The 57,671-nt window shown below is 48.5% G+C and carries 47 protein-coding genes and 7 tRNA genes (1 of these 54 running past the window's edge); 22 read left to right on the forward strand and 32 right to left on the reverse strand.

The window, feature by feature from the left end; genetic code table 11:
- The first annotated feature begins 282 nt into the window (after positions 1-282).
- Positions 283-606, forward strand: coding sequence for a hypothetical protein (locus ACN0TT_RS12965; protein ID WP_417762582.1), 324 nt, complete (start codon positions 283-285; stop codon positions 604-606).
- A gap of 325 nt (positions 607-931) precedes the next feature.
- Here the strand turns inward: ACN0TT_RS12965 and ACN0TT_RS12970 are convergent, their stop codons facing one another.
- The 5 genes from ACN0TT_RS12970 to ACN0TT_RS12990 all read right to left on the reverse strand — a co-directional run bounded on the left by ACN0TT_RS12970 (position 932) and on the right by ACN0TT_RS12990 (position 8,519).
- Positions 932-1,942: an AAA family ATPase gene (locus tag ACN0TT_RS12970; protein ID WP_417762583.1), complete on the reverse strand. Its 1,011-nt coding sequence runs from the start codon at positions 1,940-1,942 to the stop codon at positions 932-934.
- 80 nt (positions 1,943-2,022) lie between these two features.
- Complete coding sequence (locus ACN0TT_RS12975; protein ID WP_417762584.1) at positions 2,023-2,697, reverse strand: response regulator transcription factor; 675 nt, start codon at positions 2,695-2,697, stop codon at positions 2,023-2,025.
- 207 nt (positions 2,698-2,904) lie between these two features.
- Complete coding sequence (hrpA, locus tag ACN0TT_RS12980; protein ID WP_417762585.1) at positions 2,905-6,780, reverse strand: ATP-dependent RNA helicase HrpA; 3,876 nt, start codon at positions 6,778-6,780, stop codon at positions 2,905-2,907.
- Between the two features lie 247 nt (positions 6,781-7,027).
- Entirely contained in the window at positions 7,028-7,444 is a 417-nt protein-coding gene (locus tag ACN0TT_RS12985; RefSeq protein ID WP_417762586.1) for a CBS domain-containing protein, read from the reverse strand.
- A gap of 91 nt (positions 7,445-7,535) precedes the next feature.
- Positions 7,536-8,519, reverse strand: coding sequence for an isoaspartyl peptidase/L-asparaginase family protein (locus ACN0TT_RS12990; RefSeq protein WP_417762660.1), 984 nt, complete (start codon positions 8,517-8,519; stop codon positions 7,536-7,538).
- 270 nt (positions 8,520-8,789) lie between these two features.
- Between ACN0TT_RS12990 and ACN0TT_RS12995 the strand changes: the two genes are divergently transcribed.
- Together ACN0TT_RS12995 and ACN0TT_RS13000 are read left to right on the forward strand one after the other, a co-directional pair.
- Complete coding sequence (locus ACN0TT_RS12995; protein WP_417762587.1) at positions 8,790-10,544, forward strand: autotransporter assembly complex protein TamA; 1,755 nt, start codon at positions 8,790-8,792, stop codon at positions 10,542-10,544.
- Entirely contained in the window at positions 10,541-14,371 is a 3,831-nt protein-coding gene (locus ACN0TT_RS13000; RefSeq protein ID WP_417762588.1) for a translocation/assembly module TamB domain-containing protein, read from the forward strand. The genes ACN0TT_RS12995 and ACN0TT_RS13000 overlap by 4 nt, the downstream gene beginning before the upstream one ends.
- A gap of 144 nt (positions 14,372-14,515) precedes the next feature.
- On the opposite strand, the gene rplY is transcribed toward ACN0TT_RS13000, so the two are convergent.
- The 9 genes from rplY to ACN0TT_RS13045 all read right to left on the reverse strand — a co-directional run bounded on the left by rplY (position 14,516) and on the right by ACN0TT_RS13045 (position 20,840).
- On the reverse strand, positions 14,516-14,809 hold the full coding sequence (gene rplY / locus ACN0TT_RS13005; protein ID WP_417762661.1) for a 50S ribosomal protein L25: 294 nt from the start codon (positions 14,807-14,809) through the stop codon (positions 14,516-14,518).
- Positions 14,810-14,921: 112 nt separating this feature from the next.
- Entirely contained in the window at positions 14,922-15,470 is a 549-nt protein-coding gene (locus tag ACN0TT_RS13010; protein ID WP_417762589.1) for a DUF882 domain-containing protein, read from the reverse strand.
- Between the two features lie 128 nt (positions 15,471-15,598).
- On the reverse strand, positions 15,599-16,858 hold the full coding sequence (locus ACN0TT_RS13015; RefSeq protein ID WP_417762590.1) for a L,D-transpeptidase family protein: 1,260 nt from the start codon (positions 16,856-16,858) through the stop codon (positions 15,599-15,601).
- Between the two features lie 207 nt (positions 16,859-17,065).
- Positions 17,066-17,139 (reverse strand) — tRNA-Cys (locus ACN0TT_RS13020).
- Between the two features lie 8 nt (positions 17,140-17,147).
- Positions 17,148-17,223, reverse strand: a tRNA-Gly gene (locus ACN0TT_RS13025).
- A gap of 120 nt (positions 17,224-17,343) precedes the next feature.
- Positions 17,344-17,892: a CDP-diacylglycerol--glycerol-3-phosphate 3-phosphatidyltransferase gene (gene pgsA / locus ACN0TT_RS13030; protein WP_417762591.1), complete on the reverse strand. Its 549-nt coding sequence runs from the start codon at positions 17,890-17,892 to the stop codon at positions 17,344-17,346.
- 43 nt (positions 17,893-17,935) lie between these two features.
- The gene (gene uvrC, locus ACN0TT_RS13035) at positions 17,936-19,768 is read right to left on the reverse strand and encodes an excinuclease ABC subunit UvrC (RefSeq protein WP_417762592.1); all 1,833 of its coding nucleotides are present in this window, start codon (positions 19,766-19,768) and stop codon (positions 17,936-17,938) included.
- A gap of 90 nt (positions 19,769-19,858) precedes the next feature.
- Positions 19,859-20,503, reverse strand: a complete 645-nt coding sequence (gene uvrY / locus ACN0TT_RS13040; protein ID WP_417762593.1) for a UvrY/SirA/GacA family response regulator transcription factor — start codon at positions 20,501-20,503, stop codon at positions 19,859-19,861.
- A 246-nt stretch (positions 20,504-20,749) separates the two neighbouring features.
- Positions 20,750-20,840, reverse strand: a tRNA-Ser gene (locus tag ACN0TT_RS13045).
- A gap of 201 nt (positions 20,841-21,041) precedes the next feature.
- Here ACN0TT_RS13045 and ACN0TT_RS13050 point away from each other — a divergent pair.
- Both ACN0TT_RS13050 and fabA read left to right on the forward strand, forming a co-directional pair.
- Entirely contained in the window at positions 21,042-22,631 is a 1,590-nt protein-coding gene (locus ACN0TT_RS13050; RefSeq protein WP_417762594.1) for a S16 family serine protease, read from the forward strand.
- A gap of 73 nt (positions 22,632-22,704) precedes the next feature.
- Positions 22,705-23,220, forward strand: coding sequence for a bifunctional 3-hydroxydecanoyl-ACP dehydratase/trans-2-decenoyl-ACP isomerase (gene fabA / locus ACN0TT_RS13055; protein ID WP_417762595.1), 516 nt, complete (start codon positions 22,705-22,707; stop codon positions 23,218-23,220).
- Between the two features lie 47 nt (positions 23,221-23,267).
- On the opposite strand, the gene rmf is transcribed toward fabA, so the two are convergent.
- The 4 genes from rmf to rlmKL all read right to left on the reverse strand — a co-directional run bounded on the left by rmf (position 23,268) and on the right by rlmKL (position 29,568).
- Positions 23,268-23,444, reverse strand: coding sequence for a ribosome modulation factor (gene rmf / locus ACN0TT_RS13060; protein WP_417762596.1), 177 nt, complete (start codon positions 23,442-23,444; stop codon positions 23,268-23,270).
- 179 nt (positions 23,445-23,623) lie between these two features.
- Positions 23,624-25,468: a DUF3466 family protein gene (locus tag ACN0TT_RS13065; protein ID WP_417762597.1), complete on the reverse strand. Its 1,845-nt coding sequence runs from the start codon at positions 25,466-25,468 to the stop codon at positions 23,624-23,626.
- Between the two features lie 28 nt (positions 25,469-25,496).
- Positions 25,497-27,413, reverse strand: coding sequence for an ABC transporter ATP-binding protein (locus tag ACN0TT_RS13070; protein ID WP_417762598.1), 1,917 nt, complete (start codon positions 27,411-27,413; stop codon positions 25,497-25,499).
- A gap of 25 nt (positions 27,414-27,438) precedes the next feature.
- A complete protein-coding gene (rlmKL, locus tag ACN0TT_RS13075) occupies positions 27,439-29,568 on the reverse strand; it encodes a bifunctional 23S rRNA (guanine(2069)-N(7))-methyltransferase RlmK/23S rRNA (guanine(2445)-N(2))-methyltransferase RlmL (protein WP_417762599.1) in 2,130 nt (709 codons plus the stop codon).
- A gap of 561 nt (positions 29,569-30,129) precedes the next feature.
- Between rlmKL and ACN0TT_RS13080 the strand changes: the two genes are divergently transcribed.
- From ACN0TT_RS13080 to ACN0TT_RS13095, 4 genes are all read left to right on the forward strand, one after another.
- Positions 30,130-30,206 (forward strand) — tRNA-Met (locus tag ACN0TT_RS13080).
- A gap of 29 nt (positions 30,207-30,235) precedes the next feature.
- Positions 30,236-30,312, forward strand: a tRNA-Met gene (locus ACN0TT_RS13085).
- A gap of 27 nt (positions 30,313-30,339) precedes the next feature.
- Positions 30,340-30,416 (forward strand) — tRNA-Met (locus ACN0TT_RS13090).
- A gap of 24 nt (positions 30,417-30,440) precedes the next feature.
- Positions 30,441-30,517, forward strand: a tRNA-Met gene (locus tag ACN0TT_RS13095).
- Between the two features lie 77 nt (positions 30,518-30,594).
- Here ACN0TT_RS13095 and ACN0TT_RS13100 read toward each other — a convergent pair.
- Both ACN0TT_RS13100 and ACN0TT_RS13105 read right to left on the reverse strand, forming a co-directional pair.
- Complete coding sequence (locus ACN0TT_RS13100) at positions 30,595-32,298, reverse strand: VRR-NUC domain-containing protein (protein ID WP_417762600.1); 1,704 nt, start codon at positions 32,296-32,298, stop codon at positions 30,595-30,597.
- A 7-nt stretch (positions 32,299-32,305) separates the two neighbouring features.
- Positions 32,306-32,584 carry a peptidylprolyl isomerase gene (locus tag ACN0TT_RS13105; RefSeq protein ID WP_417762601.1) on the reverse strand — a complete coding sequence of 93 codons (279 nt, stop codon included), beginning with the start codon at positions 32,582-32,584 and terminating at the stop codon, positions 32,306-32,308.
- Between the two features lie 123 nt (positions 32,585-32,707).
- Here ACN0TT_RS13105 and ACN0TT_RS13110 point away from each other — a divergent pair, with 123 nt between their 5' ends.
- Positions 32,708-33,127, forward strand: coding sequence for a secondary thiamine-phosphate synthase enzyme YjbQ (locus ACN0TT_RS13110; RefSeq protein WP_417762602.1), 420 nt, complete (start codon positions 32,708-32,710; stop codon positions 33,125-33,127).
- A gap of 54 nt (positions 33,128-33,181) precedes the next feature.
- Here ACN0TT_RS13110 and ACN0TT_RS13115 read toward each other — a convergent pair whose 3' ends face one another.
- The 4 genes from ACN0TT_RS13115 to ACN0TT_RS13130 form a co-directional block, all read right to left on the reverse strand.
- Entirely contained in the window at positions 33,182-33,820 is a 639-nt protein-coding gene (locus tag ACN0TT_RS13115; RefSeq protein ID WP_417762603.1) for a LysE family translocator, read from the reverse strand.
- Between the two features lie 53 nt (positions 33,821-33,873).
- Positions 33,874-34,731, reverse strand: coding sequence for an AraC family ligand binding domain-containing protein (locus ACN0TT_RS13120; protein ID WP_417762604.1), 858 nt, complete (start codon positions 34,729-34,731; stop codon positions 33,874-33,876).
- A 79-nt stretch (positions 34,732-34,810) separates the two neighbouring features.
- Positions 34,811-36,019, reverse strand: a complete 1,209-nt coding sequence (locus tag ACN0TT_RS13125; protein ID WP_417762605.1) for an RsmB/NOP family class I SAM-dependent RNA methyltransferase — start codon at positions 36,017-36,019, stop codon at positions 34,811-34,813.
- A gap of 140 nt (positions 36,020-36,159) precedes the next feature.
- On the reverse strand, positions 36,160-36,840 hold the full coding sequence (locus ACN0TT_RS13130; protein ID WP_417762662.1) for a DUF3334 family protein: 681 nt from the start codon (positions 36,838-36,840) through the stop codon (positions 36,160-36,162).
- 266 nt (positions 36,841-37,106) lie between these two features.
- Between ACN0TT_RS13130 and ACN0TT_RS13135 the strand changes: the two genes are divergently transcribed.
- The 10 genes from ACN0TT_RS13135 to ACN0TT_RS13180 all read left to right on the forward strand — a co-directional run bounded on the left by ACN0TT_RS13135 (position 37,107) and on the right by ACN0TT_RS13180 (position 45,544).
- Positions 37,107-38,741, forward strand: a complete 1,635-nt coding sequence (locus ACN0TT_RS13135; protein WP_417762606.1) for a methyl-accepting chemotaxis protein — start codon at positions 37,107-37,109, stop codon at positions 38,739-38,741.
- 162 nt (positions 38,742-38,903) lie between these two features.
- Positions 38,904-39,161, forward strand: coding sequence for an HPr family phosphocarrier protein (locus ACN0TT_RS13140; protein ID WP_417762607.1), 258 nt, complete (start codon positions 38,904-38,906; stop codon positions 39,159-39,161).
- A gap of 9 nt (positions 39,162-39,170) precedes the next feature.
- A complete protein-coding gene (gene ptsP / locus ACN0TT_RS13145) occupies positions 39,171-40,886 on the forward strand; it encodes a phosphoenolpyruvate--protein phosphotransferase (RefSeq protein ID WP_417762608.1) in 1,716 nt (571 codons plus the stop codon).
- 76 nt (positions 40,887-40,962) lie between these two features.
- Entirely contained in the window at positions 40,963-41,472 is a 510-nt protein-coding gene (gene crr / locus ACN0TT_RS13150) for a PTS glucose transporter subunit IIA (RefSeq protein WP_417762609.1), read from the forward strand.
- A 75-nt stretch (positions 41,473-41,547) separates the two neighbouring features.
- Positions 41,548-41,904 carry an arsenate reductase gene (locus ACN0TT_RS13155; RefSeq protein ID WP_417762610.1) on the forward strand — a complete coding sequence of 119 codons (357 nt, stop codon included), beginning with the start codon at positions 41,548-41,550 and terminating at the stop codon, positions 41,902-41,904.
- A complete protein-coding gene (dapE, locus tag ACN0TT_RS13160; protein ID WP_417762611.1) occupies positions 41,901-43,031 on the forward strand; it encodes a succinyl-diaminopimelate desuccinylase in 1,131 nt (376 codons plus the stop codon). Before ACN0TT_RS13155 ends, dapE begins: the two co-directional genes overlap by 4 nt.
- Positions 43,025-43,732 carry a M15 family metallopeptidase gene (locus tag ACN0TT_RS13165; protein WP_417762612.1) on the forward strand — a complete coding sequence of 236 codons (708 nt, stop codon included), beginning with the start codon at positions 43,025-43,027 and terminating at the stop codon, positions 43,730-43,732. Before dapE ends, ACN0TT_RS13165 begins: the two co-directional genes overlap by 7 nt.
- Positions 43,733-43,852: 120 nt before the next feature.
- Positions 43,853-44,476, forward strand: coding sequence for a carbonate dehydratase (can, locus tag ACN0TT_RS13170; RefSeq protein ID WP_417762613.1), 624 nt, complete (start codon positions 43,853-43,855; stop codon positions 44,474-44,476).
- A gap of 130 nt (positions 44,477-44,606) precedes the next feature.
- A complete protein-coding gene (gene kdsB / locus ACN0TT_RS13175) occupies positions 44,607-45,344 on the forward strand; it encodes a 3-deoxy-manno-octulosonate cytidylyltransferase (protein ID WP_417762614.1) in 738 nt (245 codons plus the stop codon).
- An 11-nt stretch (positions 45,345-45,355) separates the two neighbouring features.
- Complete coding sequence (locus tag ACN0TT_RS13180; RefSeq protein WP_417762615.1) at positions 45,356-45,544, forward strand: DUF2897 family protein; 189 nt, start codon at positions 45,356-45,358, stop codon at positions 45,542-45,544.
- 72 nt (positions 45,545-45,616) lie between these two features.
- On the opposite strand, the gene ACN0TT_RS13185 is transcribed toward ACN0TT_RS13180, so the two are convergent.
- The 5 genes from ACN0TT_RS13185 to zwf all read right to left on the reverse strand — a co-directional run bounded on the left by ACN0TT_RS13185 (position 45,617) and on the right by zwf (position 50,996).
- Positions 45,617-46,138, reverse strand: a complete 522-nt coding sequence (locus ACN0TT_RS13185; protein WP_417762616.1) for a GNAT family N-acetyltransferase — start codon at positions 46,136-46,138, stop codon at positions 45,617-45,619.
- 159 nt (positions 46,139-46,297) lie between these two features.
- On the reverse strand, positions 46,298-46,948 hold the full coding sequence (locus ACN0TT_RS13190) for a bifunctional 4-hydroxy-2-oxoglutarate aldolase/2-dehydro-3-deoxy-phosphogluconate aldolase (protein WP_417762617.1): 651 nt from the start codon (positions 46,946-46,948) through the stop codon (positions 46,298-46,300).
- 18 nt (positions 46,949-46,966) lie between these two features.
- Complete coding sequence (edd, locus tag ACN0TT_RS13195; protein WP_417762618.1) at positions 46,967-48,793, reverse strand: phosphogluconate dehydratase; 1,827 nt, start codon at positions 48,791-48,793, stop codon at positions 46,967-46,969.
- Between the two features lie 10 nt (positions 48,794-48,803).
- Positions 48,804-49,508, reverse strand: coding sequence for a 6-phosphogluconolactonase (pgl, locus tag ACN0TT_RS13200; protein ID WP_417762619.1), 705 nt, complete (start codon positions 49,506-49,508; stop codon positions 48,804-48,806).
- Between the two features lie 15 nt (positions 49,509-49,523).
- Positions 49,524-50,996 carry a glucose-6-phosphate dehydrogenase gene (gene zwf / locus ACN0TT_RS13205; protein ID WP_417762620.1) on the reverse strand — a complete coding sequence of 491 codons (1,473 nt, stop codon included), beginning with the start codon at positions 50,994-50,996 and terminating at the stop codon, positions 49,524-49,526.
- Between the two features lie 338 nt (positions 50,997-51,334).
- Between zwf and ACN0TT_RS13210 the strand changes: the two genes are divergently transcribed.
- Both ACN0TT_RS13210 and pyk read left to right on the forward strand, forming a co-directional pair.
- Positions 51,335-52,189, forward strand: coding sequence for a MurR/RpiR family transcriptional regulator (locus ACN0TT_RS13210; protein WP_417762621.1), 855 nt, complete (start codon positions 51,335-51,337; stop codon positions 52,187-52,189).
- Positions 52,190-52,373: 184 nt separating this feature from the next.
- Positions 52,374-53,813, forward strand: coding sequence for a pyruvate kinase (gene pyk, locus ACN0TT_RS13215; protein WP_417762622.1), 1,440 nt, complete (start codon positions 52,374-52,376; stop codon positions 53,811-53,813).
- A gap of 333 nt (positions 53,814-54,146) precedes the next feature.
- On the opposite strand, the gene ACN0TT_RS13220 is transcribed toward pyk, so the two are convergent.
- From ACN0TT_RS13220 to smrA, 3 genes are all read right to left on the reverse strand, one after another.
- On the reverse strand, positions 54,147-56,423 hold the full coding sequence (locus tag ACN0TT_RS13220) for an acyl-CoA dehydrogenase (RefSeq protein WP_417762663.1): 2,277 nt from the start codon (positions 56,421-56,423) through the stop codon (positions 54,147-54,149).
- A gap of 23 nt (positions 56,424-56,446) precedes the next feature.
- Positions 56,447-57,073 (reverse strand): TetR/AcrR family transcriptional regulator, encoded by a 627-nt coding sequence (locus ACN0TT_RS13225; RefSeq protein WP_417762623.1) that lies wholly within the window; start codon positions 57,071-57,073, stop codon positions 56,447-56,449.
- Positions 57,074-57,157: 84 nt separating this feature from the next.
- A protein-coding gene (gene smrA, locus ACN0TT_RS13230; RefSeq protein ID WP_417762624.1) for a DNA endonuclease SmrA crosses the window boundary here: on the reverse strand, positions 57,158-57,671 show its 3' portion. It continues 74 nt past the right edge of the window; the window shows 514 of its 588 coding nt (coding positions 75-588); its start codon lies off the right edge, out of view — the gene reads right to left on this strand; it ends in the stop codon at positions 57,158-57,160.

The following is a 57,671-nucleotide window of genomic DNA, read 5'->3' on the forward strand; positions in this document are numbered from 1 at the left end:
TTACTCTGGCGTGTGTAATGATGTGGCTACCGATGTATTGCGACTAATAAATCAACAAAGATCAACACACTCTAGGCAATTTAGGACTCATTCTGCTGTTTTATCTGGTCACTCAGCTTGGTATATTGTGCCAGCGTCGCTACTTCCTCGCATGGCCAATCACTATTGCGGTACTGCTATTGTGGTGGGGTTATTGAAACGGGCACGTTTCAAAAAGGTGAAGCTGTGACGATAATTGATGGATAACCCGAGAATGATTTGGGTGGTTAACGGAGTAACTTTTTGATTAGTTTATTAATTTTTGCCGTATTGTTATCCTTCTATTTTCGTTACAACGAGGGGGACACCTCAGTAAAAGAGGCGGTTGCCGCCATGTTGCTGTATGCAGTCTACTGGGTTATCTATGTCTTCGTTCCACCTTTTGCGCCAATATCGAGTTCCCACCTGGGCAAGTTATTTGGCATGGTGCCGTTGGTGGCTCTCGGCGCGATTCTGTTTCCCTACTTTAATCGCCATGCACCGCTGATGGTCACACGGGGCTTAGGTTGGTTAGGGCTGGCTTTTGTTAGTAGTAGCCTGCTGTATAGCAAATTTGTGCTGTGGTAAAAAGCTTAAATCGTACTGTAACCCGTTAACACCACGCCATCATCGATGCCAACGAGTGGATTAAAGGGGTTATTTGACCGATGCGCTTAGTTAGTTTGTTGTAACTTGTCTAGTTGCAACTGCTGGTAAAACTTGGCCGGACCGTTACTGTAGATATGCTGGCGAAAACGGAAGTAGTCATGAAAGTGGGGTTCTGATGAATGAAATTATCAAATCCGAGTGCGAGGGGAAAATCACTGGGCAGATCACTATCTGCGGTTCTAATATATTGGTTGATAAAACCGCGAAACTCCTGCCGCACCTTCTCCAATGCACGGCATAACCTTTACAGTTCTTGTGATAACGCACTATTTGCCAGCAGCTCTGCCACGATGCTTGCAGTATCGACATTAGCCGCTTGCGCTTGAAAGTTAGTCACTATGCGATGACGCAACACCGGCAGTGAAATGCGGCGTATGTCGTCACAACTGACCGCAAAACGCCCATGTAACAAAGCTTGTACTTTAGCGGCCAGCATCAGACTTTGAATACCACGCGGCGATGCACCTAAACTCACATAACGGTTAACCGCAGCGGACGCATAGTCGCTTCCCGGCTGCGTTGCCATCACCAACCGAATGGCATAGCTTTTGGCGGCGTGAGGCACTGGTACTTGGCGTACAATATCACGCAAACGGCACAAGGTCGCAGCATCCGTGATCGGATGGATATCGATTTGTTCACCGCTAGTAGTGCGGTCTATAATAGTGTGGTAGTCCGCTTCCGTTGGATAGCCGACCACTAACTTAAACAGAAAGCGATCGAGCTGAGCTTCAGGCAACGGATATGTGCCCTCTTGATCGATGGGGTTTTGTGTTGCCATCACACAAAAAGGTTCTGGCATTTTCAATGTCGTACGGCCGACAGTGAGCTGCTTTTCCTGCATAACCTCTAACAACGCGGACTGAGTTTTAGGCGTTGCACGGTTAATTTCGTCAGCCAGCACTATGTTGGACACAATCGGCCCTTGCTGAAAACTTAGCTCATGACCACCGTTAGCCGTTTCGGTTAATACTGAGGTTCCCACAATATCTGCTGGCATCATATCGGGGGTAAATTGGATGCGGCTAAACTCCATATTTACCGCTTTACTGAGTGCACTGACCAACATGGTTTTACCTAAGCCCGGCGCGCCTTCCAATAAAATATGGCCCCCAGCCATCAGTGCGGTGAGAACGCCTTCGACAATCTCTTGCTGGCCCACAATCATGCGCCCAACTTCCGTTCTAATCGATTCAAAAACCTGTTTAAACTCGGCAGCAGCGTTCTGAGCTGACTGCATCGCATTCTGTGGCATAGTGATCTTCTATTGCTGGGGATTGGCAACCATCATGTGGGCATTTGCTTGCACCAACCTGATATGATGCAGAAATTGTACTAGCTACCGAGTACGAGGCTATAGCCCATGCCACGGACAGTTTGAATTTTAATGCTGTCGGTATGTTCCGCTAAGTTTTTACGTAGCCGACTCACCTGAGATTCGAGCGAGTTAGAGGTGACAAATTTGTCATAACCATACACGCGAGACTCTATGGTTTCACGCGTGACCATACTACCGGGGCGAGCCATTAACGCTTCTAGTACCAAGGCTTCGGTACGACGTAAGTTCAGTGCCACGCCATCAATGCTAAAGGCTCGGCTTTCAACGTCATACTGCAAACAGCCAAAGGTTTTCATATCGCGCCGTGCTTTAATTGGCTGGCGTAATGCATTACGCACCCGCGCCAACAACTCACGAGGTTCAAACGGCTTGCCAATATAATCGTGCGCGCCTGCTTCTAAGCCCCGCACGCGATCATCAACATCGCCTAATGCAGTCAATAAAATAACGCGTTGCGGCCGCTGATGTTCATTAAAAAAACTCAGCATCGACATGCCTTCACCATCAGGTAGCAAACGGTCGAGTAACACCAGATCAAAGCTATTTTCAAGCACGGCCGTTTTGGCAATGGCTAACGTTGGAGCAAGATCCACCACAAAGCCGTTCTTTTCCAGATAAGCCACTAAGGTTTCAGCAATATTGGTGTCATCTTCGATAAGTAACAAGCGCATATTTCTCTCCTCAAATGACCACTTATGAGTCTATGACGCTTTCAATAGAAACGCCCCGAAAGTTGCTTTCGGGGCGTATATACTACCACTAGTCTCGACTAGAACTTATATTACTATTCTAAAGACAGCGCACGGACAGCAAAGTTCAGACGCAGATCTTTAGTCACTTGATAAAACATGGCCAAATCAAAGGTGATCATCCAATAATCACACTTGCTGCAGTTGATTAAGAATCCGTTTTTCTGAGATCGGATACGCGGTTCCTAGCGTTTGAGCGAAGCAACTGACTCGATATTCCTCAATCATCCAGCGTACGTTGGCAAGCACCTCGGGTACAGGTTGCGATTTCGGCAACTTAGCGAGGGTGGCTTGGTACTCTTCAGTGACATTTTGAATGCTGAGCAGATGCAGCTTGTCGCGATTAGGATCAACAGGCAGTTTGTCTAACCGCATCTCAATGGCTTTCAAGTAACGGTTGAGATCATCTAGCTTTTGCCAACCGGTGGCTTCGACAAAACCTTTAAACACTAAGCTATCCAGATGCGCTTGAATATCACTCATTGCAAAAGCGATATCTAAGCTGATTTTGCCTTTTAGGCGTTTGCGAATGCGCTGATGAGCGGTCAAAACTGCCTCCACTTTCAGCGAAATCTGCTCTGCGGCGCTATTCAAATCTTGGCGTACTGCATCACGCGCAGCATCAAATTGCCCTGGCGTGCGTACATCCAGCGCTTGCTGATCCAAAATCATCTGTATCGCCGCATCAATGATGTCATCAATCAGCAACTGCACTTGTCCAAATGGATTAAAGTACATCGCCAATTTGGCTTTGTTAGGCAGCGCCTGTTGCAGATGTTTCACTGGTGATGGAATGTTAAGCAACAATAGCTTACGCACGCCTTGGCGATGCTGCGTCTGCGCTTGCTGCTGATCATCAAACAATTTGATGGCGACATCGCCGCCCTCATCTACCAACGCAGGATAAGCTTTAACTTGGTAGTTACCGCGCTTGCGCTGATATTCACTCGGCAAATCGCCAAAGCTCCATTCCGTCAATGATGTTTGCTCAATGCCCTCATCGGCCACCTGGCGAATAGCGTGTTTCACCTGCCCCTGTAGCTTGGCTTTTAGCGCATCAAGGTCGCGACTTTGGGCAATCAATTTGCCCTTTTCATCTTCAACTTTGAAATTCATCCGCAAGTGCACGGGAATGCTGGCGATGTCGTAATCTTCACTCGTTACCTTGGTGCCACTCATGCGCAACAAGCGATAACTAAGCGATTCCAACAACGACTGCTCAAACGGTTGCATCGCCTGCACGCAGGCTTTGGCATAATCTGGCGCGGGCACAAAATTACGTCTTAACGGTTTTGGCAGCGCGCGGATCAGCGCCACACACTTCTCTTCTCGCAGCCCCGGCACCAACCAATCAAAGTCGCGGTCTTCCACTTGGTTAAGCAGTGCAACTGGAATATGCAGCGATACTCCATCGTCCTCTTCACCCGGTTCAAAACGGTAGCTAAGCGGTAACCGCAGGTTGTCTTGCTGCCATACATCGGGGAAATCTAATGCCGACACATGGGTATCGTCCCGTTGCATCAGTAAGTCGCGGTCAAAGTTCAGTAGCTCTGGCGAGTCTCGGCAGGCCTTTTTCCACCAGCCATTAAACAACGGTAGATTGTAAATTCCTTCTGGCACGCGCTCATCGTAGAAGGCAAATAACACATCTTCATCCACCAGAATATCGCGACGACGAGATTTATGTTCTAGAGTTTCCACCTCTTCGAGCAGTTGCAAGTTGTTGTGGAAGAACTTATCACGCAGTTTTAATTGCCCTTCTGCCAAACCGCTGCGAATAAAAATTTCACGCGCTTGCACCGGATCGATTGGACCAAACTGCACCCGACGACGGTTAACCACGGTTAAGCCATAGAGCACTTGGTTTTCAAAAGCGATAACTGCGCCCTGCTTGGCTTCAAAATGTGGTTCGTTGTATTGCTTCTTAATCAAATGCTCGCCGAGATGTTCCAACCACTCAGGCTCAATGGAAGCCACACCACGGGCAAATAAACGCGAGGTTTCAGTCAGCTCAGCCGCCATCAACCATTTAGGGCCTTTTTTCGCCAGTGGCGAGCCAGGGAAGATGAAGAAGCGACGATTACGGGTTCCCAAATATTCGTTGTTGGCGTCTTTAAAGCCGATTTGGCTCAACAACCCCGCCAGCAATGCTTGATGCAGTTGCTCATAATTGGCCGGTTCACTATTCAAACGCCATTTCAGGTCATGCACACTTTGGCGTAACTGGGCATAGAGATCTTGCCACTCACGAATACGTAAATATGCGAGGAATTCCTGTTTAACTTGTTTGCGAAACTGACTGCCAGACAGCTCACTTTGCTGCTGTTTGAGGTAGTTCCACAGATTCAGCAGTGCGACAAAGTCTGATTTACTGTCGGCAAAACGGCGATGGGATTCATCCGCCGCTTGTTGTTTCTCAATTGGGCGTTCACGTGGATCTTGAATCGACAGCGCAGCCACAACCACCATCACTTCATGCAAGCTACCCAGTTTATTGGCTTCCAGCACCATGCGTGCGAGACGGGGATCCACCGGAATACTGGCTAGCTGTTGCCCCAGTTTGGTTAATTTGAGCTGACCTTTATAACGACCAACCGCTTGCAGCTCTTCCAGCAGCAAAAAGCCATCACGAATATTGCGTTCATCCGGCGGCTGAATAAAGGGAAAACCCGCAATATCCCCTAACCCAATGGACAGCATCTGCAGAATGACTGACGCCAAATTCGTGCGCAGAATCTCTGGGTCAGTAAACTCAGGACGATTATTAAAGTCAGTTTCATCATACAGACGAATACAGATACCTGGGCCAACACGGCCACAACGCCCTTGGCGCTGATTGGCGCTGGCTTGAGAAATCGGTTCAATAGGTAAACGTTGCACTTTAGTGCGGTAGCTGTAACGGCTGATGCGCGCGGTGCCGGGATCAATCACATAACGAATGCCCGGTACGGTCAACGAGGTCTCTGCCACGTTAGTCGCCAGCACGATGCGACGCCCCGTGTGGGGCTTAAACACCTTGGATTGCTCACCGTAGGATAAACGCGCGTACAACGGCAGCACTTCTGTATCACGCAATTGGCGACGATTCAGCTGGTCAGCCACATCTCGGATCTCGCGTTCACCGTTGAGGAAGATCAGAATATCGCCGAGACCTTCGGCGCACAGTTCATCTACTGCTTTAAAAATGCCTTCAATCAAATCTAAGTCGTCATCGTCTTCTTGCAATAACGGCCGATAACGGGTTTCTACCGGATAAGTTCGGCCACTGACTTCAATCACTGGCGCGTCGTTAAAATGCTTAGAGAAGCGCTCAACATCAATGGTCGCCGAGGTGATGATCAGCTTAAGATCTGGGCGCTTTGGCAAGATCTCTTTCATGTAGCCGAGGATGAAGTCGATGTTGAGACTGCGCTCATGCGCTTCGTCGATGATCAAACATTCGTATTGCGACAACCATTTATCATTCGACAGTTCCGCCAGTAAAATCCCGTCGGTCATCAACTTAATATAAGATTCTGGCGCAATAGCATCGGCAAAACGCACTTTAAAGCCGACCGCTTGACCTAGCTCGGTTTGCAGCTCTTCCGCTACCCGATTGGCAACACTACGTGCCGCCAAACGCCGCGGTTGGGTGTGCCCAATCAAGCCACGAGCACCGAGGCCGAGATCTAAACAGATTTTGGGTAGCTGGGTTGTTTTACCGGAACCCGTTTCGCCCGCCACAATCACCACTTGGTTACTGATGATGGCAGATGCAATCTCATCGCGCTTCTGCGATACCGGCAGTTCATCGGGATAGGTCACTTGCGGGCGTGCCGCCATACGTTGATTGGCTTTTTCCAATGCGGCTTCTGCTCGCCTGGTTAACTCCGCCAACAACTCAGCTTTCTTATCAGCATCCTTGAGCGATTTTGATTTGAACAATTGGCGACGAATACGGGCCGCATCAGGCTGGTAACAACGGTCTAGGAATTCGCGCGACAGTGGCGACAACTTGGCGTTCAAAACTCAACATCCAGTAACAACGAAAACGACGATCCTACCAAGGATACGCCGTTTTGAATACTACTCAGGGCTAAGGACGGTAAGAACAAATCTCGGCAACACTCTGGATTTGTATGCAATAGCAGTTCGAAGCAACGGACTGCGTGCATGACAACGTTAGCTAACGAAGCAATGCGTTAACTTACTAATCCCCGTAACGCACGCGCGGTAATTATTGCATAGCCCGTAATCTGCTCCAGTAATAACACTAGACCGGTGCGGTATAACATTGCTTCATATAGCCGTTTACGGCAGACAGAATATGAAAGCGGTCAACCACCCCCACTACCCGCCCCTGTTCCACCACCGGGTACATTTTCGGTTTGTTACCTAACATCTGTTCCGCCAACAGTAACACGCTATAGTCTGGCGATACCGACAGTACGTCAGTGCGCATGCGATCTTTTACCATATCGGCTAAGTCACAGTAGTAACTGCTTTTTAGCATGGCACCAATACAATCTTGTTGAGATAAAAACCCGATCAAGTGACCATTCGCAGCCACCACTGGCGCTCCCGGTTTATGTTCTTTCAACAACAATTCCACCGCCTCGGCAATGGTCATGTCGGCAGACAGCTTTACTGGAAAGCGATCCATAAAGTCTTTGACTTTTAGTGAGTCCATGTTTCCCCCAAAGAAAGCAAATGTCTCGACCTTAAGTGTAGTCGGCATTTGCTAACGTGGCGGAGTTTTGCCTAGGAACTGCTAACCTTTATTACTCTTCGCGCCAGATCATCACCATCGGTTGCTCACCACTTTTGCGGCTAGCGCGATACATGCCTTCAGTGTTAAACAAGGTGGCGACGTTGCCATGCTCGTCGAGCGCAATAACACCGCCACTACCACCAGCCTTCACTAGGCGGTTGTTAATCACCTCATCCGCGGCTTCAATGATTGACTTGTGTTGATATTTGACGCGGGCGCAGATGTCACCCGTGACCTGATAACGGATAAAGTATTCACCATGCCCAGTGGCCGATACCGCGCACACACCATTTTCGGCATAGGTACCCGCACCAATCACCGGCGAGTCACCAATACGGCCATAACGTTTTGCCGTCATGCCGCCAGTAGATGTCGCGGCAGCAAGATTACCGTGCTTATCCAATGCCACCGCACCGACCGTGCCAAATTTGTAGTCTAGGTCGAGTGGATCTACTTTCGCCTGAAAATCATGTTTCTCAGCCGCGGTTATTTTAGCTTTGGCATCTAATAGTTGTTGATAACGATGCTCGGTATCGAAACTATTGGCTGGCACCAACTTAAAGCCTTGGGTCAACGCGAACTCTTCTGCACCCGTGCCAGACAACATGACATGCTCTGACTTTTCCATCACGGCCCGCGCTAAATCGATAGGGTGTTCAATATGACTTACGCCCGCCACTGCGCCAGCATTCATACTGGCGCCATCCATGATCGACGCATCCATCTCATGCTTGCCATCCCAAGTGTACACCGCACCCGTTCCTGCATTGAACAACGGGCTGGACTCTAAAATATTGATGGCAGTTTGGATAGCATCAAGGCTAGTACCACCTTGCTCTAATACCGCATAACCGGCGTTAACGGCGTCGGTCAGTTTGGCCTTATAGGTTTTAATCTGTTCATCGCTTAGATGCGCCTTAGAAATAGTACCTGCACCACCATGAATAACAATGGAAAATGGCGCCTCGGCGGCGAAGGTTGCCCCTGAACTCATCAAAGCTAATGCGGCAACAACGGTTTTAAGAGTGGATTTCATTTTTTGCATCCCTGTTAACAACTGCCTATTTTGTAGCGACTTTTTTCGGCAATTACAATCTGTGACTTGCCTGATTATCACATTACGGTTCACAATATTAGCTAGGAAAATTCTTATAGACCATGGTTGTCCTTTTTGTCTGTACACAATCCACGCGCCAAAATTTCAATTGTTTGCTTGTGTCTCGCAAGTTGTAGTTCTTTTGCGGTTTTTGCTGCGGATAATCTATTGACGCTAGAAATATCCGGGGTGGATGGTGCACTGCGGCGCAACGTACAAGCGTATTTAGGCCAATTACCAGCAACTGATGCACAGCGCGATGCCTACCTCTTTAACGTGGAAGACAACATCGATGATGCACTGCAATCGCTGGGGTATTATCACGGCCGAGTAAAGCAATCTCTAGAACGGCCAGTTAATGGACCATGGCAACTCAAGTTGGAGATAACGCCCGGCGAAGTGACCCGCCTGCAATGGGTCAATATTCGCGTTAACGGCGAGCTGTTAGAAGATCGCTTGTTCAATAACTGGCTTGATTCAATCAAGATGAAACCGGGAGATACGCTCAATCATGGTGATTACGAGCAAGTGAAATCCCAGTTATCCGCCCTCGCCTTTGCTCGCGGCTATTTTGATGGGCATTACACACAGGCCGAAATTCGCGTCAACCGCGAGCTCAATACCGCCCAGATCAATCTCGAATTTGCCTCCGGTAACCGTTATCACTTTGGCGACATCAACTTTGAAGGCTCAACACTGGATCCTGAGCTACTCAACAAGTTGGTGCCGTTTAAAACGCATGCGAATTACAGCACACGCCGCATCTCGGCCTTTAACCAACGCTTGCTGGACACGGGTTACTTTACCTCAATCAAGGTGCTGCCACAGCTAGATAAGCTAGAAGATAACTATGTGCCAATTAAGGCGGAACTAACGCCCAAAGCTGACCACTCTGTGCAAGTGGGTCTGGGGGCCGACATTGGTAACAACAGCAATAACGAGTTGGAACCCCGTATTAAGTTAGTGTGGAAGACCCCGCAAGTTAACGACCACGGCCATGCTCTGGAAAGCAGTTTAGAGTGGTCGCCTGAACGCCCTAAGGCGTTGTTTACCTATACCATTCCGTTATCAGATCCACTCGATGATCAATTACAGATTAAAGCGGGGATGTTATGGGACAAATACGGCGTCAACCAAACCTTTGATGCAGAAAGTGGTGAATATCGAAACGATGGTGAATTGGAGTCACGCAAGAAGCTTTTAGGCGTAGCCCGTAATAAACGCATCAGCGGTTGGTTATTTTCCTATTCATTGAACGTATTGCAAGAAAGCTATAACCAGTCAGACACATATTACGACCCGATGTTTTTACTCCTTGGTAGCAGTATTAGTAAAACGATACGCAGCGACAACAGCTTAGATCCCAAGTCGGGTTTCCGTCAGCTGTACAGCGTGGAATATACTGACCCTGTACTTGGCTCAGATGCCCGTCTCACCCGTTTACAAGCACAGTTTAAATGGATTGAAACTCTGTTTGATAAGCACCGATTTGTTTCACGGCTGGATTTAGGGGTAAACCTCGCGAAAGACAGCGACTTAGCCGATATTCCGCCATCGCTACGTTATTTTGCTGGTGGCGATCAGAGTATTCGTGGTTTTAGTTACCAAGAACTCGGTCCGTTTATTGAATATACCAACAGCGATGGCATCCCCAGCCGCCAAGTGGTCGGTGGCCGTTATCTCGCCGTTGGCAGTTTGGAATATCAATATTACCTCACACCGAGTTGGCGTGTTGCTACCTTTGTCGATGGCGGTAATGCCTTTGATACTGGGCAGTTTGATCCTGTGGTATCCGTCGGTGGCGGGATACATTGGATCTCACCATTAGGCCCAATTAAGTTTGATGTTGGCTTTGGGGTTCGACATCCACAAATTGATTACGGCACCTGGCGTATTCACCTCACGATGGGGACGGAACTATGAGCCAGAGCGAACCAAGTAGCACCGTCAACCCAGTCACTCGTGGCACCGTTGGGCTACGGCGCGCTATCAAAGCCTTGGTACGTAGTATTGTTTATATCCCGCTACTACTGTTACTGGTGGTTGCCTTAGTGGTATCCACACCTTTTGGCAGTAAATTCGGCGTATGGTTGGCAGACAGTTTTGTGCCAGGGTTAACGGTGAGCTACCACAGCGGTACGCTTAACAGTGAACTTAGCCTTGAAAATATTCGTTGGCAAAACGCCTCTACCAGCGTGGCATTGCAGCAGCTACAACTCAATTGGCGGCCTTGGTGTCTGCTAAAAGCCGCGGTGTGTGTTGACGCAATCAAAGCTGATGATGTCGTGGTAAACTATACGAGCGCAGCGACAGAGACTGAAACAACGCCAGCGGAGCCTGCAGCCGAAGATAATGCTGATGCTGGCTTTACCCTGCCAGTGACCATTGCTCTCAGTAGTGCGAATTTGAATAATATTGATGTCAGTATTAATCAGACCCATTACCAAGCTGCACAAATTGACCTTAGCGCACATTGGGATAACGACGGTCTTGTTGTAGAGCGCTTAGTCGGCAATCAACTCATGCTTGACCCCATCGCCCCTACAACCGAGGAACAGCCGCCTTCTGACGCATGGCCATTAGCTGTATTACCTAGCATCAGTTTGCCGTTTCCCATCAGTGTGGAGATGGCAAGGCTGGAGCAAACACAGTTAAAACTGGGCGAAACGACCGAACACTTTCCGCTGCTGGTGTTACTCGCAGACGTTGCCGATAGTGACATTAATATCGGACAATTGACACTGGTGCATGACAGCGGGGCAATCTCGCTTAAAGGCCACGCGACCTTAAGCGAACACTATCCGCTGTCGCTGCAAGCGCAGGTGTCGATGAGCCACATGCCGGAAAGTGATGAACGCATAGTGCAAGATGCGCGCTTCTCACTCGACGGCAGCCTGGCCGACCTCAACTTGAAAGCCGAGCTTTATGGCACCCAGCAAGCCCAACTTACCGCTCATAGCAACTTAACCAATGCAGCCTTGCCTTATCGTGTTGAGCTGACCGCAACAGCGCTGCAGTGGCCATTTAATCAGCCAGAATACCGCGCAGAAAACCTCAATTTATCGAGTGAAGGTTCGTTATCAAGTCAGCAAGCACAACTTAGCGGCAAAATATTTAGCCCGTTTGTCGAGGCATTAGAGATTAGTGGCGCCTTAAATCATCAGCAGCAACAACTGACACTGAAAGATTTTGACGTTGCCACTTCAGCGGGTTCACTCGCGTTGAATGGTTCACTGACGTACGCTGACGGGCTGGCCTGGCAAATCAATTCTCAGCTTTCTAAGTTAAACTTGGCCGCAATTCACTTGGTTACGTCAGCGGCTGATACCGCAACATTGCGTTTGCCCGAGAGTGATATTGCCGGACCGTTGTCCACCGAAGGCTATTACCGTGATGGACATTGGCACGTCAAAGTGTCGCAAGTTGCCTTACAAGGCCGCGCGGATCAACTGCCGTTTGCCCTACTGGGCGATATACAAGCTGATGACACGCTGGCGATTCATTCTAATGGACTGACACTGACGGCGCTCAATAGTCGCCTCTACGTCAAAGGCAGCGCGGGTGACAAATGGGATATTAATGGCTCAATTACCGTGCCCGATTTAGCCCAATGGCTACCAGATGCCTTTGGTAACTTCAGCACCACAGTCACCGTATCTGGCGCCAGCGAACAGCCTCAAATCAACTTGAATGGCAAATTGCTTAATGGGGGTTGGCAAAACTATAAAGTTGCAGATGTTGATCTGAATGGCCATTACCAGCCGTTCAACAATCACCAGTTTGATGTCAAAATCGAGACAGGCGAGATTGAATTACAACAGCAACTTATCGGCCGCCTCAACGCCGAGCTAAACGGTGATCTGAGTCAACAGCAATTCCAACTTGCACTTACAGGCGATAACGGCGTATCACTCAGCGGTAACAATAAATACAATGCCGAACAGCAGCAACTGCAGCTGACATTGAATGAGCTGATAACCACTGGCCAAGCGGGCAATTGGCAGCTCCAAGATCCATTAATGGTCGACTGGCAACAAACCACCGCACAAGGCAAAGTCGCGCCGTTTTGTCTCACCACCACCGATAACCAAGTTTGCCTAAAACAAGCTATTGACCTCGCCAATCCACAGATAGAGCTTAGCTATGCAGGTAAACCAGCCTCAGCGCTAGCAGCATTTTTGCCGTCCGGTATTCAGTGGCAAGGTGAAGCGAGCATGGATGCCAGCATCAAGCTACCGCCCAACGCCAAACCAACAGCGAAGATACAGATGGATCTCGCGCCCGGTGTTATCACTTATACGCAACAGACCAAAAACAGTGAAACCGTGCGCTATCAAGCAGGACAGATAAGTGCGATTCTCGATAAGGATTGGCTCCATACCAAAGCCACATTTGATGCAGGCGAGATGGCCAAAGTGGATGCTGCGGTAGATATTGCCACCGCGCCAGAACATACGTTGCAGGGACAAGTGCAGCTGGAACGCTTTAATCTTAAGTTCTTTGAGCAAGTCATCCCGCAGTTTCAAACCTTAGAAGGGTTATTAACTGCCGATTTGACGCTGTCGGGGCAATTGGCTCAGCCACAAGTGAGTGGTGAAGCGAAGCTACAGCAGGGCGCCTTGGTGCTCAGCAGCAACCCAACCAAAATTGATGAACTGGCAGTCACCGCCAATTTTGATGGTCAGCAGGTGACAATTGATGGTGGCTGGCACATGGGTAAAGGTACTGGGACGCTCAACGGCGATATTGCTTGGCCAACGGGAAAACCCACTGGCACCCTTCGCGTGAATGGCAAACAGTTAACGGTCATTCAACCACCACTAGCTATTGTTGATGTTTCACCGGATCTGACTATCAATTTAGGTGATGCCATTAACATTACTGGCAAGGTTGGTATTCCATCTGGCACCATTACCATCGTGCCCCTCCCCGCTGGCGGTGTGAGCATATCGCAAGATGTAGTATTTGATGATGCCCAAGCCCAGCAAGCAGCACAACAAACCGCAACCCCAGTGACTGCGGATATTAACGTCTCGATAGGCAACAAACTCACCATTGATGGCTATGGGCTTAAATCGCTGTTAACCGGCACGGTAAACCTTAAGCAGTCAGCCGGTAAGCCTGCCCAAGTCTATGGCAATATCAACTTAAAGGACGGTACCTATAAGTTTATGAGTCAAACGCTGACTATCTCCCGCGGTGAGTTGCAGTTTATTGGCCCGCCACAAGTACCATCGCTCAATATCGAAGCTATAAGAGAAATCAAAGACGATGACTTGGTCGCTGGGGTGCGTATTACCGGTACGGCACTGAAGCCACAAGTCACATTGTTCTCTGACCCCGCTCGTGAGCAAGCAGAAGTACTGTCTTATATTTTACAGGGCAAAGGTTTTGATAGCTCATCAGACAACAGCAGCATGATGGTAGGTGCAGCCATCTCACTCGGTACGCAGTTTAGTGGCGGTAGCTCTGCCATGAGCAATATCAGTAATACCGCCACCAGTTTGGTAGAGATGTTTGGCTTTAACAATGTGCAGCTCGATACCGATAATGAAGGCAAAGTGGCGATTAGCGGCTATATCGGCAAGGACTTAATGCTCAAATATGGTGTGGGGGTATTTACCCCCGGCTATGAAGTGACCGTGCGTTATTACCTCTTGTCTCAGCTGTATCTCGAATCGGTATCCAGCACCATCAGCCAATCACTGGATTTATATTATTCATTTGATATCAATACCAGCGACGATTAAGCGCGAACATTAACTCAGTAAGAAGGTGGCGAACTGGCACCACCTTCGCCGTTAATTCCCGTTCTCGTCACGAAGGGCGAATAACGAGCCAAATCACAGACATAAAAAAAGCGCCCATTGGGCGCTTTCAATGCATAATGCTAATTAAGCGTATACAAAGTCAACGTGTTCGATGATTGGTTTGAATACGTGACGTTGCATAGCTTGTGCACGTACAGCAACTTCTTTACCGTCCAGAACGATAGTCAGAACGCTAGTGTAGAAATCATCGTTAGTTTGGATGTTGATGATATCTTTGTGATCGATAACGATTGATACAGGCTCTTTACCTGAACCAGTACCATAAATAACAGCTGGTACTTTATCTTCACGGCGCAGGCGGCGGCTCGAACCTTTCCCGATCTCAGTGCGGATAGCAGCTGGAATTGTATAAGACATAATAATACTCTCTTTTATAAGTAAATACGGGTTACCGTTTTCGACCAACAGCAACCTATGAAAATGCGCGCGGATAATAACACGATGTACCGCAGCCAACAATCACTATTCACTACCAGCGGCGTACAGGGCCACAATCAACGTGGATAAAGCCTGATTTTGGGTAGTAGCCTACGCCACCAAGGTTTAATTGCAGTGCAGCTTCACGTACATCTTTCAGCGAAAGCCCCGGAATACACAAATCTACAGCCATACCTTTCATATGGTAACTTTTCTTAGCAACACCATTACTACGGGCTGCTAACATCGCATTGGTTTTTGGCGAGCGATAACCTGAAATAACATGCACCTGCTTATCGGTGTCTAACTTCTGTTGCAGCTGGTAGATGATATCAAATACGCGCTTGTCCATTGGCGCTTCAATATTCTGGCGATGATCACGCATCAGGTTATTAAACGATGCCAGTGTGTCCCCCACGTAACCGCCCTTTTCCCAATAAATACCTTGCTGGTGCTCACCGGTATGGATGTTATAAAAACTCAAAAATCGGCTTCCTTGCGTTGAGCGACTAGCGAATGCTTGAGTAGGCACTAATGAAACTACAGCAGCGCCACCTATGCCTTTTAATAATTGGCGACGAATTGGACATGATAAAGACACCGGACAATCTACCTCTTAACGATCAAAAACCGTTCAGAAAGTAACCATGATTGCTGCCGAGGTCAAGCAAGATGATAAAAAACCGCACTTTGATGACTAAAGTTTAATGAAACACCCAAAAAGCTAACTTAGTTACTATTCGCGGATGATTGGTAGGCAAGTGTTGTTTCAGACTCCTTGTTATAGATGTCAGGCCGGAACTCGGCAATGCCCTGCTCATTGACCCATGCGGTCCAATACACAATATATACGGGGATACTTTGCCGTAACTTAAACCATTGAGTTGTTGTGTAATCATATTGCATCTGTTGCCATTTTTTGCCATCAGCGACCAGATTTTTACCTAGCCACTGCGCTAACTCGTTGGCCTTTTCTACGCGAACACAGCCTGATGACAGCGCGCGCTGATCTTTATTAAAAAGCGCTTTTTCTGGGGTGTCGTGTAGATACACATCATAGTTATTGGCGAAATGAAACTTGTAACGGCCAAGGGCATTGTGCTCTCCCGGCCGCTGCACCAACCGATAAGGAAAGCGACCGTGCGCCTGTGCTGACCAATCCACATCGGCCAACGGCACCTTCTGTCCCTGATAGTCATATACATCGTAGGATTGCTGTTCAAGATAGCTACTGTCTTGGCGAATATGAGGTAACAAATTGCGCCGTACAATATTACGCGGCACATGCCACGCGGGGTTGAGCACTACGCTAGTAATTTCACTCTGCAACAGCGGTGTTTGCCGATAAGGCAAGCCCACCACCACTTTTGAGCGCAATACCAATTGGTTGTTATCAACAAACTGCAAATCATAAGCGGGGACATTGACCAACACATATTGTGCCGGCAAGTTGTAACGTAAGGAGGTTTCTTCAACATACCCCTTAACCAACAACTTTGCGCGCTGTAATGGCGTCACATTGAGCCAGTAAAGGGTTTGAGGGCCGATCACTGCATCCACTTTTAGGCCATGACGTCGTTGAAAATGTCGTACAGCATCAGCGATGATTGGCGTGTAGTCATATGAATCGAACGGTGTTTCATTCAGGTCACCCAGTAGCGCAAGTCTGTTAGCAATAAGCGGAATATCACTGTGATTATCTCCCGGACGCAACCAACCACCAGGTGCGATAGGTAACCACGACTGCTGCTCATCTAAGCTTAAGAGCTGCGTCACTCGCGCACTCACCCGATAGAAATCATCTGTCAGCAACTGGCGACTATCAGACAGGTTCACACCATGAGAAAACCAGAATTGGCTAAGAATACGCTGTAACTCAGCCTCCGAAAGTGTTTCGGTAGCACTCCTGCGTTGTTCAGAGACTACGGGCAACGAAGATAAACCACTTTGCTGCGGTAGTAATGTCAACATCTGCAGTTGTTCGTGCAAAGCCTCCTTGGCAGCATTTGCGGGCTGTGCAAATGCCGAGCTAACAACACAACAGATACTCAACAGCAACCAAATAAACCGCATCGTTACAGCCCTATTTACTATCAACCCATAAGTCACATCAGCAACCAATTAGTTGAACGACACCATAACGATAATTATAGAGCAGTGCTGGGGGTACGTAGGATTATTGGGGAAGAGAAAAAATGGAGGCGCGACCCGGAGTCGAACCGAGATCGACGGATTTGCAATCCGCAGCATAGCCATTCTGCCATCGCGCCTAATAAATTGGAGCGACATATCGGGTTCGAACCGATGACCTATACCTTGGCAAGGTATCGCTCTACCAACTGAGCTAATGTCGCAACAAAAAGAAGGAAGGAACCGAAGTTCACGACGGGCATTCTACTGTTTTAGCCTAATGTGTCAATGCGCCAAAAGGCTATAAGTGATTGTTTGCGCACTAATTGTTCTAAAAAAACTGATTAACCCGCAATCAGATCTTTCCACGCTGCTTTGATGTAACTCATCATCGACCAGAAAGTGAGCCAAGCAGCTACGTACAATAAGCCGTAAGCCAAGTTGACCATCCAAGTATCAACTTGCCACAGCAAGCCAATGATGGCCAACATCTGCGCGGCAGTCTTATATTTGCCAATCCAGCTAACAGCCACCGCGCCGCGCTTACCAATTTCCGCCATCCATTCACGTAAAGCAGAAATCACAATTTCACGCCCCACCATAAACAGCGCTGGTAGGGTCAACCACGGACTATCAAATTGCTCAACCAGCAATACTAAAGCGGTGGTCACCATCAACTTATCAGCGACGGGATCAAGGAAAGCGCCAAAGCGAGTGGATTGGCCCAACTTACGCGCCATGTAGCCATCGAGCGCGTCGGTGATAGCCGCAAGCCAGAACACAAAAGCAGAAGCGAAGTGTGCCCACGGGTACGGCAGGTAAAACACTACAATGAAAATCGGTAATAGAAACAGCCTAAACCACGTTAAGGCCATAGGAAGATTAAACGGCATGATAGAACCAACTGATTATTCGCGGATTAATCTTGCCTCAAATTTAGTTGGCTCGCAATGTATCATGTATGGTTTGTGCCATTTCCGCACTAATTCCTGGCACTTTGCGCAATTCGTTAACGCTGGCATTCTTTACTTCCTGCAATCCACCGAGAAATTGCAGTAATGCTTTACGGCGTTTAGGTCCAACACCGGGTATTGATTCCAGGGTAGAAGTGTTACGGGTCTTTTGCCGACGATTGCGGTGACCGGTAATAGCAAACCGGTGCGACTCATCGCGAATATGCTGGATAAGGTGCAGCGCGGGTGAATCATCGGGAAGTGAGAAGCTGGCTTCACTGTCGCCAAAGATCAAGGTCTCTAAGCCCGGTTTACGGCTTTCACCTTTAGCAACCCCCACCAACATTGGCCGTTTTTCCAGCCCCACAAACTTTATGTCTACCACAGCTTGTGCCATGCGTAACTGCCCTAACCCACCATCAATAAATACAATCTCGGGGATCTTGCCCGCCGCAGTCACCTTGTCAAAGCGACGCTCTAATGCTTGCTTCATCGCCGCATAATCATCACCGGGCGTAATGCCGCTAATATTGTAACGGCGATATTCAGACTTCTGTGGGCCATCACGGTTAAAGACCACGCAGGACGCCACGGTGCTTTCCCCCATGGTGTGGCTGATATCAAAGCATTCCATGCGGGCAATACTGCCACTGAACTCCAACGCTTCTTCCAACAATAAGAAACGTTGCTCTACCGTATTTTTGTGGGTTAGCTTGGTGAGTACCGCATTGGTGGCGTTAGTTTTTGCTAAACGCAGATAACCGGCACGATCACCACGAACATTGGTACGAACGGCCACTTTCTGGCTGGTAGCTTCGAGCAGTAAGTCGGTAAGTTCGTCCAGCTCGTCGTACTCTTCACTGAGTAAAATCTCTTTTGGCACGTTCCCATGGGCGTCGCTGTTAAGGTAAAACTGCAGCATAAAGGCACGTAGCACTTCAGCCATATCGGTGGCATCTGGTACCTGCGGATAATAGCTACGGCTACCGATAATCTTACCTTCGCGAATAAACAGCAGATGGAAACAAGCGATACCCGAGGCATAGTGCACGCCAATAACGTCCATATCTCCATGCGCAGAACTCACCTGTTGTTGCTCCGCCACACGGCGCAATGCGGTAATCTGATCGCGAAATTGTGCGGCTTGTTCGAATGCTAGCGCCAGCGACGCTTGCTCCATCTGTTCGACTAAGCTGGCAATCACTTGCTGGTCTTTACCACGCAAAAACAGCTCTGCTAAGCGTACTTGTTGCTGGTAAGCCTCATCCGATATTTTGCCCACGCATGGCGCGCTACAACGCTGTAATTGATATTGTAAACACGGCCGGGAACGGGCCTTGTAGTAAAGATCATCACATTGCCGGATCGGAAATAGCTTCTGCATCAAATGCAGACTTTCACGCACGGCACCACCATTAGGATAGGGGCCAAAATACTGGCCCTTTTCTCGCTGCGGCCCGCGATGATAGGCCAATCGCGGATGCCGGTGCTGACTCAGCAAAATATAGGGGTACGACTTATCATCACGCAGTAACACGTTATATTTCGGCATATAACGTTTGATGTAGTCGTTCTCAAGGATCAGTGCTTCTGTTTCACTATGCGTTACCGTAACATCGATATTAGCGATGTGTGACACCAAGGCTTGAGTTTTAACATTGGGCAAGTTAGCGCGAAAATAAGACGATAAACGCTTTTTTAAATCCTTCGCTTTACCCACGTAGATCACCGTCTCCGCATCATCATACATGCGGTACACCCCAGGTGCGGAGGTGACATTACGTAGGAATTGTTTGGCGTTAAACGGCTGCGACATATAAAACTCTATGACTAGATATTGAGTGATAATAGAGAAAGAAAGCGCTCAAGGCGCTTTCAGGGAAGATATCAGATAATACTGTCGTTGTTACAACTGCGCGGTATCAAGCAATTTATAGCGAATGGCTAAGCGCGTCAGTTCAACGTCACCGCTGATACCTAACTTGGCAAACAAGCGATAACGGTAACTATTGACCGTTTTCGGACTCAGGCTCAACTGTTCTGAGATTTCAGTGACCTTTTGACCATTGGTGATCATCATCGAAATCTGCAATTCGCGCTCGGACAATGACTTAAATGGATTCTCATCACTTTGATTAAATTGACTCAACGCGAGAGCTTGAGCAATTTCAGGGGCCAAATAACGTTGGCCTGAAGCCACTTGGCGAATAGCTTGGATCATTTCAGGTGGCTTGGCACTCTTGGTCAAATACCCCGAAGCCCCAGCTTGCATCACCTTCGTCGGAAATGGATCTTCAGTGTGAATTGTTAGCACGATAATTTTGGCATGAGGCTGATAACGTAAAATTTTACGCGTTGCCTCCAAGCCGCCAATACCGGGCATATTCATATCCATCAATACGACATCCGCCTCATTTTGGCGGCACCATTGCACGGCGGCTTCCCCATCGTTGGCTTCACCAACGACTTTTATGCCTTTTTCGTCTTCGAGGATCCTTCGAATACCGGTTCTGACCAACTCGTGATCATCGACCAAATATACAGAAATCAACTGTCATCCACCCTGTTGTATGCGGCAAAATACACGTAGCGCCGTTATTTATGACAGGTAATTTAGCTGAATTCGCCCGATTATAAAAGCGGATTGTCCTGATAACTGAAGCAAGTGTTCAAATTACTAATGAACCTTGAATGACGCCGCAAAAACCAAGAGCCTCATAACCCTTTAACGGCAAATAATGCTGAATCGGCAAAAAGAAAAAGGCCGCTAAAAAATATTAGCGGCCTTCTCGGAATATGGCGGAGGAGCAGGGATTTGAACCCTGGATGGGCTATAAACCCATGCCGGTTTTCAAGACCGGTGCATTCAACCACTCTGCCACCCCTCCGAACGGCGCAAATAGTATAAGGAGCTTGCGAGCTTGTAAACCGTTATTTTTAAAATTTTTCGCTTTCGTCTAAAACTTAAGCGTTATTGTATGAAGTTCAAACGGCTTATCCGCATCGACGTGGAAATAATCACAATAATTGGAATAGACAACGGCGGCTTGTGGTAAAATTGCAGCACGAAATTTACTGTCATTGCGATAATGAGACCAAATCCAATTCCAACCATTAAGTTGGCGCCAACATTTCCTGCTGTCACATTTCCCGCTGTTGCGGCAACTCATCCACTGTTAGTTGGCCAAGCAAGATTACTGTCCGCTTTTGACATTCAAGCCGCGTTACCCAAACAAGGCTTGTATATTGCGGACTTTGAAAGCATTGCCCGACGACTGTTAGTGCGTACCCTCGCTGAGTATGCCGAGCAAAGCTATCAGTTTTTATACGGTCGCATCACACGAGCGCAACTGTTTGGCTCAGCGCAACAGCCCAGCCCGCTCACCGCGGCTGGATTGTTATTTATCGATATTGAGGCGCTGTTAACCCGCCCTAACCTGTGGGAAGCGTTACTAGATGCCATGCTGCATGATGGCTTTACTCAGCAAAAGCAATGGCATGAACTCAAAGCACGTATCATTCTTATTGGCCATTCAGGCTACTACAGTGAGTTGTTGCATGCGGAACGCTGCTTCCAAGCGTTATTCCCACTGTATGGCGAAGTGAATGATGAGATTGATGCCGAGCCACACCTCGGCAGTTATGTCGGTTGGTTACAAGCATTAGCGACTGAAGTTAATGCCACCATTGCACCATCGGCACTTACGCCGTTATTGCGATACTCGTGTGAGCTATCTGATCATCAACAGCGTTTGAGCTTTGCTAGCCAACCTTTTATGCAGCTATTTACCGAGGCGGCCGCCGTTGCTAAGGGAGCCGCCATTGAGGCGGAGCATATTCATCAGGCGCGCCAACAGCGCAAACAACGCCACAATGCGCAAGAACAGCTGTCAGCGCAAAATGTTGATGATGCATTTATTCATCTTCCTACCAGTGGCGAAACTATTGGCCAAATCTGCGGCCTGACGGTGATTGATTCTGGCGATTATATGTATGGCGAGCCAGCGCGAATTACCGCCTCCGTGCATTACGGCGATGGCGAAGTTGCGGATATTGAGCGTAAGTCAGAGCTAGGCGGCAATATTCACGCCAAGGGGATGATGATTCTGTCATCCTGCTTGTACCGTATTTTCGGCCGTGATGCACCGCTACACCTGAGTGCTAATATTGTATTTGAACAGTCGTATCAGGAGATCGACGGCGATAGCGCCTCGTTAGCCGAATACTGCTGTTTGATCTCGGCAATTACCGAGCAGCCGATTAATCAAGGTATCGCCATTACTGGCGCGCTTGATCAGTTTGGTAATGTACAAGCCATTGGCGGCGTGAATGAAAAGATTGAAGGTTTTTTCAATCTCTGCGCCCGCCGTGGATTGACGGGCGAGCAAGGCGTCATCATTCCTCGCTCCAACGTGCAGCAGTTAAATCTACCGCAATCGATCATCACAGCTGTTGAAGCAGGAAAATTTCATCTTTATGAAATTGCCCATGTCGACGACGCTATGGAGCTGCTGATGAATCGAGAAACCGGTAAAGCTGATGAGTCTGACAATTTCCCAGAGGATAGTCTTTACGGGCTAGTACAGCTGCGTTTAGACGGCTTAGCGGGCAATAGTGATGACGATGTCAGCACTTGGTTTACTCGTTTGCTGAGAAAGTTGAAGCTCGTCAGGTATTAGCAGCTGATCGGACTTGTTTGGCTTACACCTGTTCGCTAATCTTGGCACAACTTAATAACGTGTGGTTGTAATAATGACAAAAGCTAACAGCTTCAATAAAGAAGAACTGATTGCCTGCGGACACGGTGAAGTATTCGGTAAGAATGCCCCTAGACTGCCAGTAGACAATATGTTGATGGTAGATCGTGTGGTTGAGATTAATGAAACCGGTGGCGCTTACGGTAAAGGTGAGCTGATTGCTGAACTCGATATTAATCCTGATCTGTGGTTTTTTAATTGCCACTTCGTTGACGACCCAGTAATGCCAGGCTGCCTTGGCCTAGACGCTATGTGGCAGCTCGTTGGTTTTTATTTGGCATGGCAGGGGGCTGAAGGCAAAGGTCGCGCGCTCGGCGTGGGTGAAGTGAAGTTTACCGGTCAAGTACTGCCTACGGCTAAAAAAGTTACCTACCGTTTGAATATCAAACGTACGATCAACCGTAAACTGATTATGGGCATCGCCGATGCGACAGTTGAGGTGGATGGCCGCGAAATTTATGCGGCAACAGATTTGAAAGTGGGTGTATTTAGCGATACTTCTACGTTCTAAGATTCAGCGTACAGCTGTAAAAATGCCCTCTTCGGAGGGCAATTTTTTTATTTATTAAACATACCGTTAATTCGTCCATCTACCCCTTCTCGCCAGCCGCCTAGCCATTGAGAGCGAGAATCAAGACTCGAGTAGGGACAGTTTTCTTTTGAGCGTCCACCAACGCCTGCTTGGAACCCCTTGGAGAAAGCGCGATCCATCCGATCTCTTTTTTGTCTCTTCATGCAAGTTTCCTCAGTTCTAATGTGACACCGAAGCGCTAGGCTTCCCTTACAGAATTAGAACGTTTTGGCGCTGAGATCAATGCATTTTTGCACACAAATTAACCAAAAAAGATAACTCACTGAGTGGTGGGCAAAAAAAATCGGCAGATAATGCCGATTTTTTTACAAGCTAAAAACGATTATTTACGACGACGAAACCAAACCAGCGGCAGTGTTAACAACCACATCCAGAATGCAGCACCTTCGCGCTCGTAATTACCATCAGCAGCTGTACCATCACGGTCTTCATCCGGGATTTCACAAGCAGTACCGCTGTTAGTTGGTTTCAACACCACCATACGCGGTAGGTAGTTAGTCACAGGTTGACCTTCGCCATTCAATTCAAATGATGGATTACCATCATCATCCAGTACTAAGTTGCCCAAGTTATCAGTTTTATAAACCGGTTTACGTACAAACGCAGTACCTACGATGGTGCCATCTTCAGTGATTTTGTTTGCTTCAACCACACGAATATCTGCGCTGTAAGTCAGGTTAGCACCAGAGCTATCAGACACGGTAAACTGGTGTTTAGCCCAATTGCCATTATTGTCTTGCTCATAGCCTTTTGAGCTACAGGTCAGCAGATCATTTACGTCATCAAATTCTTGGCTATTCACGTCATACAGAAAGCCGTCGCGCGGGCCATCAAAATCAGAGTCACGTGAGGTTTCAATTGAACCCACCACTTGACCTTGGTTGTTAATATCTTTGGGATAGCTGGTCAGGTTTGAGGTACCAGTGAAGAAATCGTTGGGTACCGTTGGCAACGTGTCAGGTGAATTGATGTCATACACGAAGAACTTTTCAGTTTCGTAGCCATCCACGTATGCAATATAACTACCGACCACAATACCCGCATCGTTGATATCTACCGCTTTGGCACTAGTAACATCATCATTATCAATCACAGGGATCCAGTGATATTGATAGTTGCCATTCGCATCTTGCTGCCAAAACGCTGCGTCATAACGTAGACGGTCGCTGTTGCCGTTACGATATACGTTTGAACGCCCCACCACTACGCCGTTATCGTTAATCCCCAGACCTTGGGCTTGGAAAATACGGGTTGAACTACCTGGGTCAAGCCCCAACGGCAGTTCGGTAGCGGTTGCAGTGCCATTGGCGTAGTTCCACACAAACGCACGAGTTTGATAGGTAATATATCGCAATCCGTTACTGGCATTCGGGAATTGATAGTTCTGGATACAAACATCGATCGGTACGTCATCTGCACCAGAAATACAGCTATCAACGCGGTCATCACTAGCTGAACTCAGCGCCGTACTGGCATAACCTGTGATCACGTTATTATTGTTGATTTTAGCCGCTACCGACCAGCCACCCAAATCAACCGATACGCCATCATCATCAGTGTAAGTGGTATACGCTGGCATTAAAGGGACTTCAGCACCTGTGGCGCTATCTTTGACAAAACCGCGCATTTCGTATGCACGGTAATACCAGTTGTCGATGTCTTCACTGCTACCAGTATATGGTGTTGACTGCTCTGGCGCAGTCATGGCACCAACACGCACGCCGGCGTTGTTAATGTCATAGAAATAACTGTCTACTGAGTTATCGCTATCGGTCGTGCTACTATTTACCGTTTCAAAGCGAGGTAACCATGGAGTCTCAGCATCATTTTCCAATGAATGGAAAGTGAAGTTGTTACCTTCGATATTTTGATAGATCGAATAGGTGATACTGTCACGTGGCTCAACACCTGTATTGTTATCGATCGAGTCGTTTTGCGTTTCAACGTCAGTATCGGTTAAGTCTGATTGGCCTTTAGCAATACCAACAGCTTCACCGTTGGCGTTGATGCTCTGACCATAGCCATTTTGTGTGCCAGTGAGTGTCCCTTTGAGATCATAGTCTTCGATATTGACTATCTCATAAACAGAAGCAGCATGTGCTGACGAGACCTGTAATACACTGATCACACCCAAAGCGACCAACGACAGTGCACTATTCAACTTCATTCAATTGTTTCCCATTGTTATTGCTGAGTTATTTCATTGACTCAAGTTCTTCCCAACGCTCAAAGCAGGCTTCAAGCTGTTGTTCCTTATCCGCCAATTGTTGCAGTTTACTGGCGACGACAGTTTGGTCACCACTATAAAAATCTGGCGCGTTCATCGCTTGTTGTAAGCTCGCAATTTCTGCTTCTAACTGCTCCATCTGCTCGGGTAACGCTTCCAATTCCCGCTGCAATTTATACGACAGCTTTTTCGACTTGGCGACTGGAACTTCAGGTTTGGCAGCAGAAGTCTTCTTTTCGACAGGTTTAGTAGCAACTGGTTCCGCAGCTTCGCGATAGAATCTTGCGCCTTGGTCGACCGCATCTTGATAGCCACCCACGTATTCAGACCAATGGCCATTACCAGCAAACCACCAAGAGCTCGTTACCGTGTTATCGATAAACGCCCTGTCATGACTTACCAGAATCAACGTACCCTGAAAATCAGTGAGCAGAGACTCTAACAACTCCAAGGTCTCAATATCAAGGTCGTTAGTCGGTTCGTCGAGAATAATTAAGTTGGCAGGGCGTAAAAGCAACCGCGCGAGCAATAAGCGGTTTTTCTCACCACCACTTAATGCCTTCACTGGCGTGCGAGCTCGCGCTGGCGAAAACAGAAAATCTTGCAGGTAGCTAAGGATATGACGGTCTTTACCGTTGACGGTGACCGTACTCTTACCTTCACCTACGTTTTCTTCCACCGTTTGCTCGGGATCGAGCACCTCGCGGTACTGGTCAAAATAGGCAACATCTAACTTCGTACCGGTGCGGATTTCCCCAGATTGAGCTTCAAGTTGCCCAATCAAGAGTTTAATCAAGGTGGATTTACCACAACCGTTTGGGCCAATCAACGCGATACGATCACCACGGATCACGTTCACGTTGAAGTTTTTCACGAGGTTCATATCTGGCAGATTGTAGTTAAGGTTTTTCACCTCAAAGACCAACTTACCGCTGCGCTCTGCATCTGACACGGCCATCTGTGCTTGGCCTTGACGATTAATACGATCACGCCGTTCCATGCGTAGCGATTTCAACGCACGCACGCGACCTTCGTTACGGGTTCGCCGCGCTTTAACGCCTTGACGAATCCACGCCTCTTCTTCTGCGAGTTTTTTATCAAACTGAGCATTTTGCTCCGCTTCTACCCGCAGCCATTCCTGTTTGCCATCCAGATAGGTTTGATAATCGCCCGGCCATGAGGTCACTACCCCACGGTCCATATCCACAATACGAGTCGCAACGCGTTGAATAAAACCACGGTCGTGACTGATAAACGCGATGGCGCCGCGGAAGTTAGCAAGGAACTGTTCTAGCCACTCAATGGTATCGATGTCTAAGTGGTTCGTTGGCTCATCGAGCAGCAACAGGTCAGGCTCACTGACCAATGCACGCGCCAATGCCACTTTACGTTGCCAACCACCAGACAGCTCTGACAACTTAGTTTCTGGGTCTAAGTCCAGTAACTTACAGTTTTGCTGAATACGGGTATCAAACTGCCAACCGTTAAGCACATCAATGCGCTCTTGCAAGCTGGCCATACGCGACAATTTTTGTGTTTGCTCATCTGCAGAAAACTGCGCGATAGTGCTGGAAATTTCATGGTATTGCTCAAGCAAATCGCCAACTTCCGCTAAACCTGCGGCAATATAGGAATAGACAGTACCTGTTTCAGCTTTTGGCGGGTCTTGCTGTAAGCGACTGACTTTAACGTCAGAGGCGATGTTAAATTCGCCATCATCGAGCAGCACATCACCCGCTAAGATTTTTAATAAGCTAGATTTGCCCGCACCGTTGCGGCCAACAATACACACACGTTCGCCCGCTTCAATGGTGAAATCCGCGTGACTCAGCAGCGGAATATAGCCATACGCTAGCGACCCATTGTTGATTCGAACCAGACTCAAAATATGTTCCTTATTTTTGTCGCACCTAGGCGGTAAAAGTGATCAGCCAGGTGTTATGGATGTGCGGATTACGCTTAAAATCGAGCGGCAACATGCGGTCATCGAGGTTTTGCACCGTTAACCCTGCTGCATTGAGCGCTTGCTCATCCATTTTGAATTTACGTTTATTGTTAGAGAAGATGATCTCGCCGCCTTTATTCAGCAACTTCGCTAGCTTCACCAGCAATTGCGCATGGTCACGTTGTACATCAAACGAATCTTCCATACGCTTAGAGTTACTAAAGGTGGGCGGGTCGATAAAGATCAGGTCAAAGCTTTGCTGACATTCATCAATCCATTGCAAGCAATCACCTTGTTCAAAGCGATACTGATTGCCCATCAACCCGTTAAGCGCAAAGTTATCTTTGGCCCAATTCAAATAGGTATTTGACATATCCACTGTAGTGACCGCTTTTGCGCCACCCAAAGCAGCATGTACTGACGCTGTGCCAGTGTAGGCAAACAGGTTCAGCACGCGGCGATTTTTTGATTTTTCGCCAACAAACTTACGGATCAGGCGATGGTCGAGGAACAGCCCAGTATCCAAGTAATCGGTCAAGTTCAGCTTGAACTTCGCCCCGTACTCCAGTGTGGTCAACTCGAGTTTTTCAGTATCGAGCTTTTGATACTGATTGCGCCCTTTCTGTTTTTCACGCGTTTTAAGAATCACCCGTTCAGGAGCGATCTCTAACGCACCAGGAAGCGACAGCAGCACATCGCTTAAACGTCGACGTGTCACCGCCTCAGGAATTTTAGCTGGCGCTGCATATTCTTGAATCACCACATGACCGGGATAACGGTCAATCGCGACGTTATATTCCGGAATATCGGCATCATAAATACGGTAACTGTCGATCCCCTCTTTCGCGGCCCACTTGTCTAACGGCTTGATGTTCTTTTTGATGCGGTTTACGAACGAGGCGGCGAACTCGCTCAACTCGTGTCCATCGGTCAACGAATCTTGCTGGCGACGGGTACTGTTAGCGTGCAGCGTATAGATGTTAAAGGCACACTCTAATGGGCCGTTAAACATCTTCAGCTGTTTATCTGCTTTGAGCTTAAGCGCCGATAACAGCTCAATCTCACTACACAACAACGCCACCTTCCAACCACCAAACTGCTGTTTCAGCAATTCGCCCCATTGGAAGTACAGCTGCAATAGCGTGGAGACATTGCCCAAACGCTCGCCATACGGCGGGTTCGAGATCACATAGCCTTGTTCAAACGGGACGGCAGCAGTCAGCACGTTTGCCACGTTGAATTCAATCAGATGATCTACTCCAGCGTTAGCGGCATTGCGTTTAGCCAGTGCGACCATGCGGGAATCAATATCGCTCCCGGCAAACTTCACCTCACAGCGTTTACGGCCAAGGCTAGCACGACCACCGGCTTCATCCAGCAAACTTTGCCACAACGCCGCGTCGTGTTGCTGCCAGTGCTCAAAACCAAAACGTTCACGCATTAGGCCGGGGGCGACGTCACACGCCATCAACGCGGCTTCAATCAGAATCGTGCCACTACCGCAGAACGGATCAAAAATCGGCGTGGTTTTATCCCATTGCGCACGGGCTAACATATTAGCCGCGAGGTTTTCTTTTAATGGGGCTTCCCCCGTACCGTGACGATAGCCGCGCTGATGCAATGGAGCGCCAGAGACATTAAGTGAAATGGTCAATTGACCGTTACGGTAGTAACCATCAATACGGATATCTGCATGGCTGCGCGCCACATCGGGACGATTCATGCCAGCGTTGCGGAAGCGGTCAACCACCGCATCTTTGATTTTCAACGCACCGAACTGGGTGTTTTTGATAAAACCGCCCATACCGTGAAAGTCGATACTGAACGTGGCTCGATTATCAAACTGCGCTGGCCAATCCACTGCATAAGCTAAGTTATACAGTTGCTCAGGGGTTTCGCATGGCCCTTGATGCAAAATCGTTGTGACTCGGCTTGCCAACCGGCTCCAAAGCAGGACGCGGTATAAGATCTCTTGTGTCGCAGTGAAATAGACACCCGCAACACTCTCTTTTACATCAGTCGCCCCCAGCTCAGCTAACTCAACAGCAAGGGTATATTCAAAGCCTTTCGGCGCAGCGGCAAAACAATTCAGCATCTAACAATCATCACAAGTGGTAATAGCCGCGCATTATAACCTGCCTGCATAGTAAAAAGGGAAAACTTATCGCCCGTTAATGCAGTAAATAGCGATAAATTTGTCGAGATTATGGTCTGTTACCACGAGTTGTGGCTATGCGTCGCCAACCATTGAAGCTCGTTTTTTTGTTCAAATTGAATGCGTCTAGTGCAGAAGACATTGAGGATCCCTTTGGACAGCAGAGCTGCATATATGCCAGCGTTAGCTACTGCTGGCGCTAAAAAGACGACAAGACACATCAGCTAACTTGCCTAAATCACCCGATATCAGCCACAAAACAAGCAAGCTCGACCAACAGACAGTGGGCAATACCTAGGTTTTGCGCTCAACAAGTGCGGCACAGCCAGCAGCTGAGGTAACCCTCTATGCCACCGCTTACTCTCGAAAATGCGGTTAAACGCGTCTCATTGGTCAGTTTGTGACAACAGTTGCAGGGTATTTAGCCAGTTGAACAGAGAATTCTGGAATTTAGTTGAATTAGCCCAACAGTCACTATATAGTGCGCCCCACTTAGACGGACGCGGGATGGAGCAGTCTGGTAGCTCGTCGGGCTCATAACCCGAAGGTCGTTGGTTCAAATCCGGCTCCCGCAACCAGTTCCTCTAAGTAGTTTTATGTAATCGGACGCGGGATGGAGCAGCATGGTAGCTCGTCGGGCTCATAACCCGAAGGTCGTTGGTTCAAATCCAGCTCCCGCAACCAATTAACATAAAACAAAACTTTTTCGGACGCGGGATGGAGCAGTATGGTAGCTCGTCGGGCTCATAACCCGAAGGTCGTTGGTTCAAATCCAGCTCCCGCAACCAAAAAAGTATCAATAAATTCGCGGACGCGGGATGGAGCAGTTTGGTAGCTCGTCGGGCTCATAACCCGAAGGTCGTTGGTTCAAATCCAGCTCCCGCAACCACGCGAACAATAGCCGACTGGATGTCGGTTTTTTTGTGCCTGAAATTCACCATCGCCTCATTAGCAGGCATCTTGGCATCAGCCATATTCGACGTAATACAGATCTGCACGAAAATACCGCCCTAAGAACTGCAGCCAGTAGCCTTGATGATCACTTAAGCTATCGCCCGGCCCTTTCACTTCAATAAAACGACAAGTGCCATCGGCGGCAAACAGCACTAGATCGGGCTGACCACTACGATAATGCTTAGGATCTTGCAGTAAGCGCCGAAACACATCATGCAGAAACTGCCCAGGAAAGGCATTGAGTGCAACCTTTAGCAAAGGTTCACTCAGCAACGTCCAATTGACCCAATCATTTTGCAGTTGCTGTTTTTGTAAAAAGTGCTGCCAAATGATCTCAGTATCCCCCGCAAGTAGCTGTGCTAAACGTTGTTCGATTGCGGCGGCTCTTTGTGTGTAAAAGGAAGCCTGATACATATCTTGCGGCGCACGCTGATATGGATGGTGAAAAGCACCAGCCACGGGCGCAAAAATGATGTCCCAAAACGCCAAGCCAAACAGTCCGTTCAACAAGGCATTTTCACAGAAAAAGACTTGGTAACCTTGCGCCTCAAAGTATGCGGCAGTACGCTGCTCTACCCGCTCAGCCGCTGCGATATAGATTGGCTCAAGCACCAAAGCGTATTGTTGTCCTTGCAGCTGTTTGGCGGCAACTAAAGGTTGAGCCAAGGCGGCTAACGAACATTGTGGTAGTTGCTCGGTTACCACAGCGAAGCTGCGTTTGGCGAGGCGATGAGCAACTTGCTGTGCGGCTTCATTGGTTGCACTATGCCACAGCCAATTAAGCTGCTCGACCAATTGCGTGGCAGTCACATTTGACGGTGCCAGCTTCAATTGCTGTAACAACACGCGGCTGTAGCGTTCTACCGCAGGCCAACTTTGGCATTGCTGGTAACAATCGATAGATAGCCCCCACAACTGCAGCCGCTCCGCACTGCGACCGATGTGCGCCAGTAAGCGCTGGCGCCGCCGTTCTAATTGAGGATGGCTTTGAGGTTCAGGTAGGCGTTGATAAAAATCGGCGGGATCTAAGCTGAGCTTGTGTCGTTGCTGTTCGTCCCATTCAGTCGCGAGTAGCGCTAAGTTAAGTGCCGTTTGCAATTCGGCTGATTGATGAAAACTTTGGGTTGATGCATCGAGACGATACGGTTCAAACCGCTGTAGTCCAAGTTCGCTCACCACAAACTGGCTGAGATCTTGGCTGCGATTACCAAAGTACAGTAACTGCAACAACTGCAATAATCCTTGGCACTGCAGTTGCCACCACTGCTCTTGCAACTGTTGATTCGCCGCGGCAATCAAACCATCACCGCCATTATCTAACACAGCTTGCACCAACGCCGCCTTCGGTAGCCGTTGCAGCCCCGCATCTTTAATCGCCGGCAACGGCTTCAATTCTGGTAAAGAGACCTGTTGTAACCAGATGTCGCAAGGCGGCAATGTACCAACGACTAACTCGCCTTCACTCAGTTCAGCCAGCGTTTGTGGAATATTACTGATGTCCTGATAACGCAACTTACTCTGTCGAAACCACTCGCGTTTACGGCCAAGCAAGCGTACCAGCAGCCGCTGACCATTCTCAGACAGTGTCTGAAATCGTGCTAACTGCCGTGCTTGCTCAGGAGGAAATAAGGCGTGATAACGGCGTGTACCGGCAATCAATAACTCAAAGTTATCGAGATAATATCGGTCAGCTAATTCAGGACGCGCAGACGCCATAACAGATTTAGCTGCGATATAGCGTTTGGATCAGATGAAAACCAAAGCGGGTTTTTACCGGGCCATGCACTTCCAGTACCGCCTTTTTAAACACCACATCATCAAACGCTTTCACCATTTGGCCGGGGCCAAACTCGCCTAAATCGCCACCACGGCGTTTAGATGGGCACTGTGAGAATTTTTTCGCTAGCTGACCGAAATCCTCGCCTTTAGCAATGCGTTGCTTAAGCTTTTCTGCCTCTTCGCGGGTTTTAACCAAAATATGGCGAGCGCTTGCACGGGCCATGTTGTACCTCATTTATTATCTGTCGCTGGTGCGCATTCTAACACAAGCCGAACGGTAAACCGCTAAGTTGAGTTCGTCAGTCGAAGCCTTTTATACTGTGCCGAACAAGAATAAGGAGATGTTATGTGGCAACAACATATGCTGCAGTTACGCAGCCGACAACGTGGCTTTCATCTGATCACTGATGAAGTGGAAACGGCCTTAGCACATATGCCGTTGGTGTCAGTGGGACTGTTACACCTACAACTGCAACACACCTCTGCCTCACTGACCATTAACGAAAATGCCGACCCCACCGTTCGCCAAGATTTCGAGGCATGGTTTAATCATAATGTAAGTGAAGATACCCGCTATTTTCGCCACACCTATGAGGGGCCGGACGATATGCCCGCTCATATAAAATCGAGTCTATTAGGCACTAGCCTCATACTGCCAATTACCAATGGCCGTTTAGCGTTAGGCACTTGGCAAGGGATCTATCTAGGTGAACACCGCGACCATGGTGGTAGCCGTAAACTGTTGCTCACCTTGCAGGGAGAATAATGTACGGCAACAGCCGTGGGAAAATGCTCTATGGCGTTGAACAACGCTAGCGCATTAACCAAATACACGCATATAACCTTGCCACAATAGTAGCGCTGCAAAAATCAACAATACCGCTCCACTGCCACGCAGTATCAGCCCTTGCTGATGCTGCAAGCCATCGCGAAATCGTGGAATATTTAATGCCCAACCGAGAAAGCCAAACCACAGCAATGCCAGCGTAAAAAATAGCAAAATCAACGCGAACTTAAATCCCAATGGGCTCGCGTGTGGCAGCATTCCTGCAATCACACTAAAAAAGTACACGTACGCCTTGGGATTAAGCGCATTGGTCATAAAGCCGGTCCACCAGCCATTTTTAATGCTCACCGCCGCGGGCTCCAGTGGCGTAGTGGCAGTTATTGACGCTGCCGCGCGCCAACAACTTACGCCTAGATACGCTAACCAAGCAGCAGCTAGCCACGGCAGAATACGCATCAGCGCGGGCAGATGTTGCTGCAATAAATCGGCGGCAAAGGTCACCACGGCCGTGTGTAACATAATGGCGCTAGCCAAACCTAATGCCAGCGAAAATGCATAGCGACGGCCGCCACTGACGCTAGCACGCAGCATCAAAGCAAAATCCGGTCCCGGCGCAACCAAGGCCGCTAGGTGTACCATGGCAAAACTAAATAGCAGTGACGCCCACAACATGATTAATTGACCCCTAACGTTATTTTTACCGCAGTATTCATGAGTACTGCAGTTTATGTCTTGTAAAAAACTGCACTGCTGCGCAATTGCTGTTGATACACCGCTGGCGTTAGGTTGTAGCGGCGTTTAAATGCATGGGTAAAATGGCTCTGGTCGTAAAATCCGGCTAAGGTCGCCACTTCACTTAACCCTAGGCGCTGTTTGAGCAACTGTCGTGCATAGTCGATTCGCAGCGCTAAAAGATAAGCGTGCGGCGTCAGCCCCATAGATGCGCGGAACCGCCGTAAAAACTGATACTCACTCAAATCAAATAAAGCCGCCAGTTGCCCTAAACGATGCGGTTGGGTGATGTCGGCCAGCAGGTACTGTTTTAGCCGCTGCAATTCAGCACGCGACAGTGGCTGCAGTTTCGTTGTCGGCGTAGCTTGTTGCGCGTAGCGTTGGATTAAATGTGCGAGCACAGCGGTAATGCGGCTATCCTGCGCTAATTGCGACGCTGCCTCATCACGTTGATGACCATAATGCAACGCCAATAGCTGCTGATATAACGCCGCATCTTCGATATCCGGCCCGCGGAAAAATAGCTCACAGTGGCTTACGCCTAAACCACGGGCAAATTCAGCTAACGCTGCGCTGGGAATGCGTAACAGCTGCACGCGGTAGTGACTGTCATTAACGCCCTGCCCGTCGTGGACTTCGTCAGGATTGATCAGTGAAATGCGCTTAGGGGCAAGCAGATAATGCTGCCCTTTGTGCATGAAGCGTTGTGCGCCAATATCAACGACGCCAATGTGAATATCATCATGAACGTGACGGTCAAAACTGAACTGTTGATAATTCGCCTGCACCAGCTCAACGCCAGGCACGCTATCAAGTAAACGATGCTGAATGGTTACCGCAGGTTCCAACACGCACACAACCTAAAGATCAATAAGATCCGCAGTATAAGCACATTGTGTGCGTGATGGCTTGTAAAAAATTGCACACAAATTATTCGCTAATACGCGCTATCAATGCATAGTAAAAACCATCGAATCCTTGCTGTGATGGCCACAGCGTCTCATCTTTGAGCAGGGTAAACTGCGGTTTTTCCGCCAAGAACTTATCCACTTGCTGACGATTTTCCGATGGCATAATGGAGCAAGTCGCATAGACCATTTTGCCCCCCACTTTCAGCATGCGACTGTAGCTTGAAAGAATGTGCGCTTGCAATTCCGCCAATACAGGCAAACGTTCAGCGGTGTCACCCCACTTAGTATCTGGATGGCGTTTAAGCACGCCGAGGCCAGAACAAGGTACGTCCAACAACAGCCGATCGGCGCTCATTGCAATGCGTTTGATGGTTTTACTGGAAGCAATTAAGCGGGTTTCGATGTTGTGCGCGCCAGCTCGCTTAGCACGCTTTTTGAGGTTATCGAGTTTCCACTGTTCGACATCCATGGCCAACAAACGCCCTTTGCCCTGCATATGCGCCGCCAGCGCGAGGGTTTTGCCCCCATTTCCGGCACAGGCATCAATCACTCGCATTCCCGGCTGCACATCCAGCGCATCCGCCACCAATTGTGAGCCAGCATCTTGCTGTTCAAACCAACCGTCCTGATAACTGTCGGTACGAAATAACGCACTGCGGTCAGTGATTTCCAAGGCTGTGGCAACACCTCGCACGGTTTGCGTGGTGACGCCCTCTTTTGCTAAACGCTTGGCTAAACGCTCACGATCGGTTTTGAGCAGGTTAGCACGGACAAACCGCGTGGGTTCTTCGGCTAACGCGGCGCGCTCAGCAGGCCACTTATCAGCAAGTTGTGCGTGCCCCAATGCCTCCAACCAAGCCGGACAACCGTCAAGCAATGCACTATTGTCCTGCAAGAGATTGAGACGCTGTGTAAACGTGACTTGATCCGTCAGTGACTTGATTGTTGGCGATTTCAGCACATTGGCTTGTAAGTATGCCGCAAATAGATAATGCAGCTGCCCCGCGACAATCGGCAGATTGATATGTGCCAATGCGGCATAGAGATTGAGCTTACGCAGTACCGCGCCGACGTGGCTGGTAACGGCAGCTTGATCGATGGCCGCCAGACGTTTGCCGGCAAATACTTTGGCATAGGCACGATCGAGCGTCGCTTGCTGTACCAGCACCTGCTCCAACGCGGCAGTAATCAATTCAGTAAGTTCGGCAGAGAGGATAGCGCGCGACATAGTAATTCCTTAGCAAGAAAACGCGGGCATCATAGGCAGTTAATTTGGCGATAGCAACTGGCAGCCGTCGCAATGGCAATAAAAAAGCGACCTAATTCAGGTCGCTCAGATTAATGCTGATTCTAGCGGCGCTCGGCAGTTTAGATTCCCAACTCATCAAACAAGCTGTCATCCAATTCCTGCGCAGGCTTAGTGGCCGCCGGTGTAGTCGTATGCTGTTTGGCGCGATGTGCTGCAATCAGGGTATCTGGGTCAACGTCTTCTTCCGCTTCAAACGAGGCCAGACTAACAAATTGGGTGTTGTCCATGGCGAACTCAAGGTAGAAAATGTTGCTCTCTTGGGTGCGAAATGACACGCGACGCACCACGGGCTCATCTAAGTTAGCATCAATGGATAAGCGCAGCTCTTTGTTGATGGTCAACATTTTTGGCTGACTTTGGCTAATTGAGGTTTGAAGATCTTTGGAGACGCGCGAAATAAAGTCACCCAAGATCTGATTCATCAACTCGCCCATCACATTGCCGACTTCATCAGACGTGTGAGTAAACGCCAATTCATCTTCCGGCATTCCCATCTGCAACATATAGCGTCGATAGATTTCAATCGCTGCCGCCGCAGAGAAATTGATCACCACCAGCCCAGAAAAGCCGCCATCGAAAATCGAAAAGCAACCTAAATCAGGCCGTAGATGTGTCTGCTTAATACGCTGCACCATGCCCGCATGGCCGATGCTGCTGGACGTGGTACTGGATAATACCCGTGTCACGGAATTACACAGCTTTAACAAAATATCATCTGAGGTAAGAATATTTGACGTCATATAGTCTGGTTGATTCATAGCAAGCCGTCTTCTAATAATTGTTCGGCAACCGCAAAGTTGCAATGTTTATTGTCATCATGATGCTACTTCAAACAAAAAATTGACAACGCTAAATGACCAATCAAATGTTTGATTGCTAGAAAAACCATCGATTTAGGTGAAGCGCTTCCCAAAAATTGCTTCGTTTGAGGTATATTTTCGTTAGTCGTGAAATACTACAGCTAGCTGAGTTGCCATCTGTACGTCTTAACAAAAAAGGAATACCTATGTCATTGCTGCGACAGTTAACTATTCTGCAACGCTTAATTCTCATGTTAGTGCTGGCAGCGGTCGGCACCTTCTGCTTCGCGGGATTATCGATCAAAGAGCAGTACAACAACTTGGTTGACCAAAAGCAGGTGCAAAACCGTAGTTTGCTACAAACGGTATTGTCGTCTAACGCCACGCAAAAACAGTTATTACAACCTCTTGGGCTAACAGCCGCGGAGCAACAACAGCTGCTAATTGCTGGCATTGCGGGTCTGCAATATGGCAATGCCGGCTACTTTTTAGTGGTCGATAGCAGCGGCACTATTATTAGTAATAGCAACGATAAATCTACCGTAGGCAAAAATGTCAGCGCCTTGCGTACTAGCAGCGGTGAGACACCATTTCAAACCTTGTTTCAACAAGCGCAGCGCAGCGGTGAAGCAACAGATAGCTTCAAATGGCATCGTGGCGGCACCAATCAACAAGAAACGATTCAAGCCAGTGCACTAAAAGATACCAGCATGGGCTGGGTTATTATGACGGGCGCATTTGCCAGCGACATCAGCAGTACCATGTCCGCCGTGATATGGCACTACCTGATCATTATGACCTGTATTGCACTGCCGATATTTATCTTCTTCTTGCTATTGAATCAATCCATTAATCGCCCACTGCGTGCAGCCATCGACGCCATGAACAATATCGCCAATGGTGACGGTGACCTACGCACTCGCCTGCAAACAGACGGTAAAGATGAAGTGTCGGCGTTATCTGTGGCATTTAACCAATTCGTCGCCAAGATTAGCGATGCCGTGGTGCAGATGAAACCGTTGGGAGAATCTCTCAGCGTCGATGCGCAGCAACTTGGCAATGCAGTGTCTGAATCAAATCAAAGTGCGGAGCATGTACATCAAGAAACGGCCAGCGTAGCCACAGCCATCAATCAAATGCTCGCGACCACTCGCGAAATGGCCAGCAATACGCAGCATGCAGCCGACATGGCTACCAGCGTAAAAGACCAAGCCTTAGCGGGTAAACATACGGTTGAACAAACACTGAAACGCTGCAGTATTTTGGCCAGCGAATTAACCTCATCGGCGAAACAAACGCAAGCACTCGGCCACTCTTCGGCGCAAATCGGTGGCATTTTGGATGTTATTCAAACCATTGCTGAGCAAACGAATCTATTAGCACTCAATGCCGCGATTGAAGCAGCACGCGCCGGTGAACACGGCCGCGGTTTTGCCGTGGTGGCCGATGAAGTACGCGCCCTCGCCACTCGTACGCAGCAATCAACGAATGAGATCCAACAGATTGTCAGTGAGATCCAAACGGGCGTCGATGGTGTGATGCATAGCAATGATGTCACCCACAAAGAATCGGAAGAACTCAAAGTACAAGCATCAAAAGCTGATGAGGCAATGGCACAGATCCTTACGCTAATTGCCGATATCAATGACATGAACCATCAGCTTGCCAGCGCGACAGAGGAACAAACCTCGGTCACTGAAGAGATTAACCGCAATATCAGTAATATCTCCGAACTGACTGAAGTCTCTGTCGCCGCCAACGAAACGACTACCCGCGCGGCGAATGACCTCAGCAAAATCAGTAAACAGATGTCCAGTTCGCTGGCACAATTTAGAACCTAATCAGCGACATTAAAGCGGACGCCGGTCCGCTTTTTCGTGTCCGACAGTTCCCCTCAAACACATCTGTTGCCGCCGTAATATTGAATCTCGGCGGTATCTGATGCATGCTAGCGTGCTATCAGCGGCGCTAGCTGTTATGAATTGCCGGAGATAACCCCCATCATGTATGAGAAAACTGTCACCATAGTGGCACAACACGGGATCCACACCCGCCCTGCAGCACTCTTGGTGAAAGAAGCGAAATTGTTTGACTGTGATGTCATCGTCGAATGCCAAGGCAAACAAGCAAGTGCCAAAAGTTTATTCAAACTGCAGACATTGGGGCTGTATAAAGGTGCGACAGTTAGAGTTTTTGCCCAGGGAGATCACGCCGAAACTGCCGTTAACCGTGTTGCAGAGTTGTTGCTGACATTGAGCTAAGGAATCACGATGGAGCATAAAGGGATTGCAGTTTCAGCGGGCATCGCTCGAGGCACTTCGGTGCTATTTGAACCCTTTGATAACAGTTTAGATTATCGCTTATTACCGCTATATCGTATTCCCCATGAGCAACGTAAAGCTGTCGTTGCAATTGAACGGCTGTGCGCGCAATTAACCCAAAGCCTCGAACAACAACATCTCAACAAAGATACTTACACCCTAGTTGAAGCCGACTTGCTGCTGTTGCAAGATGATGAACTGCGGCAACAGATCCATAATTCCATCCGCGAATTACAACTGTCGGCAACCGCTGCGATAGAACGTGTATTTCTGCACCAAGCCAGTGAGCTAGCGGCGCTTGATGATCCGCTTATGGCGCAACGTGCTTATGATGTCACTAGTTTAGGCAAACGCATTATTGCCGTTATCAACGGCGTAGGTGATCAACAGCTCAGCAAGATCCCACCCGATTCTATCTTATTGGCCGAAGACCTCACGCCGGCAGAGTTTGCGCAACTGCCGTTAGACCGTATTAAAGGGATCGTACTAAAAACGGGGGGGCTAACTAGCCATACCGCTATTTTGGCGCGGGCAGCGGGTATACCTGCCCTGCTTTCCTGTGGTTTCAAGTTTGATGAGTTAACCGATGGTTTACCGATGGTGCTCGATGCCTACACCGGCCTATTGCACATCAGTCCCGACCAGCAGACCAATAATCAACTATTAGCGAAACAACAGCGCATACAACGCCGCAAAGAGGAGTTGTCAAAGTATCGCGACCAACCTTGCCAAACCCGCGATAACCATCGCATACAGCTCTTAGCCAATATTGCTACCGTAAATGACATCGCTCGTACCACTGATATCGGTGCTGACGGTATTGGGTTATTCCGTACCGAATTCCTGCTGATGGATGCAACACGCATTCCCGATGAAAAAGCGCAGTTCACCCAATATTATGAAGCGCTGCATCTGCTCAATGGCAAAACCATGACCATTCGCACGCTCGATATCGGCGCCGACAAAGAGTTTGCCTGCCTGCCTAGCAAAATGATTGAGGACAATCCCGCGCTTGGCGTGCGTGGTGTACGCTATAGTTTATTGCACCGCAATATGCTGCGTTCCCAGCTTAGAGCGGTGTTGCGGGTGGCGGCATTTGGCAAGGTGCGGTTAATGTTTCCCATGCTCACACAAGTTGAGGAGCTGGATGAGCTACTGCAGGAAGTCGCATTATGCCAGCAGCAACTTTCCGAAGAGGGAAAAGCGATTGGCGAACTGCAATATGGCATCGTGGTGGAAACACCGGCGGCCGTATTAAATCTGGATAGCATGCTCAACAAACTCGACTTTATCAGCATCGGCAGCAATGACTTAGCCCAATATACCTTAGCGGCTGATCGCACCAATCAAGAACTCACCGCCGATTATCCAGCCTTCAGCCCAGCAGTGTTGAAGCTGATAGAGATGACCATCGCAGCCGCCAAAAGGGCTGATGTAAGTTGTTCACTATGTGGCGAAATGGCCAGTGACCCGCGCATTGCTCCGATACTTGTGGGCATGGGATTAGATGAGCTGAGCGTTAACCCAGCCTCCATGCCAGAAGTAAAGGCCTTACTATGCGAAGGGGCATACACCCAATTTTGTGATCTAGCTCGCCAAGCGCTAGCCTGTAGACGAATATCTGAGCTGGAATCGTTGCTAATGAGTTGTCAGACAACGATTTAATTCAGTATGCTAATTAAGCGCTAATGAGCTCCATTACCGAGCGTTACTCACCAATACTAACAAGGACATTATTTCAATGGGACTTATGAGCCGAATCCGGCGCCTGGTATCAGGTCAACCCAATATCGAAGGAGGCATCAAAGTTTATGCCCCTATCTCCGGTGAGATTGTACCAATAGAGAAAGTTCCAGACGTGGTGTTTGCCGAAAAGATTGTCGGTGACGGTATCGCTATTAATCCTAAAGGTTGCTACATGTTGGCACCGATTGACGGCACTATCGGCAAGATCTTCGAAACTAACCATGCCTTTAGCATTGAATCGCCGCATGGACTGGAGCTATTCGTGCACTTTGGTGTGGGCACCATCGAGCTCAGAGGCAAAGGGTTCAAACGCTTAGCGCAAGAAGGTCAGCAAGTAAAAGCTGGCGATCATATCCTCGAATTCGACCTAGAGTATCTGCAAGAACAAGTCAGCAGCTTACTCACCCCCGTGGTGCTGGCAAACATGGAAGATGTGCGCAGTTTAAATAAGCACCAAGGACAAGTAGAGGCCGGTAAAGACGTCATCTTTGTGGTGGAAGTCTAACGGCCTCAACGCCATTGGTGCGCTGCATCACATTTGCTATACTGCCGCCAATGTATTCAAACAGTCAGAATCATCATGTCTTCAACACTTTATGGCCTGTCGCCAAAAGTCTGCGATACCGTAAAAAAAGCGGTAACTTGGTTAGATAAACACGCTATCGACTATCAATTCTATGACTATCGCGCCTCAGGGCTGAGCCGCGAACTACTCGATGGTTGGCTGGCGTTGACCTCATGGGAAAACCTATTTAATAAACGCTCTACGAGCTACCGCGCATTGACCGACGACCAAAAGAATACCCTAGATGCCACCAGCGCTCGGGAGTTGATGTTGGCTAACCCCACGTTGATCAAACGGCCAGTGCTGACCGATGGCAAACAGATTCTGATTGGCTTTAAAGAAGCAAATTACAAGGAGTGGTTCGGTAAATGACCAATGACGTACTAGAGTTGGCCAAAGCGCTTATCAGTCGTCCATCGGTAACACCGTTGGATGAAGGCTGCCAACAGCTGATGGCTGACCGTCTGCAACCTCTGGGGTTTAGCTGCGAATCAATGGTGTTTGAAGACACCACTAATTTGTGGGCACGCCGCGGCACAGAAGGGCCACTTTTTTGTTTTGCTGGCCACACAGATGTTGTTCCGACAGGCGACCTTAACCGCTGGCATACCGATCCATTTACGCCAACCGTGATTGATGGCTATCTGCATGGCCGCGGTGCGGCCGACATGAAAGGGTCGCTCGCGGCAATGGTGGTCGCGGTTGAGCGGTTTGTGGCACAGCATCCAAATCATAAAGGTTCAATCGCGCTGCTGATCACCAGTGATGAAGAAGGGCCATTTATCAACGGCACCACGCGGGTGATCGATACGCTTGAAGCTCGTAACGAGAAAATTACATGGGCATTAGTGGGCGAGCCATCCAGCACCCACAAACTCGGTGATATCGTGAAAAACGGTCGCCGCGGCAGCCTCACCGGCAACCTAACGGTAAAAGGGGTGCAAGGCCATGTTGCCTACCCTCACCTAGCGGATAACCCCATTCATAAAGCCGCGCCAGCGTTAGCCGAGCTGGCGGCTACTACGTGGGATAATGGCAATGCGTTTTTCCCCCCCACCAGCTTTCAAATTGCCAATATCAACGGTGGCACCGGCGCGTCCAATGTTATCCCTGGTGAGCTGGAGGTGATGTTTAACTTTCGCTACTCCACTGAAGTCACCGCCGAGCAATTGATCAGCAAAGTGGAACATATTTTAGATACCCATGGGGTAGACTACGATATTCATTGGATTTTTAACGGCTTACCGTTTTTGACGGATGAAGGCCCACTGCTTGAAGCCACCAAGACCGCCATCCACGACACCACTGGGCTCACTACCGATGCCCAAACCTCTGGTGGTACCTCTGATGGACGCTTTATCGCTCCTACTGGTGCGCAAGTGATTGAACTCGGCCCCGTGAATGCCACCATTCATAAAGTGAACGAATGCGTGTCTATCGCCGACCTAGAGCTACTGGCGCAGTGTTACCAGCGCATTTTGGAAAAGCTACTATGCTAACAGCTATCGACAATCAGCTGTTCGGTCTTGATGACTCATCACTACATCACTTCAGCGATGATGATGGCCGACAGTTGTGGCTCGATGCCGATGCGCTGTCGGCGTTTCAACAAATGAAGCACGCAGCGCAGCAAGATGGTGTACAACTAAATATCTGCTCCGCCTTTCGTGACTTTGAGCGTCAATGCCAAATTTGGAATAACAAAGCATCCGGCAAACGTAAGGTGCTGGATGCCGCGTCACAACCCGTCGATATCAGTCATTTCAGTGATCAACAACGATTAGACACACTACTGCTGTGGTCTGCGATTCCGGCCATGTCAAGACACCATTGGGGCACAGATGTCGACCTGTTCGATGCCAGTGCCATCAGCCGTAATGAGTTGCAATTGACCAATCGTGAATATGAAAGCGGTGGTCCCTGCTACTCGATGTTTTGCTGGCTAGAGCAGCACGCGACCAGCTTCGGATTTTACCGGCCATTTCAACAAGGACTCAGTGGGACCAGTGCCGAGTTATGGCATTACAGCTATTTCCCTACCGCCTCGCGCCTGCAAGCGCAATACGATACAGAAAAGCTGAAGCAACTATTAGCTAACAGCGATGTTGCCCTCAAACAGACCATACTGTCACAGCTTGAACAGTTGGTGACTACCTTTGTACAAACGGTCGCTCCTGCGCCGTCAAGGGCAGGTTTGTAAGCTGCATCACAAATGCGATGAAAAGCTATCGTTTTACGTAATGGATAGACCAGACGCACATACGCCTTTGGTATTATCAACCGAATTACAGGCAGTTTGCCCAGTAGCATAGGCAAGGAAATGAGACTACTAAAACCTCTGTTTGACAATAACCGTCGTTGGGCTGAACGGATCAGCAATGAAAACCCAGCGTTTTTCGGAGAACTTGCCAAACAGCAAAACCCCGAATATCTGTGGATTGGTTGCTCAGATAGTCGCGTCCCCTCCAATCAGATTATTGACTTGATGCCAGGGGAAGTATTTGTTCATCGTAATATTGCTAACCTAGTGATTCATACCGACCTCAACTGTCTTTCCGTACTGCAATACGCCGTCGACTTGTTGAAAGTCAAACACATCATGGTGGTCGGACACTACGGCTGCGGTGGCGTGCGAGCCTCTTTGTCTTCAACACGTAATGGCTTAATCGACAACTGGTTAGGACATCTGCGAGATATTTATCGCATTCACAGCGCTGAGCTTGACCGGCTGGATGAACGTAGTCGGTTTGATCGGCTATGTGAACTCAACGTCATTGAACAAGTCGCGAACGTTGTCAGCACCACCATAGTGCAAGATGCGTGGGCACGCGGCCAAGAGTTGGCAGTGCACGGCTGGATTTATAGCATCGACAATGGTTTGTTGACCGATCTTGATGTCGCCGTCGATGGCGATACTTGGCGCGAGCGTGAAATCGCCAAGTAATTCATGTCCGTTGCTTATCTGAGCGCCTCTTGCCTGATAAGCAACGAATATTTTTACTCGTCACAAGCCATTAATTTTCCAGCCTGTTAGAATAACGCCAGTATTCACGACTGTTTTTAGGAATAGTGACATGAAAGTTATCCTGATCATTCCGGCACGCTACGGCTCTTCACGTTTTCCGGGTAAGCCACTGGCCATGATTAAAGGCAAGCCGATGATCCAACGCGTTTACGAACGCGCTTTGCTCGCCAAAGGTATTGATGAAATCTACGTCGCCACCGATGATGAGCGTATCGCCGCTGCGGTAAGGGGTTTTAACGGCGAAGTGGTTATGACTGACGCCGATCTTGCCACTGGCACTGACCGCATAAATCAGACCGTCAGTCATCTAGACTTAGCTGACGACGATTTAGTCATTAACCTGCAAGGTGACCAACCGATTGCAGACCCAGATTCACTTGAGCAGTTAGCTGCACTATTCAAAGCTGCACCGGGTGAATTTGAGATGGCAACACTGGCATACCAGTTTGGTGAAAACGATGACCCACAAGATCCAAACCAGGTAAAAGTGGTGTTTGATAATGATATGTTTGCGCTGTATTTCTCGCGCTCATGTATTCCATTTGGGCGTGACGTACAAGACTACCCTATCTACAAGCATTTAGGGGTATATGCCTACACCTGCAAGTTTCTTAAAACCTTTGCCGCCTTGCCAATGGGCCGCCTAGAGCAGCTCGAAAAACTGGAGCAACTGCGTGCATTGGAGCATGGACACAGAATTAAGCTGGCGTTTAGTAAATACAATTCCACTGAAGTTGATACACCTGAAGATATCGCCCGCTGCGAACGTTTAATGGTTGAAGATTAAGGCGCGTGAGTATGTCGGATATTGAAGCGATCATAATTATTTTGCTGATTATTGGTGTCATTTTTAGCAATTTAGCCGTGCTAAAATACAGCGCTAAATTCAAAATGCCGCAATTCGGCGCCAAAGATAAGCATGGCAAAAAGCCAACCGATAACCGTTCGCCCGATGACGACGAAGATGACGAGCCGCCACGCCGTTAAGTAACAAGCCACCGAGTGTGGCTTGTTTGTTAAGAGGCCTCAGCATTTGGATTTAACGGGGTATCATGGCAATTAGGCGCCAGCACCTCGTGTAAATATATGGTCAGCATACAGGCGCCCGCCTATCTCGTACGTATCAGGTATAACGCGGGTCAGCACGAAACCATTTTTGAGCAAAACCTGCGCAGATGCCTCATTCCCCTCAGTGACGACGGCGCGAAAGTGGTGAATATTTAAGTCTGATATCGCCCAACTAAGCAGAGCTTTTAATGACTCCGTTGCGCAGCCTTTGCCATGACTGCTAGGCAACAATAAATAACCCACCTCCGCGATACCATCTTGCAAACAGAAACCAGTAACTCCGAGCTTTTGGCCGGAGGTGCGATGTTGAATGGTCAAGCAAAGCCAATGAGGTGAATCAACATGCCATGGCTGAAGACGCGCAGTAAAACGCATTTGGATCTCTGCCATTGTAGGCGTATCAAAACACAATGCCGTAACGTCGCTATCCAGACGCAGTGCTTTGAACAGTGGCCAGTCAGCCTGACAAAGCTGTGTCATTTTCACTCGAGCAGAGAGAATTGCTATCGCCATATGCTTCCTTTTGAGTGACGGAAAAACTCGGTTGTGTGTGGCGCAACTGAGAATGATTCACTGACTATAAATTCTCCCCGTCAGCGATAAGAAACAAAAACGCCCGTAGTATGTTTACTGCGGGCGCTTATATCATTAATGTCTACTAGCTTTACTAATTTACTTAGCGTTAACTCCGCTTAAGGCTTCTTGGCACAACTTAGTAATGTGCTGCCAATCGCCCTCTTCCATGGCGCTCACAGGTGCAATCCAGCTACCGCCGATACAGTCAACGTTCGCAAGTTTCAGATAGTCACGATAGTTTTCTGGTGTAATACCGCCAGTTGGACAAAAACGCACGCCAGCTAATGGGCCGCCAAACGCTTTCAATGCACCCACACCGCCAGAAGCTTCAGCAGGGAAGAATTTGAAATGGTCATAACCTTGAGTCAAACCTTCCATCACCTCAGAGATGCTTGCTACGCCTGGGATCAACGGAATTGAGCCCGCCTTACCAGCAGCCAAAATGGCCGGTGTAGCGCCAGGGGTAATCGCAAATTGCGCGCCAGCGTCTGTGGCCTGTTTAAGTTGAGCTTCATTCAAAATAGTACCGGCACCAACTACGGCGTCAGGCACTTCTTGCGCAATTTTACTAATTGCAGCCAAAGCGCACTCGGTGCGTAGCGTCACTTCCAATACTTTAATGCCACCCGCCACCAGCGCTTTAGCCAAAGGCACCGCATGTTCAAGCTTATTAATAACCATTACAGGAATAACTGGACTCAGGTTAAACACTTCCTGAGGCTGCAGTGACCAGTGATTATTTGCCATCTTATTGTTCCTTAACGGTTAGTAATGTTCATCAACGGCACTAGTGCTACGAGCACCAGTTTCTGGGCTACTAAAGCTTGCCCTTAAGGTCGTAAACAATTCACGTCCCATGCCATAACGCACATGACGCAATGGGACTTCTTCAGCTTCGCGTTTAGCGAGTTCCGCTTCATCCACCAGCAGAGAAATTTCACCGCTTTCGCCATCTACACGGATCACATCGCCAGTTTTCACCTTGGCAATCAAACCACCGCTTAAGGCTTCAGGCGTTAAGTGGATAGCCGCTGGCACTTTACCGGACGCCCCTGACATGCGGCCGTCAGTTACCAATGCAACGTGATAACCATTATCTTGTAGCGAACCGAGAATTGGTGTCAGCTTGTGCAGCTCTGGCATACCATTGGCTTTCGGGCCTTGGCCTTTTACCACGATTACGCAATCGCGATTTAGCTCGCCTGCTTTATAAAGGCCGTTGAGCTTATCTTGATCGTCGATAACTATCGCTGGGGCTTCTACAACGCGGTATTTAGGCTGCACCGCAGAGACCTTCATCACTGCTCGGCCCAAATTACCTTTCAACAGTTTTAAACCACCATTAGGCTGGAATGCGTTAGATACTGGAGCCAGCACCTCGGTATCCAAGCTTTCAGTGGGTCCATCAACCCACACTAAGCTGTCATCAATCAACTTAGGCTCTTGGGTATAGCGACGTAAGCCGAAACCAGCAACGGTCGCAACATCTTCATGCAGCATGCCCGCATCCAGCAGTTCGCGGATCAAAAATGCCATGCCACCAGCGGCGTGGAAATGGTTGATATCCGCATGGCCATTGGGATAGACCCGAGCCAACAACGGCACAACGGCCGAAAGCTCAGCAAAGTCGTCCCAATTAACGATGATGCCTGCCGCGCGAGCAGCAGCGACCATATGCATGGTCAAGTTGGTTGAACCACCGGTAGCCAACAGCGCCACAATGCCATTAACGATAGATTTCTCGTTAACCACTTCGCCCACTGGCGTGTAATCAGTACCCAGCGCCGACAAACGGCACACTTGGCGAGCCGCCGCTTGTGTGAGTGCTAAACGCAACGGGTCATCAGGGTTAACAAATGAGGAGCCAGGTAACTGCAAGCCCATCACTTCCAGCACCAATTGGTTGCTGTTAGCCGTACCGTAAAAAGTACAAGTACCTGCTGAGTGATAAGATTTCGCTTCAGCTTCTAATAGCGCCGCGCGGTCCACTTTACCTTGGGCAAATTGTTGGCGAATACGTGCTTTTTCTTTGTTTGGGATACCTGAACGCATTGGTCCAGCAGGCACAAATAGCATCGGCAGGTGGCCAAAGCTCATTGCTCCGATTAATAAACCGGGGACGATTTTGTCACAAATTCCCAATAACAATGCGCCATCAAACATGTTATGCGACAAACCGACGGCGGTGGCCATGGCAATCACTTCACGGCTGATAAGACTCAGCTCCATACCTGGCTGCCCTTGGGTGACGCCATCACACATTGCAGGCACACCCGCAGCAACTTGGGCAACACTGCCAACAGATTGACAAGCTTGCTTGAGAATGTCTGGGTAGTGCTCATAGGGTTGATGAGCCGACAGCATATCGTTAAACGCAGTCACAATACCGATGTTGGCTTTGGTTAACTGCGTGAGTGATTGTTTATCATCAGCTGAACAAGCGGCAAAACCATGCGCCAAGTTACCGCAGCTGAGGCTACTACGATAAACGCCTTGGGCTTTAGCCTCGGCAATGGCTGCAAGATATTTGCCGCGATGTTCTTTACTACGAGCAATGATCCGATCGGTCACTGCCGTTATTGTCGCATGCATGAATTACTCCTTAGGCGCTCCAGAACACGTCGACTGGCGTTGTGTGTTGTGCCAATACTGCACGTATCGGCATTGCCTTAATGTCTTCGTTTTCTAGCGCTTTTTTATACACATCCAGTTTTTGCTCGCCGACTAAGTGCAGATAAATCTGACGGCTATTTAAAATAGCGCAGCGGCTAAAGGTGATGCGCTCATAGGGTGCGGTTTGCGGTTGCACAGCACACAGTAATGCGTCGGTATTTAATGCGGTATCAAGCTGTTCAGGTGCCGCACAAGGGAACCATGAACAAGTATGGCCGTCATTACCCATGCCCAAAATCACCACATCAAACGGACGTGGGAAATTAGCTAACTGTTCAGTCGTCATATCAACGCCAGCAGCTGCTGTGGCAAACATGTTTTTTAAACCACGGAACTTGGCGTTCGCGGCGCGGTTTTTCAGTAAACACTGGCGCACCGTGTTTTCATTAGAGTCTGCATCGTCGGTAGCGACCCAGCGCTCGTCAGCCAATGTGACGAACACTTCGCTCCAGTCGATCGACTTTTCGCTAAGTTTGTTAAATAGTTCGGTAGGTGTACGTCCACCAGAAACCACTAAACTTGCGGTACCACGTTTATCGATAGCATCCTGTAGCTGAGCGGCAATGCGCTCAGCTAACTGTTGTTCTAACGACTCAGGGCTATCAAACGATTTAAAGACAGCTTCCTTAATCATCGAACCACTCCTTTGTTATTCATCCCACGAACGACCGTCTTTAGTGATCAGTGCAACGGATGCGACTGGCCCCCAAGTACCGGCCGGGTAAGCTTTTGGTTTCTCGCCGCTTTGTTCCCAAGCTTGAATGATACCGTCAACCCAAGTCCATGATTGTTCAACCTCGTCACGACGAACGAACAAGGCTTGATTGCCTGACATCGCTTCTAACAGCAAACGTTCATATGCATCAGCAATACGTTCGGTTTTGAACGTGTCAGAGAAACTCAAATCCAGTTTCGTGGTCTGCAGACGTTGTTTTTGCTCCAGACCTGGCACCTTGTTCATCATCTGAATTTCAACCCCTTCATGCGGTTGCAGACGAATGGTCAATTTGTTTGGTGGCAAGTTACGATAGCTATCACGGTACAAATTGTGCGGCGGATTTTTGAAATAGATAACAATTTCAGAACTTTTCACCGGCATACGTTTGCCGCTACGTAAGTAGAACGGCACACCAGCCCAACGCCAGTTATCGATATCAACACGCAGCGCTACGAAAGTTTCGGTGTTTGAATGAACGTTGGCGCCTTCTTCCTCAAGATAACCTGGGACCGGTGAACCTTTCAGGAAGCCTGCTGAATACTGACCACGAACGGTGTTTTCAAACACATTGTCCATAGTGATAGGACGTAGTGACTTCAAGACTTTCACTTTTTCATCACGCACGCTATCGGCGTCAAGGTTCACCGGGGGATCCATCGCAACTAAGGTCAACACTTGCACCAAGTGGTTTTGAATCATGTCGCGCATCTGACCGGCTTTATCGAAGTAACCCCAACGGCCTTCGATACCCACTTCTTCTGCCACAGTGATCTGCACATGGTCAACGGTGCGGTTATCCCATTTAGAGGCGAAGATTGAGTTAGCAAACCGCAGTGCAATCAAGTTTTGCACGGTTTCTTTACCCAAATAGTGGTCGATACGGTAAACCTGCTTCTCGCTAAAAAAAGCAGAAACTTGGTCGTTGATCACTTTAGATGAAGCCAAATCGGAACCGATAGGTTTTTCCAAAACAACGCGAGTTTCAGAAGTGATCAGATCCTGTTCATGCAAACAACGGCAGATATCACCGAAAATCGATGGAGGCGTGGCGAAGTAGTTGACCATTACCCGCTTGCTTTGATCGATAACTTCATGAAATGCGGCATATTCCGACGCTTCAGTGAAATTAGCACCAATATAATGGCAACGCGCCAAGAAACGTTCGAGTGTTTCTTCACACAGAGGTTCTTTAACGAACGTTTCCAAAGACTTAGTCACCTTGGCGATAAAATCTTCTTGTGTGAATTGATCTTTCGCTACACCGATAATCTGCGTATCAGGATGTAACAGTTCTGCTTTATCTAATTGATATAAAGAAGGTAACAACTTGCGTCGAGCTAAATCACCTTTGGTACCGAAAAGTACGAAATCACAGGCTTTAGTCTCTGATGCTGTTCTGCCCATAGCGTTATTGTCTCCATTGTGACAACGGCTGCGTACCTCTGTCGATGTGTACGTAACCACTCTATTAGGAAATCGGAATACAAAATTTGTTGTAATATAACAACACGTATATCCAATTTCACCTAGTAATTAGTCGAACCTTTGAAATAGAATCTAGGCATAACCTTAATAAGTCTGATATGCTCTTTTGACCTAAAATCAAGACGTTCACGTCTGTTAGCGCTGCATTCAACACACGCGAACAACTAAATAAAGGTGCGTTTTGTATTCTTGTTCACAGCTTTGTGATCAAAGAATTAAGAAAATTACATAACCATTTTCAGCGGACGTTACATAGTATGAATACCCTTGAAAAGGTTCAAAAGAACCTGCCTCATTTCAGCAAGTCTGAACGCAAAGTTGCCGAAGTGATTCTGGCTTCGCCCCAGACAGCCATTCATTCCAGCATCGCCACGCTGGCTAAATTAGCAGATGTAAGTGAACCTACAGTGAACCGCTTCTGTCGTCGTTTAGACACTAAAGGGTTTCCTGATTTTAAACTACATCTCGCCCAAAGCCTTGCTAATGGTACTCCCTATGTTAGCCGACATGTAGAGGAAGATGACACTCCAGATTCCTATACTAACAAAATCTTTGAATCTTCAATGGCTTCTCTCGATACAGCTCGTCAAAGTATCGACCATTCGGCGATAAATCGAGCAGTGGACGTGTTGACCCAGGCGAAAAAAATCTCCTTTTTCGGATTGGGCGCATCAGCATCCGTCGCTCACGATGCGCAAAACAAGTTCTTCCGCTTTAACGTCCCGGTAGTTTGTTTTGACGACGTGCTCATGCAACGCATGAGCTGTATCAGCAGCACTGAAGGTGATGTGGTTGTGTTAATTTCCCACACAGGTCGGACTAAGTCGTTGATAGAGATAGCCCGTCTCGCCAGAGAAAATGGCGCTTCTGTTATCGGTATTACCGCGAAGAATTCACCACTAAGTAAAGAATGTACATTACCAGTGACGCTGGAAGTACCAGAAGATACTGATATGTATCTGCCAATGGCTTCACGTTTAGCGCAGCTAGTCATCGTCGATGTGCTGGCAACAGGCTTTACCCTGCGCCGCGGGCCTCGTTTCCGCGAGAGCCTGAAACGGGTTAAAGAGGCGCTGAAAGAATCACGCATCGAAAAGAACGACCCCTTGTAAGCCGATGATTGATTAAAAATGGGGCGGTAATTGGAAAATTACCGCCCCATTTTTTGTCAAATTTGTATAATCTCACAAAAATAAACTTTGAATCAGATCGGTTTTTTGTCTGTAAGTTTCCTACACCGTTGCATTTTGTATGATAAAATGCGTTCCAGATTCTTTAAACTTAACGGAGTTAACTATGTTCCGCAGAACTAAAATCGTTACCACTCTGGGCCCTGCCACAGATCGGGATGATAACCTGCGCAAAATTATTGCAGCTGGTGCCAACGTTGTTCGCTTGAACTTTTCTCATGGCTCTCCGGAAGACCACATGAAACGTGCCACTGACGCACGTAACATTGCCAAAGAACTTGGCAAACATGTGGCGATTCTTGGCGATCTACAAGGCCCTAAAATCCGCGTTTCTACTTTCAAAGATAATAAAAAAGTACACTTGGAGTTGGGGCAACGCTTTGTATTGGATGCAGAGTTAGCCAAAGGCGAAGGCGACGAAAACCAAGTTGGCATTGATTACAAGCAACTGCCAAACGACGTAACTGTTGGCGATATTCTGATGTTAGACGATGGCCGCGTACAACTAAAAGTTGAAGCGGTGGAAGGTCGTCGCGTGATTACTTCGGTAACAGTGGCGGGTCCTTTGTCTAACAACAAAGGAATCAACAAGAAAGGCGGTGGTTTATCTGCAGCGGCGCTAACCGACAAAGATAAAGCTGACATCCTGACAGCAGCCAAAATTGAAGTTGATTACTTGGCGGTATCCTTCCCACGTAGTGGTGCGGATCTGGAATATGCACGTGAACTAGCACGCGCAGCCGGTAGCCAAGCCTTGATCGTATCTAAAGTGGAACGTGCTGAAGCCGTAGCCTCAGAAGAAGCGATGGATGATGTGATCAAAGCGTCTGACGTGGTGATGGTTGCTCGTGGTGACCTCGGCGTTGAAATCGGCGATGCCGCGCTAGTTGCGGTACAAAAGCGCTTGATTGCTCGCTCTCGTCAACTGAATAAAGTAGTGATCACTGCGACCCAGATGATGGAGTCAATGATCTCTAGCCCAATGCCAACTCGCGCCGAAGTGATGGACGTTGCTAACGCGGTATTAGATGGTACTGACGCAGTAATGTTGTCGGCAGAGACGGCGGCTGGGGACTTCCCAGAAGAAACCGTTAAAGCAATGGCCAACGTGTGCCAGGGTGCGGAAACGCATCCATCTGCACGTGTATCTAAGCACCGTTTAGATCAGCACTTCTCTTCTGTTGAAGAAACTATCGCACTGTCCACCATGTACGCAGCCAACCATTTAGAAGGCGTTAAAGCGATTATCGCGTTGACTGAATCAGGCGCTACACCAAAACTGATGTCACGTATCAGTTCTGCACTGCCAATTTTTGCGCTGACACGTCATCCTCGCACCTTAGCGGCAATGGCACTGTTTCGCGGTGTTTATCCAGTGCAGTTTGACACCACAGCATACAAAGCTGAAGAAGTGGCACGTGGCGCATTAGAATGCCTGCGTGAGCGCGGTATCCTTGAATCAGGTGATTTAGTACTGATGACTAAAGGTGACGTGATGGAAACCATCGGCGGCACCAACACCAGCAAAATACTGATTGTGCCATAGACATAACCGCTACTTGCTTGTGATTGAAAAGGTACGTCTGGCACGTGCCTTTTCTTTTATCTAGCCTTTCATACTGTTCCTTATGCTTCGCCCTCATCCACCGATTAGCCTTTCAGTAACGACTCAATCACCGAGTTATCGCAGGCATAAGAGGCCAACCAAACCATCACGCACCTATTAGCCTTTTAAGCCGCAACCCGTAATAACTCAATCGCCAAGTTATCCGCCCGCATAAAATGCCATCATGCACCAGCGCCGCCTTTCTGCGGTTGCAGCAAAGAAAAAACCACCGACTATGCGGTGATTTTTCCTCATGGCTTACACAGAGTTAGATTAGAGACTGTCAAAATCATCCACATTGATTGCCGCTAAACGCAAACTATTTGCTGCTTGCAGGCATTTTGCTTCATCATCAGAAATCACCTTTTGCTCGAACGCCGTAATGATGAGCTGCTCCGGCGGCAAATGTTTAGCTAATTTGCCAGCCTTCTGCGCTGTGCGCAAACGGGAGAACAATTCACGGCAGCCGTATAGTGCTCGGAACGCCTGCTCTACTTCAGCAATGCCAGAGTGATCCTCTTTACCAAACTCAGGCGCCAGATGTGTCAGCCGCTCACGAGCTGGGCTAGGCTTCAGCATCTCAGTCGCCACTTGTCTACTTAAATCATCAGTTGGGCCAGTAAAGCGATTGCCCAATGGGAACACCACCATACGCAGTAACCACGCCAGCGGACGATTAGGGAAATTACGGATAGCACCACTAAGTGCGCTAGCTGCCAATTGCAGTCGCGTTTCTAGCGCATGTTTAACGATGGGTAAGTCATCATACTGTCTACCAGTGTCTTCGAAATGCTTCAATGTAGCCGATGCCAGATACAACTGACTTAACACATCGCCCAAGCGGGCTGATAGCATCTCGCGACGTTTGAGGTCGCCGCCCAGAACCAACATCGCAATATCGGTAACAAAAGCCAGTGCCGCCGACAGACGCCCCATCCATTTATAGTACTGTCGTGTATCACCGCTTACCGGCGCAGAGGCTAACGTGCTGTAGCTCAGAGCATGCATAAATGCCGCCCCGGCATTACGCGCACTGTAACCTAAATGGCCCATCAGTAAATCGTCAAAGCGGATTAATGCTTCATCATCATTTTGCATTTGCGCCGCTTCCATCTCCGCTAAAACGTAAGGATGGCAACGCGTAGCGCCCTGACCAAAAATCATCAAGCTACGCGTAAGAATATTGGCACCTTCAACGGTGATCGAAATAGGGTTGGCCATATAACCATGAGCCAAATAGTTCTTTGGCCCCATCTGAATGCCCTTACCCGACTGAATATCCATGGCATCATTCATCACCTGACGCCCCAGCTCGGTCATATGGTATTTCGCAATAGCCGTCACGACAGACGGTTTAACTTTGAGATCGATACCTGTCGTGGTTAAGCGACGCGCCGCTTCCAATTGGTAGGTGTTGCTGATAATACGCGCTAACGCTTCCTGAACGCCTTCAAATTGGCCGATAGACAATCCAAATTGCTGACGCACGTAACTGTAGGCCGTCGTCGTTTTGGTAGCTAAATGTCCCGTAGCGGTCGCCAAAGCCGGCAGCGAAATACCGCGGCCTGCCGACAAACATTCCACCAGCATGCGCCAACCTTTACCGGCGTACTCTGCCCCACCGATAATCCAATCGAGTGGAATAAAGACCCCATCACCTTGGGTGGTGCCATTCATAAAGGCCATATGCAGCGGATCATGCCGACGACCGATATTGACACCTTGATGCGATGTTGGGATCAGCGCACAAGTAATGCCCAAATGCTCCTTCTCACCCAAAAGATGTTCAGGGTCGCGCATTTGAAATGCAAGTCCCAACACGGTAGCCACCGGTGCCAACGTAATATAGCGCTTGTTCCAAGTGAGTTTTAAGCCAAGTACCTCTTCGCCCTCAAACTCCCCTCGACACACAATACCAATGTCAGGAATCGCGCCAGCATCGGAACCAGCTTCAGGGCCAGTTAGCGCAAAACATGGGATTTCAGTGCCGTCAGCCAGTGCAGGTAACCAACGTTGCTTTTGCGTCTCTGTACCATAATGCGTTAATAACTCGCCAGGACCGAGCGAATTAGGCACCATCACAGTGACGGCCGCACTTAGGCTACGTGAAGCTATTTTGCTAACAATGGTTGAATTGGCATAAGCAGAAAATGCTTTACCACCAAATTTTTTAGGAATGATCAGTGCGAAAAACCCTTCTTGCTTCAGGTAACTCCACACCTCTGGTGGTAAATCACGGCGTTTGTTAACGATGTCATAATCGTCAAGCATCTTAAGTAAGGTGTTGACTTGATTATCAAGAAAGGATTTCTCTTCAACACTTAATGCCGGTTTACCGTAACTGTGTAGCAAATCCCAGTTGGGTTGGCCACGAAACAGTTCCGCTTCCCACCAGATGTCGCCCGCTTCCATTGCTTGCCGTTCCGTATCAGAGAGCGGCGGTAATACTTTGCGGAAAAAGCGCAGCGTTGGGCCACTAATAAAGCGTAAACGTAGCTCTTTAACAACAAACAACGCGACAACCAACGCGATAATAATAACGAGTAAAATAGTCATAATGTTACCTATGGGAGTTATACCGCTACGCCGGATGCAATGTAGGGGATCACTTTACGAATAACCGTTTCAATGTTGTTTCGCTCACCAAAATCGGCCGCCGCTATGTCCATTAACGCATCAGCAGAGCCCATGGTGAACACCACAGTGCCTAAGGTGAAGTGCAGGCGCCAAAAGATGTCCGCCTTAGGAATATTTGGCACGCTTTGCTGCACCGCAGTCACAAACTGATGCAGATGTTCGCCGTAGTGTGAGGTGATAAACCAACGCAAATGGCCTTGGCTTTCGATATAGCCACGCCCTAGCAATTGCAAAAAGGTGCGAGTGCCACCATTGCGAATACGATCAAGCGCCAACAAGGGGCCAACTAAGGCTGAAAAGATTTCCGTCAACGACGCATTAGGCTTTTGCTGGCGTAGCGTGGCAATCTCGTCCGAGGCGGCCGGCATAAATTGATCGAGGTAGCGTGCAAGCACCGCTCGGATCAACTCTTTTTTTGAACCAAAATGATAATTGACCGACGCCAGGTTTACTTCGGCCTTGCTGGTGATGAGACGAAGAGATGTCTCAGAAAAGCCACGCTCGGCGAATAACTTTTCTGCGGCATCTAGTATTTTGGTTTTGGTATCGATTCGGCCGGACATAGCGCCCTCAGTCAAATTTTAAACATACGTTTAAATTAATTGGTGGCTGAGAGTATGTCAAACAAAATACTCGGCTGAATCTATCTATCGCCTGCGCACACCTCGTGCGTTAGTTTCTCGGCTCTCAATCCGTTTAGCGGTTGATTTAGGTAACATCACATACACCGCACCGTAGCCACCGTGATGACGTTGTGCGCTGTGAAAAGCCATCACCTCGTCTACTTGACTTAGCCAATAGTTCACGCAGGACTTAATCAGTGCTGGAAACGGCTTACTCGTGTGGCCTTTACCGTGGATAATGGTGACGCAACGATGACCACGTTTGATCTGAGCCTGTAGAAAAGACAGTAAGTAATCTCTCGCCTGAACGACAGACATTGCGTGAACATCCAACTCCGCTGCCGTTTGATATTGACCCAAACGCAAATTTTTAAACACAGCTTCTTGCACGCCTTCACGTTTAAAACTCAGCATATCCTCGGGCTTTACTGGCGGGATTAAAGTAAGATCAGTAATTAGACGTTGATGATATTCACTCAGTTCCGCCGCTGCTTTTCGTGCTAACTGTCCGGCTGAAGGCTCATTGCGGATAGTCTGC

Source organism: Shewanella sp. (assembly GCF_048265805.1).
Taxonomy (GTDB): Bacteria; Pseudomonadota; Gammaproteobacteria; order Enterobacterales; family Shewanellaceae; genus Shewanella.

What these genes read in the sequence shown, in the direction of transcription:
- ACN0TT_RS12970 (WP_417762583.1), bottom strand. Translation starts at nt 1,942, where the DNA reads ATGCCACAGAATGCGATGCAGTCAGCTCAGAACGCTGCTGCCGAGTTT.
- ACN0TT_RS12975 (WP_417762584.1), bottom strand. Translation starts at nt 2,697, where the DNA reads ATGCGCTTGTTACTTATCGAAGATGACACCAATATTGCTGAAACCTTA.
- ACN0TT_RS12985 (WP_417762586.1), bottom strand. Translation starts at nt 7,444, where the DNA reads ATGGACTCACTAAAAGTCAAAGACTTTATGGATCGCTTTCCAGTAAAG.
- ACN0TT_RS12990 (WP_417762660.1), bottom strand. Translation starts at nt 8,519, where the DNA reads ATGAGTTCAGGGGCAACCTTCGCCGCCGAGGCGCCATTTTCCATTGTT.
- ACN0TT_RS13000 (WP_417762588.1), top strand. Translation starts at nt 10,541, where the DNA reads ATGAGCCAGAGCGAACCAAGTAGCACCGTCAACCCAGTCACTCGTGGC.
- rplY (WP_417762661.1), bottom strand. Translation starts at nt 14,809, where the DNA reads ATGTCTTATACAATTCCAGCTGCTATCCGCACTGAGATCGGGAAAGGT.
- pgsA (WP_417762591.1), bottom strand. Translation starts at nt 17,892, where the DNA reads ATGCCGTTTAATCTTCCTATGGCCTTAACGTGGTTTAGGCTGTTTCTA.
- uvrC (WP_417762592.1), bottom strand. Translation starts at nt 19,768, where the DNA reads ATGTCGCAGCCGTTTAACGCCAAACAATTCCTACGTAATGTCACCTCC.
- ACN0TT_RS13050 (WP_417762594.1), top strand. Translation starts at nt 21,042, where the DNA reads ATGAGACCAAATCCAATTCCAACCATTAAGTTGGCGCCAACATTTCCT.
- fabA (WP_417762595.1), top strand. Translation starts at nt 22,705, where the DNA reads ATGACAAAAGCTAACAGCTTCAATAAAGAAGAACTGATTGCCTGCGGA.
- rmf (WP_417762596.1), bottom strand. Translation starts at nt 23,444, where the DNA reads ATGAAGAGACAAAAAAGAGATCGGATGGATCGCGCTTTCTCCAAGGGG.
- ACN0TT_RS13065 (WP_417762597.1), bottom strand. Translation starts at nt 25,468, where the DNA reads ATGAAGTTGAATAGTGCACTGTCGTTGGTCGCTTTGGGTGTGATCAGT.
- rlmKL (WP_417762599.1), bottom strand. Translation starts at nt 29,568, where the DNA reads ATGCTGAATTGTTTTGCCGCTGCGCCGAAAGGCTTTGAATATACCCTT.
- ACN0TT_RS13100 (WP_417762600.1), bottom strand. Translation starts at nt 32,298, where the DNA reads ATGGCGTCTGCGCGTCCTGAATTAGCTGACCGATATTATCTCGATAAC.
- ACN0TT_RS13105 (WP_417762601.1), bottom strand. Translation starts at nt 32,584, where the DNA reads ATGGCCCGTGCAAGCGCTCGCCATATTTTGGTTAAAACCCGCGAAGAG.
- ACN0TT_RS13110 (WP_417762602.1), top strand. Translation starts at nt 32,708, where the DNA reads ATGTGGCAACAACATATGCTGCAGTTACGCAGCCGACAACGTGGCTTT.
- ACN0TT_RS13115 (WP_417762603.1), bottom strand. Translation starts at nt 33,820, where the DNA reads ATGTTGTGGGCGTCACTGCTATTTAGTTTTGCCATGGTACACCTAGCG.
- ACN0TT_RS13125 (WP_417762605.1), bottom strand. Translation starts at nt 36,019, where the DNA reads ATGTCGCGCGCTATCCTCTCTGCCGAACTTACTGAATTGATTACTGCC.
- ACN0TT_RS13130 (WP_417762662.1), bottom strand. Translation starts at nt 36,840, where the DNA reads ATGACGTCAAATATTCTTACCTCAGATGATATTTTGTTAAAGCTGTGT.
- ACN0TT_RS13135 (WP_417762606.1), top strand. Translation starts at nt 37,107, where the DNA reads ATGTCATTGCTGCGACAGTTAACTATTCTGCAACGCTTAATTCTCATG.
- ACN0TT_RS13140 (WP_417762607.1), top strand. Translation starts at nt 38,904, where the DNA reads ATGTATGAGAAAACTGTCACCATAGTGGCACAACACGGGATCCACACC.
- ptsP (WP_417762608.1), top strand. Translation starts at nt 39,171, where the DNA reads ATGGAGCATAAAGGGATTGCAGTTTCAGCGGGCATCGCTCGAGGCACT.
- crr (WP_417762609.1), top strand. Translation starts at nt 40,963, where the DNA reads ATGGGACTTATGAGCCGAATCCGGCGCCTGGTATCAGGTCAACCCAAT.
- ACN0TT_RS13155 (WP_417762610.1), top strand. Translation starts at nt 41,548, where the DNA reads ATGTCTTCAACACTTTATGGCCTGTCGCCAAAAGTCTGCGATACCGTA.
- dapE (WP_417762611.1), top strand. Translation starts at nt 41,901, where the DNA reads ATGACCAATGACGTACTAGAGTTGGCCAAAGCGCTTATCAGTCGTCCA.
- ACN0TT_RS13165 (WP_417762612.1), top strand. Translation starts at nt 43,025, where the DNA reads ATGCTAACAGCTATCGACAATCAGCTGTTCGGTCTTGATGACTCATCA.
- can (WP_417762613.1), top strand. Translation starts at nt 43,853, where the DNA reads ATGAGACTACTAAAACCTCTGTTTGACAATAACCGTCGTTGGGCTGAA.
- kdsB (WP_417762614.1), top strand. Translation starts at nt 44,607, where the DNA reads ATGAAAGTTATCCTGATCATTCCGGCACGCTACGGCTCTTCACGTTTT.
- ACN0TT_RS13180 (WP_417762615.1), top strand. Translation starts at nt 45,356, where the DNA reads ATGTCGGATATTGAAGCGATCATAATTATTTTGCTGATTATTGGTGTC.
- ACN0TT_RS13185 (WP_417762616.1), bottom strand. Translation starts at nt 46,138, where the DNA reads ATGGCGATAGCAATTCTCTCTGCTCGAGTGAAAATGACACAGCTTTGT.
- ACN0TT_RS13190 (WP_417762617.1), bottom strand. Translation starts at nt 46,948, where the DNA reads ATGGCAAATAATCACTGGTCACTGCAGCCTCAGGAAGTGTTTAACCTG.
- edd (WP_417762618.1), bottom strand. Translation starts at nt 48,793, where the DNA reads ATGCATGCGACAATAACGGCAGTGACCGATCGGATCATTGCTCGTAGT.
- pgl (WP_417762619.1), bottom strand. Translation starts at nt 49,508, where the DNA reads ATGATTAAGGAAGCTGTCTTTAAATCGTTTGATAGCCCTGAGTCGTTA.
- zwf (WP_417762620.1), bottom strand. Translation starts at nt 50,996, where the DNA reads ATGGGCAGAACAGCATCAGAGACTAAAGCCTGTGATTTCGTACTTTTC.
- ACN0TT_RS13210 (WP_417762621.1), top strand. Translation starts at nt 51,335, where the DNA reads ATGAATACCCTTGAAAAGGTTCAAAAGAACCTGCCTCATTTCAGCAAG.
- pyk (WP_417762622.1), top strand. Translation starts at nt 52,374, where the DNA reads ATGTTCCGCAGAACTAAAATCGTTACCACTCTGGGCCCTGCCACAGAT.
- ACN0TT_RS13225 (WP_417762623.1), bottom strand. Translation starts at nt 57,073, where the DNA reads ATGTCCGGCCGAATCGATACCAAAACCAAAATACTAGATGCCGCAGAA.